58 protein-coding genes, 1 tRNA gene and 1 pseudogene (2 of these 60 running past the window's edge) are annotated in these 55,348 nt (G+C 75.0%); 31 read left to right on the top strand and 29 right to left on the bottom strand.

What is annotated here, in order from left to right:
* From BLS70_RS11490 to acs, 3 genes are all read right to left on the bottom strand, one after another.
* A protein-coding gene (locus BLS70_RS11490) for an alpha/beta fold hydrolase (RefSeq protein ID WP_091767634.1) crosses the window boundary here: on the bottom strand, positions 1-309 show its 5' end (the start). Its footprint begins 618 nt before the window's first position; the window shows 309 of its 927 coding nt (coding positions 1-309); it begins with the start codon at positions 307-309; the stop codon falls past the left edge of the window.
* A gap of 7 nt (positions 310-316) precedes the next feature.
* Positions 317-817 (bottom strand): phage holin family protein, encoded by a 501-nt coding sequence (locus BLS70_RS11485; protein ID WP_091767631.1) that lies wholly within the window; start codon positions 815-817, stop codon positions 317-319.
* Between the two features lie 154 nt (positions 818-971).
* Positions 972-2,924 carry an acetate--CoA ligase gene (gene acs / locus BLS70_RS11480; RefSeq protein ID WP_091767628.1) on the bottom strand — a complete coding sequence of 651 codons (1,953 nt, stop codon included), beginning with the start codon at positions 2,922-2,924 and terminating at the stop codon, positions 972-974.
* Between the two features lie 140 nt (positions 2,925-3,064).
* Between acs and BLS70_RS11475 the strand changes: the two genes are divergently transcribed.
* A complete protein-coding gene (locus BLS70_RS11475) occupies positions 3,065-3,766 on the top strand; it encodes a (2Fe-2S)-binding protein (protein ID WP_091768443.1) in 702 nt (233 codons plus the stop codon).
* Between the two features lie 23 nt (positions 3,767-3,789).
* Here the strand turns inward: BLS70_RS11475 and BLS70_RS11470 are convergent, their stop codons facing one another.
* Genes BLS70_RS11470 through BLS70_RS11455 form a run of 4 tightly spaced genes read right to left on the bottom strand, consistent with a single transcriptional unit; the run spans position 3,790 to position 6,980 of the window.
* Positions 3,790-4,950, bottom strand: coding sequence for an acyl-CoA dehydrogenase family protein (locus BLS70_RS11470; protein ID WP_091767624.1), 1,161 nt, complete (start codon positions 4,948-4,950; stop codon positions 3,790-3,792).
* Positions 4,951-4,981: 31 nt separating this feature from the next.
* The gene (locus BLS70_RS11465) at positions 4,982-5,323 is read right to left on the bottom strand and encodes a DUF202 domain-containing protein (protein ID WP_091767621.1); all 342 of its coding nucleotides are present in this window, start codon (positions 5,321-5,323) and stop codon (positions 4,982-4,984) included.
* The gene (locus BLS70_RS11460; RefSeq protein ID WP_091767618.1) at positions 5,320-5,679 is read right to left on the bottom strand and encodes a YidH family protein; all 360 of its coding nucleotides are present in this window, start codon (positions 5,677-5,679) and stop codon (positions 5,320-5,322) included. Before BLS70_RS11460 ends, BLS70_RS11465 begins: the two co-directional genes overlap by 4 nt.
* Positions 5,679-6,980, bottom strand: coding sequence for an alkyl sulfatase dimerization domain-containing protein (locus BLS70_RS11455; protein WP_091768440.1), 1,302 nt, complete (start codon positions 6,978-6,980; stop codon positions 5,679-5,681). Before BLS70_RS11455 ends, BLS70_RS11460 begins: the two co-directional genes overlap by 1 nt.
* A 75-nt stretch (positions 6,981-7,055) precedes the next feature.
* Between BLS70_RS11455 and BLS70_RS11450 the strand changes: the two genes are divergently transcribed.
* Together BLS70_RS11450 and ygiD are read left to right on the top strand one after the other, a co-directional pair.
* Complete coding sequence (locus tag BLS70_RS11450; RefSeq protein ID WP_091767614.1) at positions 7,056-8,201, top strand: PucR family transcriptional regulator; 1,146 nt, start codon at positions 7,056-7,058, stop codon at positions 8,199-8,201.
* A gap of 59 nt (positions 8,202-8,260) precedes the next feature.
* The gene (gene ygiD, locus BLS70_RS11445) at positions 8,261-9,112 is read left to right on the top strand and encodes a 4,5-DOPA-extradiol-dioxygenase (RefSeq protein WP_218122382.1); all 852 of its coding nucleotides are present in this window, start codon (positions 8,261-8,263) and stop codon (positions 9,110-9,112) included.
* Positions 9,113-9,115: 3 nt separating this feature from the next.
* Here ygiD and BLS70_RS11440 read toward each other — a convergent pair whose 3' ends face one another.
* Genes BLS70_RS11440 through BLS70_RS11430 form a run of 3 tightly spaced genes read right to left on the bottom strand, consistent with a single transcriptional unit; the run spans position 9,116 to position 11,185 of the window.
* The gene (locus tag BLS70_RS11440; protein WP_091767611.1) at positions 9,116-9,403 is read right to left on the bottom strand and encodes a helix-turn-helix transcriptional regulator; all 288 of its coding nucleotides are present in this window, start codon (positions 9,401-9,403) and stop codon (positions 9,116-9,118) included.
* 4 nt (positions 9,404-9,407) lie between these two features.
* Positions 9,408-10,262: an ABC transporter permease gene (locus tag BLS70_RS11435; RefSeq protein ID WP_091767608.1), complete on the bottom strand. Its 855-nt coding sequence runs from the start codon at positions 10,260-10,262 to the stop codon at positions 9,408-9,410.
* The gene (locus tag BLS70_RS11430) at positions 10,259-11,185 is read right to left on the bottom strand and encodes an ABC transporter ATP-binding protein (protein WP_091767606.1); all 927 of its coding nucleotides are present in this window, start codon (positions 11,183-11,185) and stop codon (positions 10,259-10,261) included. Before BLS70_RS11430 ends, BLS70_RS11435 begins: the two co-directional genes overlap by 4 nt.
* 316 nt (positions 11,186-11,501) lie before the next feature.
* Between BLS70_RS11430 and BLS70_RS11425 the strand changes: the two genes are divergently transcribed.
* Positions 11,502-12,290, top strand: a complete 789-nt coding sequence (locus tag BLS70_RS11425) for a hypothetical protein (RefSeq protein WP_143030396.1) — start codon at positions 11,502-11,504, stop codon at positions 12,288-12,290.
* The gene (locus BLS70_RS11420; protein ID WP_176946371.1) at positions 12,268-12,936 is read left to right on the top strand and encodes a class F sortase; all 669 of its coding nucleotides are present in this window, start codon (positions 12,268-12,270) and stop codon (positions 12,934-12,936) included. Before BLS70_RS11425 ends, BLS70_RS11420 begins: the two co-directional genes overlap by 23 nt.
* 18 nt (positions 12,937-12,954) lie before the next feature.
* On the opposite strand, the gene cobA is transcribed toward BLS70_RS11420, so the two are convergent.
* Together cobA and cobT are read right to left on the bottom strand one after the other, a co-directional pair.
* Positions 12,955-14,274 (bottom strand): uroporphyrinogen-III C-methyltransferase, encoded by a 1,320-nt coding sequence (gene cobA, locus BLS70_RS11415; RefSeq protein ID WP_091767597.1) that lies wholly within the window; start codon positions 14,272-14,274, stop codon positions 12,955-12,957.
* The gene (gene cobT / locus BLS70_RS11410; protein ID WP_255362448.1) at positions 14,274-15,317 is read right to left on the bottom strand and encodes a nicotinate-nucleotide--dimethylbenzimidazole phosphoribosyltransferase; all 1,044 of its coding nucleotides are present in this window, start codon (positions 15,315-15,317) and stop codon (positions 14,274-14,276) included. The genes cobA and cobT overlap by 1 nt, the downstream gene beginning before the upstream one ends.
* A 271-nt stretch (positions 15,318-15,588) precedes the next feature.
* On the opposite strand from cobT, the gene BLS70_RS11405 reads away from it, so the two are divergent.
* Positions 15,589-15,804, top strand: coding sequence for a DUF8847 domain-containing protein (locus BLS70_RS11405; RefSeq protein WP_255362410.1), 216 nt, complete (start codon positions 15,589-15,591; stop codon positions 15,802-15,804).
* 7 nt (positions 15,805-15,811) lie between these two features.
* Here BLS70_RS11405 and BLS70_RS11400 read toward each other — a convergent pair whose 3' ends face one another.
* A complete protein-coding gene (locus BLS70_RS11400) occupies positions 15,812-16,309 on the bottom strand; it encodes a type II toxin-antitoxin system PemK/MazF family toxin (RefSeq protein WP_091767592.1) in 498 nt (165 codons plus the stop codon).
* Positions 16,310-16,485: 176 nt separating this feature from the next.
* Between BLS70_RS11400 and BLS70_RS20465 the strand changes: the two genes are divergently transcribed.
* On the top strand, positions 16,486-16,683 hold the full coding sequence (locus BLS70_RS20465; protein ID WP_143030395.1) for a hypothetical protein: 198 nt from the start codon (positions 16,486-16,488) through the stop codon (positions 16,681-16,683).
* Position 16,684: 1 nt separating this feature from the next.
* Here BLS70_RS20465 and BLS70_RS11395 read toward each other — a convergent pair whose 3' ends face one another.
* Positions 16,685-17,110 carry a VOC family protein gene (locus BLS70_RS11395; protein ID WP_091767589.1) on the bottom strand — a complete coding sequence of 142 codons (426 nt, stop codon included), beginning with the start codon at positions 17,108-17,110 and terminating at the stop codon, positions 16,685-16,687.
* A 64-nt stretch (positions 17,111-17,174) separates the two neighbouring features.
* On the bottom strand, positions 17,175-17,810 hold the full coding sequence (locus BLS70_RS11390) for an MSMEG_1061 family FMN-dependent PPOX-type flavoprotein (protein ID WP_091767587.1): 636 nt from the start codon (positions 17,808-17,810) through the stop codon (positions 17,175-17,177).
* A 40-nt stretch (positions 17,811-17,850) separates the two neighbouring features.
* Between BLS70_RS11390 and BLS70_RS11385 the strand changes: the two genes are divergently transcribed.
* The gene (locus BLS70_RS11385) at positions 17,851-18,237 is read left to right on the top strand and encodes an acyl-CoA thioesterase (RefSeq protein ID WP_091767585.1); all 387 of its coding nucleotides are present in this window, start codon (positions 17,851-17,853) and stop codon (positions 18,235-18,237) included.
* Here the strand turns inward: BLS70_RS11385 and BLS70_RS11380 are convergent.
* The 4 genes from BLS70_RS11380 to BLS70_RS11365 all read right to left on the bottom strand — a co-directional run bounded on the left by BLS70_RS11380 (position 18,234) and on the right by BLS70_RS11365 (position 22,069).
* Positions 18,234-19,730 (bottom strand): cobyric acid synthase, encoded by a 1,497-nt coding sequence (locus BLS70_RS11380; RefSeq protein ID WP_091768430.1) that lies wholly within the window; start codon positions 19,728-19,730, stop codon positions 18,234-18,236. The genes BLS70_RS11385 and BLS70_RS11380 overlap by 4 nt on opposite strands.
* Complete coding sequence (locus tag BLS70_RS11375) at positions 19,727-20,395, bottom strand: lysophospholipid acyltransferase family protein (RefSeq protein WP_091767582.1); 669 nt, start codon at positions 20,393-20,395, stop codon at positions 19,727-19,729. Before BLS70_RS11375 ends, BLS70_RS11380 begins: the two co-directional genes overlap by 4 nt.
* Positions 20,396-20,516: 121 nt before the next feature.
* Complete coding sequence (locus BLS70_RS11370) at positions 20,517-20,903, bottom strand: ANTAR domain-containing protein (protein WP_091767579.1); 387 nt, start codon at positions 20,901-20,903, stop codon at positions 20,517-20,519.
* Between the two features lie 212 nt (positions 20,904-21,115).
* Positions 21,116-22,069 (bottom strand): cobalamin biosynthesis protein, encoded by a 954-nt coding sequence (locus BLS70_RS11365; RefSeq protein ID WP_091767576.1) that lies wholly within the window; start codon positions 22,067-22,069, stop codon positions 21,116-21,118.
* A gap of 43 nt (positions 22,070-22,112) precedes the next feature.
* On the opposite strand from BLS70_RS11365, the gene def reads away from it, so the two are divergent.
* The 4 genes from def to BLS70_RS11345 are packed head-to-tail and all read left to right on the top strand — an operon-like array spanning position 22,113 to position 24,543.
* Positions 22,113-22,670, top strand: coding sequence for a peptide deformylase (gene def / locus BLS70_RS11360; RefSeq protein ID WP_091767573.1), 558 nt, complete (start codon positions 22,113-22,115; stop codon positions 22,668-22,670).
* On the top strand, positions 22,667-23,329 hold the full coding sequence (locus BLS70_RS11355; RefSeq protein ID WP_218122381.1) for an HAD hydrolase-like protein: 663 nt from the start codon (positions 22,667-22,669) through the stop codon (positions 23,327-23,329). Before def ends, BLS70_RS11355 begins: the two co-directional genes overlap by 4 nt.
* 54 nt (positions 23,330-23,383) lie before the next feature.
* Positions 23,384-23,875, top strand: a complete 492-nt coding sequence (locus BLS70_RS11350; RefSeq protein WP_091767570.1) for an FBP domain-containing protein — start codon at positions 23,384-23,386, stop codon at positions 23,873-23,875.
* A 38-nt stretch (positions 23,876-23,913) separates the two neighbouring features.
* Entirely contained in the window at positions 23,914-24,543 is a 630-nt protein-coding gene (locus BLS70_RS11345) for a flavodoxin family protein (RefSeq protein WP_091767567.1), read from the top strand.
* On the opposite strand, the gene BLS70_RS11340 is transcribed toward BLS70_RS11345, so the two are convergent.
* The gene (locus BLS70_RS11340; protein ID WP_255362408.1) at positions 24,528-25,787 is read right to left on the bottom strand and encodes an MFS transporter; all 1,260 of its coding nucleotides are present in this window, start codon (positions 25,785-25,787) and stop codon (positions 24,528-24,530) included. The genes BLS70_RS11345 and BLS70_RS11340 overlap by 16 nt on opposite strands.
* Before the next feature lie 92 nt (positions 25,788-25,879).
* Here BLS70_RS11340 and BLS70_RS11335 point away from each other — a divergent pair, with 92 nt between their 5' ends.
* Complete coding sequence (locus BLS70_RS11335) at positions 25,880-27,061, top strand: glucose-1-phosphate adenylyltransferase family protein (RefSeq protein WP_091767564.1); 1,182 nt, start codon at positions 25,880-25,882, stop codon at positions 27,059-27,061.
* Positions 27,062-27,063: 2 nt separating this feature from the next.
* Here the strand turns inward: BLS70_RS11335 and BLS70_RS11330 are convergent, their stop codons facing one another.
* Positions 27,064-27,777, bottom strand: a complete 714-nt coding sequence (locus BLS70_RS11330; RefSeq protein ID WP_091767560.1) for a DUF4383 domain-containing protein — start codon at positions 27,775-27,777, stop codon at positions 27,064-27,066.
* A 122-nt stretch (positions 27,778-27,899) separates the two neighbouring features.
* Between BLS70_RS11330 and BLS70_RS11325 the strand changes: the two genes are divergently transcribed.
* Positions 27,900-28,229: a tetratricopeptide repeat protein gene (locus BLS70_RS11325; RefSeq protein WP_255362407.1), complete on the top strand. Its 330-nt coding sequence runs from the start codon at positions 27,900-27,902 to the stop codon at positions 28,227-28,229.
* Between the two features lie 361 nt (positions 28,230-28,590).
* Here the strand turns inward: BLS70_RS11325 and BLS70_RS11315 are convergent, their stop codons facing one another.
* Together BLS70_RS11315 and BLS70_RS11310 are read right to left on the bottom strand one after the other, a co-directional pair.
* Complete coding sequence (locus BLS70_RS11315; protein ID WP_091767557.1) at positions 28,591-29,352, bottom strand: adenosylcobinamide-GDP ribazoletransferase; 762 nt, start codon at positions 29,350-29,352, stop codon at positions 28,591-28,593.
* A 52-nt stretch (positions 29,353-29,404) separates the two neighbouring features.
* Complete coding sequence (locus tag BLS70_RS11310; RefSeq protein WP_091767554.1) at positions 29,405-29,956, bottom strand: histidine phosphatase family protein; 552 nt, start codon at positions 29,954-29,956, stop codon at positions 29,405-29,407.
* 141 nt (positions 29,957-30,097) lie between these two features.
* Here BLS70_RS11310 and BLS70_RS11305 point away from each other — a divergent pair, with 141 nt between their 5' ends.
* A complete protein-coding gene (locus BLS70_RS11305) occupies positions 30,098-30,886 on the top strand; it encodes a Fic family protein (protein WP_091767551.1) in 789 nt (262 codons plus the stop codon).
* Positions 30,887-30,915: 29 nt separating this feature from the next.
* Here the strand turns inward: BLS70_RS11305 and BLS70_RS11300 are convergent, their stop codons facing one another.
* Positions 30,916-31,188, bottom strand: coding sequence for a hypothetical protein (locus BLS70_RS11300; protein ID WP_091767548.1), 273 nt, complete (start codon positions 31,186-31,188; stop codon positions 30,916-30,918).
* Between the two features lie 87 nt (positions 31,189-31,275).
* On the bottom strand, positions 31,276-32,121 hold the full coding sequence (locus BLS70_RS11295; protein ID WP_091767545.1) for an HAD family hydrolase: 846 nt from the start codon (positions 32,119-32,121) through the stop codon (positions 31,276-31,278).
* A gap of 126 nt (positions 32,122-32,247) precedes the next feature.
* On the opposite strand from BLS70_RS11295, the gene ssd reads away from it, so the two are divergent.
* The 4 genes from ssd to BLS70_RS11275 are packed head-to-tail and all read left to right on the top strand — an operon-like array spanning position 32,248 to position 36,026.
* Positions 32,248-33,333 (top strand): septum site-determining protein Ssd, encoded by a 1,086-nt coding sequence (gene ssd, locus BLS70_RS11290; protein WP_091767542.1) that lies wholly within the window; start codon positions 32,248-32,250, stop codon positions 33,331-33,333.
* Positions 33,330-34,469, top strand: coding sequence for a TadA family conjugal transfer-associated ATPase (locus BLS70_RS11285; RefSeq protein ID WP_091767539.1), 1,140 nt, complete (start codon positions 33,330-33,332; stop codon positions 34,467-34,469). The genes ssd and BLS70_RS11285 overlap by 4 nt, the downstream gene beginning before the upstream one ends.
* 5 nt (positions 34,470-34,474) lie before the next feature.
* Positions 34,475-35,248: a type II secretion system F family protein gene (locus BLS70_RS11280; protein ID WP_255362447.1), complete on the top strand. Its 774-nt coding sequence runs from the start codon at positions 34,475-34,477 to the stop codon at positions 35,246-35,248.
* Positions 35,249-35,267: 19 nt separating this feature from the next.
* Positions 35,268-36,026 carry a type II secretion system F family protein gene (locus BLS70_RS11275; RefSeq protein ID WP_255362406.1) on the top strand — a complete coding sequence of 253 codons (759 nt, stop codon included), beginning with the start codon at positions 35,268-35,270 and terminating at the stop codon, positions 36,024-36,026.
* A 38-nt stretch (positions 36,027-36,064) separates the two neighbouring features.
* Here the strand turns inward: BLS70_RS11275 and BLS70_RS11270 are convergent, their stop codons facing one another.
* Entirely contained in the window at positions 36,065-36,496 is a 432-nt protein-coding gene (locus BLS70_RS11270; protein WP_091767533.1) for a cupin domain-containing protein, read from the bottom strand.
* 218 nt (positions 36,497-36,714) lie between these two features.
* Between BLS70_RS11270 and BLS70_RS11265 the strand changes: the two genes are divergently transcribed.
* The 3 genes and pseudogenes from BLS70_RS11265 to BLS70_RS21630 all read left to right on the top strand — a co-directional run.
* Positions 36,715-36,999, top strand: a complete 285-nt coding sequence (locus BLS70_RS11265; RefSeq protein WP_255362405.1) for a DUF4244 domain-containing protein — start codon at positions 36,715-36,717, stop codon at positions 36,997-36,999.
* A 61-nt stretch (positions 37,000-37,060) separates the two neighbouring features.
* Entirely contained in the window at positions 37,061-37,393 is a 333-nt protein-coding gene (locus BLS70_RS11260) for a TadE family type IV pilus minor pilin (protein ID WP_091767530.1), read from the top strand.
* Positions 37,387-37,722: pseudogene (locus BLS70_RS21630) on the top strand (Rv3654c family TadE-like protein); the annotation flags it as partial. The gene BLS70_RS11260 and the pseudogene BLS70_RS21630, both read left to right, overlap by 7 nt.
* A 36-nt stretch (positions 37,723-37,758) precedes the next feature.
* On the opposite strand, the gene BLS70_RS11250 reads toward BLS70_RS21630, so the two are convergent.
* Positions 37,759-40,251 (bottom strand): DEAD/DEAH box helicase, encoded by a 2,493-nt coding sequence (locus BLS70_RS11250; protein WP_255362404.1) that lies wholly within the window; start codon positions 40,249-40,251, stop codon positions 37,759-37,761.
* Between the two features lie 298 nt (positions 40,252-40,549).
* On the opposite strand from BLS70_RS11250, the gene BLS70_RS11245 reads away from it, so the two are divergent.
* The 5 genes from BLS70_RS11245 (at position 40,550) to BLS70_RS11225 (ending at position 48,707) form a co-directional block, all read left to right on the top strand.
* Positions 40,550-42,826: a sodium-translocating pyrophosphatase gene (locus BLS70_RS11245; RefSeq protein WP_091767526.1), complete on the top strand. Its 2,277-nt coding sequence runs from the start codon at positions 40,550-40,552 to the stop codon at positions 42,824-42,826.
* Positions 42,827-42,999: 173 nt separating this feature from the next.
* Positions 43,000-43,323, top strand: a complete 324-nt coding sequence (locus BLS70_RS11240) for a hypothetical protein (protein ID WP_091767523.1) — start codon at positions 43,000-43,002, stop codon at positions 43,321-43,323.
* Positions 43,324-43,345: 22 nt separating this feature from the next.
* A complete protein-coding gene (locus BLS70_RS11235) occupies positions 43,346-44,860 on the top strand; it encodes an alpha/beta hydrolase (protein ID WP_091767520.1) in 1,515 nt (504 codons plus the stop codon).
* A 238-nt stretch (positions 44,861-45,098) separates the two neighbouring features.
* Positions 45,099-47,939 carry a type I DNA topoisomerase gene (gene topA / locus BLS70_RS11230; RefSeq protein ID WP_091767517.1) on the top strand — a complete coding sequence of 947 codons (2,841 nt, stop codon included), beginning with the start codon at positions 45,099-45,101 and terminating at the stop codon, positions 47,937-47,939.
* Positions 47,940-47,942: 3 nt separating this feature from the next.
* Complete coding sequence (locus BLS70_RS11225; RefSeq protein WP_091767514.1) at positions 47,943-48,707, top strand: class I SAM-dependent methyltransferase; 765 nt, start codon at positions 47,943-47,945, stop codon at positions 48,705-48,707.
* Here BLS70_RS11225 and BLS70_RS11220 read toward each other — a convergent pair.
* A complete protein-coding gene (locus tag BLS70_RS11220; RefSeq protein WP_091767511.1) occupies positions 48,694-49,497 on the bottom strand; it encodes a trans-aconitate 2-methyltransferase in 804 nt (267 codons plus the stop codon). The genes BLS70_RS11225 and BLS70_RS11220 overlap by 14 nt on opposite strands.
* Before the next feature lie 105 nt (positions 49,498-49,602).
* On the opposite strand from BLS70_RS11220, the gene tmk reads away from it, so the two are divergent.
* From tmk to BLS70_RS11205, 3 genes are all read left to right on the top strand, one after another.
* On the top strand, positions 49,603-51,978 hold the full coding sequence (gene tmk, locus BLS70_RS11215) for a dTMP kinase (protein ID WP_255362403.1): 2,376 nt from the start codon (positions 49,603-49,605) through the stop codon (positions 51,976-51,978).
* Positions 51,975-53,150: a DNA polymerase III subunit delta' gene (locus BLS70_RS11210; protein WP_091767508.1), complete on the top strand. Its 1,176-nt coding sequence runs from the start codon at positions 51,975-51,977 to the stop codon at positions 53,148-53,150. Before tmk ends, BLS70_RS11210 begins: the two co-directional genes overlap by 4 nt.
* Positions 53,151-53,219: 69 nt before the next feature.
* Positions 53,220-53,292: transfer RNA gene (locus BLS70_RS11205), tRNA-Thr, on the top strand.
* A 176-nt stretch (positions 53,293-53,468) separates the two neighbouring features.
* Here BLS70_RS11205 and BLS70_RS11200 read toward each other — a convergent pair.
* Entirely contained in the window at positions 53,469-53,966 is a 498-nt protein-coding gene (locus tag BLS70_RS11200; protein WP_304457105.1) for an inorganic diphosphatase, read from the bottom strand.
* 147 nt (positions 53,967-54,113) lie between these two features.
* Here BLS70_RS11200 and dacB point away from each other — a divergent pair, with 147 nt between their 5' ends.
* On the top strand, positions 54,114-55,348 hold the 5' portion of the coding sequence (dacB, locus tag BLS70_RS11195) for a D-alanyl-D-alanine carboxypeptidase/D-alanyl-D-alanine endopeptidase (RefSeq protein ID WP_255362402.1). 91 nt of this gene lie beyond the right edge of the window; 1,235 of the gene's 1,326 nt are visible here — the first part of the coding sequence; the start codon lies at positions 54,114-54,116; its stop codon lies beyond the right edge, outside the window.

Here is a 55,348-nt window from a genome sequence, read left to right as displayed (position 1 = left end):
GGCCCGCACCAGCGCGGCGACGTCGGCTGCGGCGGTGGGCAGGTCGTAGCCGCGCGGGGGCTTGTCGCTGGCGCCGTACCCGCGCAGGTCCGGGGCGACCACCCGGAACCCGGCCCCGGACAGGGCGGTGAGCTGGCTCCGCCACGTCCACCAGAACTGCGGGAACCCGTGCAGCAGCAGCACCAGCGGGCCGTCGCCGGCCTCGGCCGCGTGCAGCCGGATGCCGTTGGCCGAGATGTCGCGGTGGGCCCACGGTCCGGGCAGCAGGACGCTCGTGGCGTCCGGCTGCCCGCCCGGAGGGACGGTCACCGGGGGCTCAGACCTTGTACGACTCGTTGCCGCGCAGGACGACCCGGCCGTTGCTGACCTCGGGCACCGCCCGGTGCCGCTGGCCCGGCGCCTCGCGGTGCAGCACCTCGGGGAGGTCGGAGAGGGTCTCCAGCGTGCGCTCGGGCTTCTCGATCTTCGAGATCATCCGCTTGCCGATGAGGGCGCAGATACCGGCCAGGACCAGCAAGAACAGCGTGACGATGCCGTAGGAGACCCAGCGCGGGAGACCCAGCGCGGTGAGCGCCTCGGCGATCGTGACGAAGAGGTAGATGCCGGCGAACGCCGCCAGGACGCCCGCGGCGCCGAAGAGGCCCACGCTGATGCCGGCCTTCTTCGCCGACCGGCCCACCTCGGCCTTGGCCAGCTCGATCTCGCTGCGGACGAGCGTGGAGATGTCGGCCATGGCGCTCTGCACGAGGGTCCCGACGGAGGGCTCGTCGGCTCCGGCCGTCGAGTCCCGGGGGGCCGGCGACACACTGTGGGCCACGGGGGCTCCTCCTTCGATCGGTACAGCTGGTCAGGGTCGTGCTGATCAAGGAAATGGTGCCGCACGACGGCCGGGCGCGCGCCCCCGCACCCCCGGCCCCCTCGCAGGGACCCGACCTGAGCCTGCGAAGGGTGGGGGGCGAGCGGGTCCTCCGTCAGTCCTCCGAAGGCGCGGCGGGGAGCTTCTCCTTGATCAGGTTCATCACCGACGAGTCGGTCAGCGTGGTGACGTCACCCAGCTCCCGGTTCTCGGCGATGTCCCGGAGCAGCCGCCGCATGATCTTGCCCGAGCGGGTCTTGGGCAGCTCCTGCACCACCATGATCTGGCGGGGCTTGGCGATCGGGCCGATGTCGCGGGCGACGTGGTTGCGCAGCGTCTGCACGAGCTCGTCGCCGGAGTCGACGCCGCTCTCGCGCAGGATGACGAACGCGACGATGCCCTGGCCGGTGGTGGGGTCGCTGGCGCCCACGACCGCGGCCTCGGCAACCGACGGGTGGCCGACCAGGGAGGACTCCACCTCGGTCGTGGAGATGCGGTGGCCGGAGACGTTCATGACGTCGTCCACCCGGCCGAGCAGCCAGATGTTGCCGTCGGCGTCCTTCTTGGCGCCGTCCCCGGCGAAGTAGACGTTCGTCCCGAAGCGCGACCAGTAGGTGTCGACGTACCGGGCGTCGTCGCCCCAGATCGTGCGCAGCATCGACGGCCACGGCTCGGTGAGCACGAGCAGCCCGGTCGAGTCGTCGGCCAGCTCGTTGCCCTCGTCGTCGACGACCTTGGCGGAGATGCCCGGGAAAGGCACCTGCGCGGAGCCGGGCACCAGGGTCGTCACGCCCGGGAGCGGGTTGATCATGTGGCCGCCGGTCTCGGTCTGCCACCAGGTGTCGACGATCGGGCAGCGACCCCCGCCGATGTTCTGGTGGTACCAGAGCCAGGCCTCGGGGTTGATCGGCTCTCCGACCGAGCCCAGCACGCGCAGCGTGGAGAGGTCGAAGCCGGCGGGGACGTCCTCGCCCCACTTCATGAACGTGCGGATCACCGTGGGCGCGGTGTACAGGATGGTCACCCCGTACTTCTGCACGATCTCCCACCAGCGACCGCGGTGCGGGGTCTCCGGCGTCCCCTCGTACATCACCGACGTCGCCCGGTTGGAGAGCGGCCCGTAGACGATGTAGCTGTGGCCGGTGACCCAGCCGACGTCGGCCGCGGTCCAGAAGACGTCCTCGTCGGGCTTGAGGTCGAAGCTCGCCCAGTGGGTGAAGCTGACCTGCGTGAGGTAGCCGCCCGAGGTGTGCAGGATGCCCTTCGGCTTCGCCGTCGTCCCGGACGTGTACATGATGTAGAGCGGGTGCTCGGCGTCGAAGAACTCGCAGGTGTGGTCGGGGGACTGGCGGCCCACGACGTCGTCCCACCACAGGTCGCGGCCCTCGGTCCACTCGACGTCCTCGCCGGTGCGCTTGACCACGAGCACGTTGCGGACGCCGGGGGAGCGGCCCACGGCGTCGTCGACCGCGGGCTTGAGGGCGCTGGGGGCGCCGCGCCGGTAGCCGCCGTCGGCCGTGATGACCAGGACCGCGCCGGCGTCGTCGAGCCGGCTGGCCAGGGCGTCGGCGGAGAAGCCGCCGAAGACGACCATGTGGACGGCGCCGATGCGGGCGCAGGCCAGCATCGAGATCACCGCCTCGGGGATCATCGGCAGGTAGATGGCGACCCGGTCGCCGGCCTGCACGCCGAGCTCGGTCAGCGCGTTCGCGGCCCGGGAGACCTCGTCCTTGAGCTGGGCGTAGGTGATCGTCCGGGTGTCGCCGGGCTCGCCCTCCCAGTGGTAGGCGACCTGCTCGCCGTGGCCGGCCTCGACGTGCCGGTCGACGCAGTTGTAGGCGACGTTGAGCTTCCCGCCGACGAACCACTTGGCGAAGGGCGGGTTGCTCCAGTCGAGCACCTCGTCCCACTGCCGGTCCCAGGACAGCCGCCCGGCCTGCTGCGCCCAGAAGGCCAGCCGGTCGGCCGCCGCCTCCTCGTACACCCCGGGGCCCACGTTGGCCCGGGCGGCGAGGGCCTCGGGCGGCGGGAAGGTCCGGCTCTCGGTGGGCTGGCTCGTCTCGCTCATGCGCTACCTCCGCGGTCCGGCGTCGTCGGAGCCCGGCGACGCGACGTGGCTCGGGTCACACGGTATGGGTTCCGGGCGCCCTGGTGATCCCCGGGACGGTGGGCGGCCGGTTCCGTGCGGCGGCCGGTCAGACTGGCCGCGTGCAGACCCCGGACCAGGACGCCGTGGTGCGTCGGCTCCCCGGGGCCGGGGCCCTCGGGCTGCTCGTCCCGCCAGGGGCGGCGCTGGTGCCGGCCGACCGGCTGGCGGATCCCGCGTGGACGGCGCGGGTGCTCGAGGCGCGTGCACCGCGGCGGCCGGTCGACCGCCGGGTGCTCGCGACGGTGTGGTGGTACTCGGCCTCCTCGGTCCTGGTGACGCCGCCGTTGGCCGGCCTGGTCGCCGGCATCCCGCTCTCGGCCCGGCTGGCCGACCTGACCGTGGCCCTGCTGCCGGGGGAGGTGCCGATCGCGGCGCTGGCGACCGCGGGCGCCCCGTACCCGGCGGACGACCTGCGCGCGTCCCTGGCCGCGGTCGTCGCGGCGGTCGCCGAGGCCGGCGGTGTCCGGGAGCGCCCGCTGTGGGCGATCGCCACCGACTCCCTGGCCAACCGGCTGCTCGACCTCGGCCGGGCGGCGGGTGATCCCGCCGCGTCGACGGATCGGGCGCGCGCCCTGGCCGAGGCGATCGGTGCCCCGCTGCCGGTGCCGCGGTACGAGGACGTCGGCGGCGCCCGGTTCACCCGCCGGGCCTCGTGCTGCCTGCTCTACGAGCTGCCGTCCGGGTCGATGTGCACGTCCTGCCCGCGCCGCCCGCCGGGGGAGCGGCGCGCGCTGCTGGAGCGAGCGGCGCGTCGCTGGTGAGGCGAACGGCGCCGTGAGCACCCTCAGGAGTGCCGTACGTCCTGGAAGGGGACGTCGCGGTCGATCTCCGGCTCCCGGGGCAGGCCGAGCAGCCGCTCGCCGATGATGTTCCGCTGGATCTGGTCGGTGCCCCCGCCGATCGAGGTGAAGTAGGCGTTCATCGACGCGAAGTTGGCGTCGTCGCCGTCGGGGTGGTCCGGCCCCTCCAGCAGCGCCTGGGGCCCGACGATCGCCGACTGCACGCGCCCGGTCTCGTGCACGATGCGCGACATCGCCAGCTTGCCCAGCGAGGCCAGCGGCGAGGAGCTGCCCTGCTCGGCCTGCGCCTGCGCGCGCTGGTTGTTCCAGCGGTTCACCGAGCGCAGGGCCACGACCCGGGCGATGTCGCGGCGGAGCAGCACGTCGCCGTCCCGGCCGTGCCGCCGCGCCAGTTCGACCAGGTCGGCCTCCGCGCGCCCGTTCGCGCGGGTCATGGCCCCCAGGTTGGCCTGGCCGAGCGCGACCCGCTCGTAGGCCAGCGCGGTCAGCAGCACCCGCCAGCCCTGCCCGGGCTCACCCAGCATGTTCGACGCCGGCACGCGGACGCCGGTCAGGAACACCTCGTTGAAGTGCGCCTCTCCGGTGATCTGCCGCAGCGGCCGGACCTGCACCCCGGGCTGATCCATCGGCAGGAAGAAGAAGCTGAGACCCCGGTGCTTGGGTGCGGTGGGGTCGGTGCGGGCGAGCAGCATGCCGTAGTCGGCGCCGGCCGCGTTCGACGTCCAGACCTTCTGGCCCTCCACCACGTACTCGGTCCCGTCGAGCACGGCGCTGGTGCGCACCCCGGCGAGGTCGGACCCGGCCCCCGGCTCGCTGTAGAGCAGGCACATCCGCACCCGGTTCTCCAGCAGCGGCCGCAGCAGCCGCTCGCGGAGCTCGGCCGTGCCGTGGGAGAGCAGGGTGTTGGCCCAGAGGTTGGTCCGGTCCTGGCCGCTGCCGGGGGCGCCCGCGCGGGCGAACTCGGCCTCGACGATGCGCGCCTGCGCGTCCGGCAGATCGCGGCCGTTGGCGGCGCGGGGCCAGCGCGGGACGGCGTACCCGGCGTCCACCACGGCGGCGAGCCACCCGGCGCGGTCCCGGGCCGGGTCCCAGTGCTCGGCCAGCCAGGCGCGGACCGCGCCGCGGACGTCGTCGTCGCTGCTCATCCCGTCGTCCTACCAGGTCGGGCAGGGCGGGTCAGGGGCGCAGCACGACCACGGCCAGCGCCATCACGCCGACCAGCAGGATCAGTGCGGCCACCGCCACGTACAGGCGGGCATCGGGCAGCGCCTCCTTCCGGCGCAGCCGGGCGTCCGCCGTGCGGGAGCGCAGCGCGGCGCGGGCACCGATCACCGCGACCAGGGCGGTGGTGCAGGCGGCGAGCGCCACGGCGACGACCGGCGAGCGGTCCAGCAGCAGGCGGCCGATGAGCAGGGACGCGCCGTAGCCCGAGAGCACGGTCCGGCGCCAGGCCAGGGTCGTCCGCTCCAGCTGCAGGCCGGGGTCCCACGGTGGGAGGCGCGCGGATCGTGCGCTCACAGCAGGATCAGGAGCACCAGGCCGAGGGCGATCGCCACGATGCCCCCGGCCAGGACCGTCCCCAGGCCGAGGCCGGGGAGCGGCTCGCGCCGCCGCATCGCCCGCTCGTTGGCCATCCACCGGGCGAAGGCGGCCGCGCTGGCAGCCATGCCGAGGACGATGAGCGCGGCCGCGAGCGGGCGGTACCCGTCGGCGTCGGCGTCCCCCGACTCGGCCAGGACGTCGACCGCCACGCCGGCGACGACCAGCGCCAGCGCGGTCCGCAGCCAGGCCAGGAAGGTCCGCTCGTTGGCGAAGGTGAACCGCGGATCCGGCTCGGTGCCCTCCCCGTAGACCCGCGCCGGCCAGCGCCCCACTAGTCCTGCTTCGGCGCCAGGAGCCGCGCCGAGGGTCCGGCCTGCGGTCCCGTGCCCTCGGTGACCTTGCGCGACTCGGCCGCCGCCCAGGTGAAGATCCCGCGCGCCATGAGCGATTCCTCGGCCTTCGCCCGGGCGTCGTAGACCTCGGCCCGCGCGGCGTGGGCGGCGGTGTCCGAGTCGTCGGCCTGCACGGCCAGCTCGGCGAAGTGCGCGGCCAGGCGCAGCTCGCCGGCGTCGGCGTAGCGGCGGGCGACGTCGGCCAGGGCGGTCGAGCCGCCGGCCAGCTCGGCCACCGCGGCGGCGAGCTGCCGGTCGGGGGCGGGCTTGAGGTTGGCCGGGTTGCCGTCGTACCAGCCCGCGTAGCGCCGCCAGAGGTTGCGGACGATGAACTCCGGCTCGTCGTACCGGGCCCGCAGGTAGGGCCGGTCGGCCAGGTGCTCCGGTGGCTTGACGGCGTGCACCAGCTCGTCCAGGCGGGCCCCGGCGTTCATGCCGTCGAGGGTCTGCTCGACCAGGCTCTCCAGCCACTCGGCGGTCTCGGTGAGCGCCTGGCGGATGCGGTCGGCACCGAAGATCGGCGCGCCGTGCGAGGGCAGCATGGTCTCCGCGCCCAGCGCCGCCATCCGCCGCATCGCGATGGCCCACTCGCGGGGGTAGCGCTGCACCTTCTGCGGGTTGCCGCAGTTCGGCGTCACCCAGATGAACATGTCGCCGGGGCACAGGATGCGCTGCTCGGGCAGCCAGCCGACCGTGGCGTCGTCGGTCTCGCCCTGGACGTGGAAGAGCTCCATGGTCAGCCCGCCGCGGGTGAGCGTCATGCCGTCCCGGTAGGTGACGTCGGGGCGGCGGTACTCGGTCGGCCAGGTGAGCTGCGGCGCCTGGAACTGCCGCTGGTTGATGACCGCGTTGTAGCCGTTGGTCAGCACGTACCGGTCGAACCGGTCACCGATGAGCTCCTGGGCGACGACGGTCGGCCGGGGCGTGTCCTCGGCGTCGAAGGGGCCCACGCCGAAGACGTGGTCGATGTGCCCGTGCGAGAAGACGACCGTGCTGACCGGATCCGGGCTCCACCGCCGGATCGCGGAGTGCAGCGCCGGGGCGCCCATCGGGTTGCCGCTGTCGAACAGCACCAGCTCACCGCCGGCCCGGAAGGTGATGACGTTGCCGAAGCCGGGGTGGAAGCCCACGCCGTCGGCGACGTCGAGGACGCCGCTCCCGCCCGAGCCGCTCTGCGCGATGTTGTCGTCGGCGGCGCCGTTCCAGACGTCGTCGGCGTAGTCGGTGAGGGAGCGTGTCATGCCGTCCACCGTGGCGCCCCGGAGCGGGACGGGCAACCGGCCGGAGGGCCAGCCGGGGACCGCTACCGTTGTGACATGTCACAAGCCGGGGCCGACGAGCAGGCCGCCGCTCTGGCGGCGCGGCTGGTCCCGCAGGTCCCGCGGCTGGCCCGCCGCGTCGTGGAGCGGATCCGCGCCGAGGTGCCCGGTTTCGACCGGCTGCCCAGCGAGGTGCAGGACGTCGAGGTCGCCGCGACGGCGCGGTCCGCCATCCGCGCCTTCCTCGAGCACGCGCAGGGCCTGCCCGGCCGGGACACGGGGCTGTCCCGGCGGCGCGCGGTGCAGCGCGCGGAGGAAGGCGTGCCGCTGGCGGCGCTCGTCCAGACCTACTCCGTCGGCGCCGAGGTCGTGGTCGACGCGCTCGCCGAGGCGGCTCTGCCGGGTGAGGAGGCCGCGCTGCTCCGGCTCACCCGCGAGCAGCTGCGCGCCGTGGGGGCGGCCGTCACCCAGGTGACCGAGGCGTACCTGACCGGCGCGGGTGACCAGCACGTCGCCGTCCGCGAGCTCACCTGGGCGCTGCTCCGCGGTGAGGGGCCGGCGGACGTCGCGGCCCGCTACGGCCTGCCGCTGGAGAGCGGCTACCTGGTGCTCCGGGTGCGGGGTGCGGGGAACGGCGACCCGGCCGCCGCCAGGGCCGCGCTGCGGTGGGTGCTGGGGCACGCCGCCCCCCGCGCCGACGGGAGGGCGCTGAGCCTGCGCGACGACCTCGGCGGGTTCGTGCTCCTGCCGGCGTCCTTCCCGGTCGAGGAGCTGGCGCGCCGGTTCCCCGCCGTGGACGCGGGCGCACCGGTCGTCGGGGCCGCGTCGGCGTCCTCGCCCGCGGGCGTGCCGGCGGCCGCGGCACGGGCCGACCGGATCGCCGTCGTGGCCGGCCGTCCGGGGGTGCACCGGCTGTCCGACGTGCTGCTCGAGTACCACCTCACCCACCCCGTCGACAGCGCCGCTGAGCTGGTGGCGGTGCTGGCCCCGCTGTCCGGGCACGGCGAGCTGCTGCCCACCCTCGTCGCGTTCCTCGACGCCGACCTGAACCGGCGGGACGCCGCCCGGGTGCTCGCGGTGCACGCCAACACCGTCGACAACCGCCTGGACCGGATCGCCGAGCTGACCGGCGTCGACCCGCGGTCCTCCCGCGGCATCCAGCTGTTCGGCGCGGCGCTCGTGGTGCACCGGGCCCTCGGCTGAGCTGCGCGATGACTTGCGGCCGGGGCATGATCGGGGACGCGTCGACCGGGGAGGGTCGCATGACGGTGATGCCGGCCGCGTTCATCGGTCACGGCAACCCGATGAACGCCCTGGAGAAGAACCGCTACACCGAGGCCTGGCGCGCCTTCGGCCGCTCGGTGCCCCGCCCGCGGGCCATCCTCGTGATTTCCGCGCACTGGTACATGCAGGCGACGGCCGTGACCGCCATGCCCCGGCCGCGGACGATCCACGACTTCTACGGGTTCCCGCGCGAGCTCTTCGACGTCCGCTACGAGCCGCCCGGCCTCCCCGAGCTGTACGACGAGATCGTCGAGGTCGTGCACCCGACGTGGGTCGGCGCCGACGTCGACAGCTGGGGGATCGACCACGGCACCTGGTCGGTGCTGCTGCACGCCTTCCCTGAGGCGGACATCCCGGTGGTCCAGCTGTCGCTCAACGCGCTGAAGTCCTTCGACTACCACCTCCAGCTCGGCGCGGCCCTCGCCCCGCTGCGGGAGCGCGGGGTGCTGGTGATCGGCAGCGGCAACGTCGTACACAACCTCGGCGGGGTGAGCCGGGCGATGCCCGACGCCGGCTTCGACTGGGCGCAGCGGTTCGACCAGCAGGCCAAGGAGCACATGCTCACGGATCCGGCCGGCGTCGCCCGGCTGGACGGGCACCGGGACTTCGGCCTCGCCGTCCCGACGCCGGACCACTTCCTGCCGCTGCTCTACCTGGCGGGGCTGGCGCGGGAGGCAGGGAGGCCCGCCGAGGTGCTGGTCGACGGTTACGCCTACGGCTCGCTGTCGATGACCGCCTACACACTGGGCATGGGCGCACCGGCGTCGTCCGGATCCGGCATGGCGGCGCCCCTGCCACCGGACCCGCCGCCCGACGGCGCCAACATCTGACCGCTAGGCGGTGCGCGGCGGCTCCGCGGCCGTCCGGTGCAGGTCGGTGATGCGGGGGAAGGGCCGCGTGGAGAAGACCGCCTCCACCGGGACGCCGAAGAACTCCGCGATGCGCAGCGCCAGGTGCAGGCTCGGGTTGTACTCGCCGCGCTCCAGGTAGCCCACCGTCTGGTAGTGGACGCCGAGGGCATCGGCGAGCTCCCGGCGGGTCACCTGCTGCTCGGCGCGCAGCAGGGCGATCCGGTTGTGCACGGCGTCGCCCGAGCGCTCACCCGTGGCATCAGGGGTCACCGGGTCAGCGCACCCACTGCAGCGAGGCCTCGCGCGCAGCCTCCACCGTCGAGCCGGACTGGCGCCGGGCCATCCGGCGCAGCACCCGCGGGGTGAGCAGGGCGCCGACCACGGCCCAGGCGAGCAGTACCGCGACCGTGGTGCCGGTGCGCCAGGAGTCGCCCAGCTCGAGGGTGACCGCGGAGTCGGGGAGGAAGGCCGAGCGCAGCCCGAGCCCGATCCAGTACGTCGGGAAGACCTGGGCCACGCCCTGCACCCATCCCCACAGCGACTGGATGGGGAAGAAGATCCCCGAGATCGCGGTGAGGACCATGATCGGCAGCATTCCCCAGGTGCCGACCTTCTGCGTGCTCGGCACGATCGAGCCCAGGATCATCCCCAGCGGCAGGGTGGCGAGCAGGCCGAGCGCCACGACCCACGCCACCGTGAGCCAGCCCGCGGCGCCGCCGTGCATGAGCCCGTCGAAGAGCAGGAAGCTCGGCACGAGGATGGTCAGCAGCGACGGGAACAGGCTCAGCGAGTGGTAGGTGAGCTGGCCGGTCACGTAGCCCTGCATGCCGTGGGGGAGTGCCTTGTGCCGGAGCAGCGTGCCGTCCTCGCGCTCCATCGCGAGGGCGAACGCGGGGCCGATGACGACCCCGAAGGCCAGCAGCGCCCCGAGGATGCTCGGCAGCGCGTAGGTGGGGTACAGCAGCGCGGTGCCCTCGAGCTCGTTGTCGCGGTTGAACCACAGGAACGCCAGCGTGCCGACGGCGGTGAACAGGTAGAAGCCCTGGTCCTGGGGGCTGCGCAGGCTGAGCAGGAACTCCGTCCAGCCGCGGCGCAGGCCGAGACCGATCGCATGGCGGGTGGCGTTCACCAGGTCACCTCCTGGAGGCGTGCGGTCGAGGGGGCGTCGGGCTGCGAGCGCTGCACCATCGCCAGGTAGGTGTCCTCCAGGCTGGCCTTGCGGACCTCGAGGTCGGTGAGCGCGTCGCCCTCCTGCTCGAACAGCCGCCGCACGAAGCCGACGACGTCGTCGGTGGGGTGCACGAACCGCTCCCGTCCCCGGGCCCAGCGCACCTCGGACGTCCCCGCGACCTGGCGGGTGAGCTCCTCGGCGCTGCCGTCGGCGACGATCCGGCCGTCGTCCAGGATCAGGATCCGGTCGGCCAGCTTCTCGGCCTCGGCGAGGTCGTGCGTGGTCAGCAGGATGGTGGTCCCCTCCAGGTCGGAGAGCCGGTGCACGAGGTCGTGGAAGTCGCGCCGGGCCTGGGGGTCGAAGCCGGCCGTCGGTTCGTCGAGGAAGAGCAGCTCGGGCCGGCCGATGATGCCGACGGCGACGTCCAGGCGGCGCCGCTGGCCGCCGGACAGCGTGCCGATCCGGCGATCGGCGTGCTCGCCCAGACCCACGGTGACCAGCAGCTCGTCGACGTCGTAGGGGCGCGCGCGCTCGGGTGTCGAGTAGGGGGCGAAGTAGCCGCCCAGGGACGTGAGCAGGGCGCGCGGCGTCCACCGGGCGTGGTCGCGCCACGACTGCAGGACCACGCCCACCCGCGCCCGCCACGCGTCGCCGGCGGTGGCCGGGTCCTCACCGAGCACCCGCACCTGACCGTCGGAGGGCAGCCGGAAGCCCTCCAGCACCTCGATGGTCGTGGTCTTGCCTGCGCCGTTCGGCCCGAGCAGGCAGACCACCTCGCCGGGGTGGACGTCCAGGTCCACGCCGGTGAGGACCTCGTGGGAGCCGTAGGACATCCGCAGCCCGCGGACGGAGATCACCGCATCGTCGGCTGTCGAGCTCATGCGCCGCCCCTCTCGTCGATGCGGCTGATAGTAGGAGTGCTACATCGACAGCACAACCACGTAATCGACGTGGAGATCGCGTGGTCCGGGGAGCGCCGTCGCGCGGCGGGAGTGGGAACGGTCCGTCCCACTTCGCGTGCGCTGGGTCACGACGCACCTTGCTCCGGGGCGAAAGCGCAGGTCCGGACTGGCGAGGGTCGGAGACCCTTCGGACAGTGAGGGCGCTCACTCACCTGTTCGTAACCGGGAGTCACACTTGTCTCTGCGCACCTCCACCCTTCCGCGTCATGGGCGTCGTGCCCTGGTGGCGTCCGGCATGGCCGCTGCACTCGTGCTCGTCCCGACAGGCCTCGCCCACGCGGAACCCGAGGTCCCGGCGAACCCGGTGACCGACGCCCTCGGTGACGTCGTCGAACAGGCGACCGGCGATCTGCCCGTGACGAACCCGCTGGAGCCGGGGACCGACGACCCTGAGGCCACGGACCCCGAGGTCACTGCGCCGGACGACGCCGAGGAGCCCCCGCCGTTCGAGGTTCCCGCGGAGCTGCAGGCACTGTTCGCGCAGGCGGGCTTCTCCGCGGAGTGCATCGAGGGCGTGTCTGCCGGACTCGAGCAGTTCGGAGCGGGCCTGGCGGCGCTGCTCGAGTTCGAGGAGTACGCAGCAGAGCTCGAGGCCTTCCTGGTCGAGCTGAGCGAGGCGGACCCGACCGCGCTGCCCACGCTCATCGAGGACCTCCTGACCGGATTCACCCCCGGCGAGGGGGAGGCCGGTCCGTCCGAGGACATCATCGGTGGCCTCGAGCTGGTGCTGGCATCGCTCGAGAAGTGTGTGCCCACCCCGCCGGCCGGCGAGGAGCCCGAGGAGCCCGCCCCCGTGACGCCGGTGGGCGGTGGTACGAACCAGCCTCCGGCGGCTTCCCCGCCCGCGGCGCAGCCGGTGGCCCAGCCGGTGTCCTACCCCGGCTACGCGCCGACCGGTGCGGACACGGCGCGAGCCGATGACGTCTCGGTGCCGCTGACCGCCCTGGGTGGCGGGCTGGTCCTCGTGGCGGCCGGCGCTGCTGGATACGGGATGCGGGGCCGTGCGGTTCGTACGCGGGATTGATCTCCGCGCCGTCGGCGCCTTCCTGGTCGTCCTGGCGGCCGGCCTCGCACTGCTGTTCGTCGTCGCCGGGCGGCCGGACGCGGAGACCACTCCGCGGCCGGCCCCCGGTGCGTCGGCACCGGTCGCGGGTGACGCCGCGGTGCCGGCCGGGGAGCTCGTCGCCGCGGGAGCGATCCAGCCCGCCCGGCTGACCATCCCGGCGATCGACGTCGACACCGTCGTGGAGTCCCGCGGCACGGTGCAGTACGAGAACCCCTTCACCGGGCAGCCGGTCGCCGGCTACGGCGTGCCGGAGTCGATGGAGACCACCTCGTGGTGGTCGGACGGGCCGCAGCCGGGCTCGGGTCAGATGGCGGTCATCCTCGGCCACCAGCAGAACAGCGGCGGCGCGGTCTTCGACCAGTTGCACACCCTGCGGCCCGGGGACGAGGTCAGCCTGCGCGACGGCAACGGCGCCGTGCTGCGCCTCCAGGTCCTCGGATCACCGGTCACCGGCCTGGACAAGGCCACGTCCGCGCTGGCCGACACCCTCAACGGCCACCCCGCGGGAGCCGACGTCGCGCTCGTGACCTGCGGCGGGGAGTTCGTGGAGGACGCCGGGACCAGCACGGAGAACACGGTGGTCTTCGCGACCGTCGTCCGCTGATCCCGGGGCGCCCCGGGATCAGCGGGGAGTGTCGGCCGTCCCTGCCGGGTCGGCTCCGAGCCCCGGTGCGAGCGAGACGACATCGCCCACCACCCAGACCGACGGCGGCCGGATGTCCTCGGCGGCGAGGGTCGCGGGCAACCCGGCCAGCGTGGTCCGCACCGTGCGCTGGGTGGGGGTGGAGCCGTCGCTCACCACCGCCACGGGCGTCGACGGGGCGCGGCCGTGCTCGACCAGCGCCGCGGCGATGGCCGGTGCGGTGTCCACCCCCATGAGCACCACGACGGTGCCGCGCAGCCGCGCGATCGCCGGCCAGTCCACCAGCGACTGCGGATGACCGGGCGGCAGGTGACCGGAGACGACGACGAACTCGTGGGTCATCCCGCGGTGGGTGACCGGGATGCCGGCCAGGGCGGGGACGGCGATCGCGCTGGTCACCCCGGGCACCACCTCGACGGGCACGCCGGCGGCCAGGCAGGCCTCGACCTCCTCCATGCCGCGGCCGAACACGAACGGGTCCCCGCCCTTGAGGCGCACCACCCGCTTGCCGGCCAGGGCGCGGGAGACCAGCAGCTCGTTGATCTGCTCCTGGGCCATCGACCGCCCGCGGGGCAGCTTGGAGGCGTCGATGACCTCGACGTCCTCCGGCAGCGAGGCGAGCAGGGCCAGCGGTGCCAGGTGGTCGGCCACGACGACGTCGGCCTGCGCCACCGCCTGGCGCCCGCGCACGGTGATCAGCGCGGGATCGCCCGGGCCGCCGCCCACCAGCACGACGGCGCCCGCGCGGCCGGCGGCCGCCTCGCGCGAGATGCGGTCGGGCACGGTGCCGTCGGTCAACCCGGTGACCACGGCGTCGCGGACGGCGATCGCCCGCTGCGGGTCGCCGCCGCCGTGGACGCCGACGACGAGGTCGCCGTGCCGGCCGGTGGCCGGGGTCCAGACGCTGGAGGAGGCGCGGTCGTCGGCCCGGGCGCAGAAGATGCGGGCGCTCTCGGCCTCCGCCGCGACGGCCGCGTTCACACCCGGGTCGTCGGTGGCGGCCACGGCGTACCAGGCGCCGTCGAGGTCACCGGGCTCGTAGCGCCGGCGCAGCCAGGTCAGCGACCCGGGGGCGACCAGCGCCTCCAGCGCGGGGGTCACCTCGGGACTGACCACCGTCACCCGAGCCCGCGCCTCGAGCAGCCCGGCCACCCGGCGGTGTGCCACCTGACCGCCGCCGACGACCACCACCCGCCGGTCCAGCAGGCGCAGCCCGACGGGGTAGACGGCCCCACCGGGGCCGGCCGGGCGAGCAGTCGCCGAGGGCTCGCCGCCGTCGCCCGCAGTCCCGGTGGCCATCAGCTCTTCTCGGTGACGCCGGCGGAGTCGAAGGTGGCCACGTCACGCAGCGCGCGGGCGGCGCTCGTCACGAGCGGCAGCGCCAGCAGCGCCCCCGTGCCCTCGCCGAGCCGCAGGTCGAGTCCGAGGAGCGGGCGCAGGCCGAGGCTCTCGAGCGCGACCGCGTGCCCCGGCTCGACCGACGTGTGCCCGGCCAGCGCGTAGTCGAGCACCGTCGGGCACAGCGCCGCGGCCACCAGCGCCGCTGAGCCGGCGATCGCACCGTCCAGCAGCACCGGCACCCGAGCGGCGGCCGCGCCCAGCACGAAGCCGGCCAGGCCCGCGTGCTCGAGCCCGCCGAGCTCGGCCAGCACCGCGAGCGCCGCCTCGGGCGTCGTCGGCCGCGCCGGCACCCGGGCCACCGCGCGGCTCACGACCTCGATCTTGCGGGCCAGCGTGGGGTCGTCGATGCCGGTGCCGCGCCCGGTCGCCGTCGCCGGGGTCGCGCCGGTGAAGGCGCAGACCAGGGCGGCCGAGGCGGTGGTGTTCGCGATGCCCATGTCGCCGGTGATCAGGCACCCGCTGTCGGCCGCGAGCGTCGTCGCCACATCGATGCCGACCTCGAGCGCCTGCCGGGCCTCGTCGACGGTCATGGCCGGGCCGACGGACAGGTCGGCGGTCCCGGGCCGCACCTTGCGGTCCAGCAGCGACGGCATGGCGTCCAGCGGGACGGCGACGCCGACGTCCACGACGACCACCCGCGCACCCAGCCCGGCGGCGAAGGCGTTCACCACGGCGCCGCCGGCCACGAAGTTGGCCACCATCTGGGCGGTGACCTCCTGCGGCCACGGCGTCACACCCTGGGCGTGCACCCCGTGGTCGCCGGCGAAGACGGCCACGGTGGCGGGCTCGGGCAGGGGGGCCGGGCATCGGCCGGCGATGCCGGCGAGCTGCGCGGCGACGTCCTCCAGAACGCCGAGCGACCCGACGGGCTTCGTCATCCGGTCCAGCCGCTCGCGGGCGGCGCGCTCGGCGGCGGCGTCCCGCGGGCGGATCGCGGCGATGGTGTCGCCGAGCAGGGTGCCGGCGAACAGGGCGGATTCGGTGCTCAGCGGAACTCCTCGGTCGCGGGGACGGCGTCCAAGGATCGCAGACGCGCCGGTGCCGTCTGCTCCCCGAGCACCAGCCCGGCGCTCACCGCGTCCCGCCGGGAGGCCGCCGAGCAGGCACCGGTCCCCGTTCCGCGCCTACTCTGGCTGGTCGCGGAACGAGCGAGGGAGCGCTGACCTGTCCGAGGATGCTGGAACCGGGGCCGAGCCGGCCGACGACGACGCCGTGCTGCTGTACGTCGGCGGTCCGCTGGACGGGCGGGTGGAGATCCGCCCGGCCCGCCACGGCGAACCGCTCCCGACGGTCACGCACGTGCACCTGCACGGCGGGCCCAAGGTCGTCCACCGGTACGACCTGCAGACGCTCGCGGACGGGGCGGGTGTCTACACCGTGCGCCCGCGCGCCGACCAGCACGCCCGGGATGAGTCCGTCGCCGACTGAGCGGCGCTCACCACCCCTGCACGCGGCGGGCCTCGGCCACGACGCGATCGAACCGCGCCCGGTCCAGGGCCGCGCCCTCGCGGCGCACGTCCCCGGGCGCGAGGTGCAGCAGCCGGTCCAGCCGGACCTCGCTGGGCCGCCCCCGCGCGTCCCAGGCGCCGGTGCCCAGGTCGGTCCACACCCGGCCGTGGCGGGCCTCGTCGGCGGCGTCGCGGTCGTGGTCCTGGCTGCTGAGCATCAGCCCGAGCAGGTCGGTCCCGCGCCGTCCGATGACCAGCACCGGGCGGTCCTTGCCGCGCCCGTCGCCCTCGTCGTAGGGCACCCACGCCCACACGATCTCGCCGGGGTCGGCCGCGTCGTCGTCCCGGGGCCGGTACTGCACGTCGGGCGCGGTGGACCTGGTGCCCGTCCTCGTGCCCGTCCTCGTGCCGGTCTCGGTGCCCGTCCTCCGTACGAGGTCCAGCACCGACCGCACCGCCGAACGGAGCCCTCGCCGCGCTGCCATGCGCCGCACGCTACGGGTTCCGCCGGCCGCCGGCGGTGTGTCCGCTGTGACCTGTGTGACGCATGGGCACCATCCCGTCACTGAGTGGTTGGCGCACCGTTTTCCGGGGAATCCGTTCCGGCACGGGTTCGGTCGGGACAGGCGGTCGTGGCGGTTCCCTGGGAAGAGGGGTCCCCATGACGTCGGCAGAGCCGGTGCGCCCCGCCGTCCCACGGGCTGGTGAGGTGCAGGCCAGCGTGCTGGCCGCCTTCCAGCTCGTCGAGGACGCGCGCTACCTCGGCAACGGCCGCAGACCCCGCACGCAGCGGGCCAGGCTCCTCGCCGAGCGGGCGGTGGCCGACCGCAAGCTGCAGCGGGACCTGCCCGACAGCTGAGTCAGGCGACGCAGAACTCGTTGCCCTGCGGATCGGCCAGCGTCACCCAGGACATCGGGCCCTGCGCGCCCCGCCAGAGCTCGGTGGCGCCGAGGGAGACCAGCCGGGCCACCTCCTCCTCGCGGCGCTCCGGCCCCACCCGGACGTCGAGGTGCAGCCGGTTCTTGACCGTCTTCTCCTCGGGCACCCTCTGGAAGAGCACCCGCGGCCGCCCCGGCTCGGGCGAGGTGACGGCCGCGCCGAGCGACCACACCAGCGCGCCGCGGTGCCGCATGGTGTCGGCCTCGCTCGCCGCACCCGCCTGCACCATGCGGGTGATGAACGCCTCGTCCTGCGGCTCCACCTGCCAGCCCAGCGCCTCGGCCCACCAGTCGGCGAGCTCGTGCGGGGCGGTGGAGTCCACGACCACCTGGAGATCGAACGCCATGCCCGGACGCTAAGGCAGGGCACCGACGTTCCAAGGGCCTCGACTCCTGGCGCAGGGCTCCCGGCTAGAGCTCCTGGGCCAGGTCCGCCCAGATGGTCGCGTCGTCGGGGAGGTCGGACTCCAGGGCACAGTGGTCCTTGATCACCCGGCCGAACGGGGTGAGCGTGCCGGGTGCCACCCGCTGCGCGGGGTCCCACAGGCCCGAGCGCATGACCGACTTCGGGCACTGGAAGAACGCCTTGCGGACGTGCAGCACCAGCACCGACAGCGGCGCCCGGCCGAACTCGGTGAGGTCGACGCCGAGGTCCTCGTGCCGCACGAGCGACGTCGTCCCGTAGACGCGCAGCGTCTGGTCCACGCCGGGGACGAAGAACATCAGCGCCGCCCGGGGGTTCGCCGCCAGGTTGCGCAGGCTGTCCACGCGGTTGTTGCCCGGGCGGTCGGGCAGCGCGAGCCGGTGCTCGTCGAGGACGTGCACGAAACCACGGTCCCCGCCGCGCGGCGAGATCTCGGGCCAGCCCTCGGGGTCGGCGGTGGCCAGGGTGGCGAAGGGGGAGTGGGCGATGAACTCGCGGCAGTGCGGGTCGAGGTGGTCGATCACCTTGTCCAGCACCAGCCCGCCCGGGGCCCGGTACCCGTCGACGACGGCGCGGCCATCGGGATCGGTGGGCTGGGCATCCGGAGCGGTGACGGCATCCACGCGACGACGGTAACCGGCGGCCCCGTTACCGTGGCGCCTCGTGCCTCAGGTGTGGAGTGCTCCGGTCCGGTTCGTCGAGTGCGACATGCAGGGCATCGTCTTCAATGCCCACTACCTGGTGTGGGCCGACGAGGCGCTCACGCCGTGGTGGACCGGGCGCGGCATCGACTGGGGCCGGTTCGGCGCCGAGGGCTACCAGTACGTCGTGGTCGCCAGCACGCTGGAGTGGACGTCGTCCGCTCGGCTCGGCGACGTCGTCGAGGTCGATGCGGACCTGGAGAAGCTGGGCCGCACCAGCCTGACCGTGCGCTTCACGATCCGGGTGGGCGAGCGGCTGTGCTGCACCGTGCGGACGACCTACGTGTGCCTCACGGGCGGGCAGTCCGCCCCCTGGCCGGACGACCTCCGCGCGCGCCTGGCCGGCTAGAAGCCCGAGCCGGGCGGCAGGAGAGGCAGACCGGCCGGCGGCCCCTGCTCGATCAACCGCCACAGCGCGTCGGTGTCGGCGTGCTCGGCGACCAGGTCGCCCAGCCGGTCCAGCCGCGCCTCCCGGATGCCGGCGAAGTCGGTGCGGGGTGCCGGGAGGAAGCGCCGGCCGGCGAGTCCGGCCACCTCGCGCAGGAACGCCCGGCGGAAGCCGTCGTTCTCCAGCGCACCGTGCCACGTCGTCCCGAAGACCGACCCCGCACGGGCGCCGTCGAGGAAGGGCTCCGCGCCGTCGTCCAGCGTGGCGACGCCGTGGTGGATCTCGTAGCCGGTCACCGGCTCGCCGAGCGCGGAGCCGACCGGGCGGCCGAGCGTCTTCGCCGGCGCGAACCGCACCTCGGTCGGCAGCAGCCCGAGGCCGGGGACGACGCCGGCCCGCGACTCGACGTCGTCGTGGATGGTGCGGGCCAGCATCTGGAACCCGCCGCAGATGCCCAGCACCGGGACGCCGTCCGCGGCCCGTCGGCACACCGCGTCGGCCAGCCCGGTGGCGCGCAGCCAGCCGAGGTCGGCGACGGTGGCGCGGGTCCCGGGCAGCACCACCAGGTCGGCGTCGGCCAGCTCCTCGGGACGGGTGGCGTAGCGGAGCAGCACGCCGGGCTCGGCGCCCAGCGCGTCCAGGTCGGTGAAGTTGGAGATGCGGGGCAGCCGCGCCACCGCCACCCGCAGCACGTCCTCACCGTGTGCCGGGCCGGCTGCCGAGCGCGGTGCGTCCAGGCCGAGGGAGTCCTCGACGTCGAGCTCGAGGTCGGCCAGCCAGGGCAGCACGCCGAGCGTCGGACGGCCGGTGAGCTCGGCGAGCCGCTCCAGCCCCGGGCGCAGCAGCCGGACGTCGCCGCGGAACTTGTTGACCAGGAATCCGGCGACCAACCGCTGGTCCCCGGGGGGCATGAGCGCCACGGTGCCGTGCAACGCGGCGAAGACGCCGCCGCGGTCGATGTCACCGACCACCACCACGGGGAGCCGGGCCGCCGTCGCCAGGCCCATGTTGGCGATGTCGTCGGCCCGCAGGTTGATCTCGGTGGGGGAGCCCGCGCCCTCGCAGACGACGACGTCGAAGCGCTCCCGCAGGTCGGCCAGGCTGGCCAGCACCTGCTCCATCAGCGCCGCCTTCCGCGGTCGGTAGGACAGCGCCGTCACCTCGCCCACCGCGCGGCCCAGGACGACGACCTGGCTGGAGTTCTCGCCGCCGGGCTTGAGCAGCACGGGGTTCATCGCGGCCTCGGGCTCGACCCGCGCCGCGGCGGCCTGCATGACCTGGGCGCGGCCGATCTCCGCGCCGTCGGCGGTGACCATCGAGTTGTTGCTCATGTTCTGCGCCTTGAACGGCGCCACGGAGACGCCCTGGCGGACCAGCCAGCGGCAGATCCCGGCGGTGACGAGGGACTTGCCGGCGTCCGAGGTCGTGCCCGCGACGAGCAGTGCTCCGCTCACGCGGCAGCTCCGGGAGGGGTGCCCCACCCGGCCTTCTCCTGACCGGAGAGGGCGGCGATCTCCTCCATGATCGCGTCGGTGACCTCGCGCCGGGCCCGGCCCTTGCCGGCCAGTCCGCGGTGCTCGGGGAAGGTCATCGGCTTCCCGAACGTCACGGCCACGCGACGGGGGCGGGGCCAGCGGGCGTCGATCGGCTGGACGCGGTCGGTCCCGTGCACCGCGACGGGGACGACCGGGCAGTCCGCGGTGAGAGCCAGCCAGGCGACGCCGGTCTTGCCGCGGGCCAGTCGCCCGTCCCGCGAGCGGGTGCCCTCGGGGTAGATCCCGAAGGCCAGGCCGCTGTCGAGCACGCCCAGTGCCGTGTCGAGCGCTGCCTGCGCGGCCCGGTGCGTCTCCCGCTCGACCGGGTGCGCGCCCAGGGCGGTGAACAGCGTGCGGGTGAACCAGCCGGAGATGCCACCGCCGGTGAAGTACTCCGCCTTGGCCAGCAGCGCGACCCGCCTCGGGGCCACGATCGGGATCACGATGCTGTCGATGAAGGACAGGTGGTTGCTGGCCAGGATCACCGGCCCGTCGAGGGGCACGTTCTCGCGGCCGGTGACCCGGGGCCGGAGCAGGATCCACAGCAGCGGGCGGATGACGAAGCGGGCGATGACGTAGAACACCGGGTGCTCCCCTCCTCGGCCCGCCGTCGACCGCCGGCAGGGGCGCACGGCACGTGCGCGTCCGCATTCTCGCGGACGGCCCGGGACGGCTGCGCGCAGGCCGCCCCGGCCGTGCCGGAGGTCAGGCCCGGGAGGTGCCGGGAGGGCAGGCGTCGCGCAGGATCGCCCGGATGTCGGCCGGGAGGCCGGCCCCGCCCGAGGCCGACGCCGTGATCGCCTGGGCCACGTCCCGCAGCTTGCGGTGGGTGTGCCCGGAGATGTGCGACAGCAGGTCGAAGGCCACCTGGTCGGTGCAGCCGGTGAGCAGCATGAGGATGCCCTTGGCCTGCTCGATCGCGGCACGGCTGGCCATGGCCGCGCGGAGCTGCGCGACCTCGAGCTCCAGCGCGGCCGCGCGGTCGGCGTCGGCCTGCGCAGGAGCCGGGCCGTCCGGTTCGGGCAGCGGGTCGGGGGTGGTGAGGGGACGTCGGGACCGCAGCCGGTGGCGCGGCAGCGTGGGAGAGGACATGACGCTCGCTCCAGCGAGAGGCGTACCGGATCCCCGGCAGGACCACGCAGCCGCTGGCTCGACCTCCGCGGATCCACCGCCCCGGGCGGGGGCGGCCGCTCCGATGCCGAGGACGGTACGTCCGTGCCGCGCGCTCCGCAGCCGGAGCCGGAGCCGGGCTGTCCGACTCCGCGTCGCGCCGTCACCCAGTGCGAGCGGGTGCACCCATCGGCTCAGCGGCGCTGGGCCGACCGGAGCAGCCGGGCGCCGGTGGCGAGGGCCGCCGCCGCCGTCCACACCGCGGTCGACAGCCGCGTCGCCCGGCGGACGTCGCCGGCCTCCGGGAGCCGTCCGGAGCCGAGCACCGGCCGGTCCTCCACCCGGGATCCGTAGACGTTGCGGCCGCCCAACCGCAGCCCGAGGGCGCCGGCCAGCGCCGCCTCGCACCTCCCCGCGTTGGGGCTGGGGTGCGCGGCGCCGTCCGCGCGCCACGTGCGCAGGGCGCCGGCGGCGGACCCGCCGGCCAGTGGGGCGCAGGCGACCGTGAGGGCGGCGGTCAGCCGCGCGGGGGCCCAGTTGGCGACGTCGTCGAGCCGCGCGGAGGCCCACCCGAAGCGCTCGTAGCGCGGCGAACGGTGGCCGACCATCGCGTCCAGCGTGTTGACCGCCCGGTACGCGAGCAGCCCCGGGACGCCCGCCACCGCACCCCAGAACAGCGGGGCGACGGCGGCGTCGGAGGTGTTCTCCGCGACCGACTCGACTGTCGCCCGCGCCAGCTCGCCGGTGTCCAGGCCGCTCGGGTCGCGGCCGGCCAGCGAGGGCAGCACCGCGCGTGCCCGGGGCAGGTCGCCGTCGTCGAGGGCGTCCGCCATCCGGCCGGCGGTGCGAGACAGCGAGGTGCCACCGAGCACCGTCCACGTCGCGGCCGCGGTGACCAGCGTGCGCGCCACCGGCCGCGACCCCGTCGCCTGCTGCAGCGCCGTCCCCAGCGCGGCCGCGGCCGTCGTGAGCACGAGGACGTGGCCGACGCCGGCGATCCGGTCGTCCCGCCAGGTCCGGCGCTCCAGCGCGGCGGCGGCCGACCCGAAGCCGGCCACCGGGTGCCCGCGCCGCGGATCTCCCAGCAGCAGATCGGCGGCGGAGCCGAGGGCCAGGCCGGCGGCGGTCGGGACGTCCACGGGCGTCATGGTGCCCGCCCGTCCCGGGGAGACCTCCCTAGGATCGGTCGTCATGCGTCTGCCCGGCCGTTACGACGGCGTCGCCCGGCCCATCGTCACCTACGGCAGCGACCCCGTGCTGCACCGTCCCTGCGCACCGGTGACCGCCTTCGACCGCGGCCTCCGCCACCTGCTGCTCGACATGTTCGCCTCCATGGAGGCCGCCGACGGGGTGGGCCTGGCGGCCAACCAGATCGGCGTGGACGCGCGGATCTTCGTCATCGACTGCCCCGACGCCGCCGGCGAGGACGTGGTCGGCTACGTCGTCAACCCCACGCTGACGCTCCTCGAGGCCGTGGACGGCGAACCCGCCGAGGAGGTCACCGAGGAGGGCTGCCTCTCCGTGCCGGGTCCTTACGCCGAGCTGGCCCGGGCGTTCCGCGCGCGGGTGGACGGGGTCGACGTCAACGGCGACCCGGTGCACATCGAGGCGACGGGGATGGCGGCGCGGTGCCTCCAGCACGAGGTCGACCACCTCGAGGGCATCGTCTACGTGGACCGGCTCCCCGAGGAGGAACGGGACCGCCTGCTCGCGGAGGCGGCCGGTCCGGCGGGCGACCTGCCCGCGTGAGCGTCGGCCTGGACGGCCGCCTCGTCCTGTTCGACCTCGACGGCACGCTGGTCGACTCCTCGCCGGGCATCTCGTCCTCCGTCCGGCACGCAGCCACCGTCCTCGGGCTGCCCGAGCCGACGCCGACGCAGCTCCGCGCGATGGTCGGACCACCGCTGCAGGACGGCTTCGCCCTGGTGCTGGGCGTCCCGGCCGCGGACGTGGCGCGTGCGGTGGCCGCCTACCGGGAGCACTACGCGGCCGGCGCCGTCCTGGACGTCACCGTCCACGACGGCGTGCCCGACCTGCTGGAGGCCCTCGCCGAGGCGGGCGTGATCCTGGCCGTGGCCACGAGCAAGCCGGAGCCTTTCGCCCTCCGTGTCCTCGGGCACACCGGCCTCCTGTCCTCCTTCGCGACCGTCCACGGTGCGACGTTGGACGGGGCCGTCCGGCACAAGGACCAGGTCGTCGCGGCGGCCCTCGCCGCCCATCCCGGAGGGCACGGCCCCGTCCTCGTGGGCGACCGCTCCCACGACGTCCTCGGTGCCGCCGCCCACGGTCTGCCCTGCATCGGGGCGGGGTGGGGCCCGGCCGAGGACGGCGAGCTCGAGGCGGCGGGTGCCGCGGCCGTCGCCGCCGGTCCGGCCGACGTGCTGTCGCTCCTGCGGAAAATGGGCTGAGCTCCGTGCCGTCGTGACGCACGATGGCCGTTCCCCCACGCAAGGAGATCGATCGTGCACGCCCTCACCGAGCAGCAGGTCCGCCGCTCGTTCGTGAACTGCTCCCAGGGCGAGGCCAAGGGGCTGGCGCTGCCCAAGGACTTCGCCGACCTCGACTGGGCCGCCCTCGAGCTGCTCGGCTGGCGGGACCCGAAGGCACCGCTGCGCGGCTACCTCGTCGTCGACACCGGTGAGCGACCCGTCGGCATCGCCGTCCGGGCCGCCGACACGAGGATGTCCAGCCGGACGGCGGCGATGTGCCTGCTCTGCCAGACGGCGCAGACCGGGGACGCCGTGTCGCTGTTCACGGCGAAGCGAACCGGTGCCGCGGGCCGCAACGGCAACACCGTGGGCACCTACATGTGCGCCGACCTGGGTTGTGCCGACCGGGTCCGGACGGAGATCCCGCCGTGGCTGCAGGACCGGAACCCGGACGAGGTCGTCGCCGAACGCGCCGCCGAGCTGCGGGAACGGGTGCTGAACTTCGTCGAGGCGGTCCGCCGCTGATGTGTGGGTGCGTCGGGTGACGGGGCATCTGATCGCGCATGACCGAAACCGCGTCCGTCCCCCAGCCGCTCTCCGCCCTCGCCCTCGTCTGCAGCCTCAAGGCATCCCCGGCGCCGTCCAGCAGTGACCTGATGGCCCGGCAGATCCTCGACGAGCTCGGGAAGCACGGGGTCACCGGTGACGTCCTCCGCGTCGTCGACCACGACGTGCTGCCCGGCGTCGAGATCGACCTGGGCGAGGGCGATGCCTGGCCTGCCATCCGCGAGCGGATGATGGCCGCCGACATCCTCGTCGTGTCCACGCCCACCTGGGTCGGTCACATGAGCAGCGTCGCCCAGCGGGTGCTGGAGCGCTTGGACGGCGAGCTGTCCGAGACCGACGACTCGGGGCGGCCGCTGGTCGCCGGGAAGGTGGCGGTGACCGCCGTCGTCGGCAACGAGGACGGCGCGCACAAGATCATCGCCGACCTGTTCCAGGGGCTGAACGACATCGGTTTCACGATCCCGTCGCAGGGCGGCACCTACTGGAACGACCAGGCCATGGGCGGCACCGACTACATGGACCTCGACGAGACGCCCGAGGCGGTCGCCTCGACGACGGCGACGCTGGCCGAGAACGCCGCGCACCTGGCCCGCGCGCTGAAGGCGAGTCCCTACCCGGGCAGCTGAGCGGGGGCGAGCCGGTCCTCCCGCTCGTCCGCCGCCCGCCCGGCGGCGGCGAGCGACCCGGCCCTCCGTCGGGCGCGCAGCAGGCCGGCCACGGCCACCAGCGCGAGGACGACGACGGCGGCCCCGTAGACCTCGGTCGTGCGGGTGAGACCCGCGTGCCCGGCGGCGATGCCCGCGGCGATCGCCGGGATGCTGAACGCGAGGTAGCCGACGACGAAGACACCGGCCAGCAGACCGGCCCGGTGCCCCGGGGCGACCCCCGCGGTGATGGTGGCGACGGCGCCGAGGAACGCGGCGCCGAAGCCGAAGCCGGTGACCACCGCCGCGCCGAAGAGCAGCGGGGCCGACGTGGCGAGCAGCGCGCCGAGGGTGCCCACGCCCCCGACGGTGAAGACCAGCGCACCGACGAGCATCGCCCGCTCGTGAGGGGCGGTGCGCAGGGCGAGCGACCCGAGGATGCCGGTGCCGTTGAGCGCCAGGATCAGCAGCCCGCCCACGAGGTGGTTGTCGATGGCGAAGACATCGGCGACCAGGGACGGGCCGAGCGAGGCGTAGAGCCCGCCGACCGCCCAGCAGGCGAGCAGCAGCGGCAGCGCGACGACGAAGGCCGGCCGGTGGGCGGCGGGCACGTGGACCTGCGGGCGCAGCGACGCCACGGCGCCGGGCAGGCGGGGCGAGCTCTCGGGCAGGAGCAGCGCGCCGACGGCTGCCAGCACGAAGACCACGGTGAGCACCGCGAACACCCACGTGTCCGGCGCCGCGACCGACTGCACCAGCAGGCCGGCGCCGACGGCCCCGATCGAGAGGCCGAGGCCCGGGGAGGCGCTGTTGATGAAGGCTCCCATCGGGCGGTCGCGGTGCTGCAGGTCCAGCAACGAGGCCCCGAGCGTGCTGGTCAGCGCGCCGGTCGCCAGCCCCTGCACGATGCGCGCGGCCAGCAGCCACCCCACGCCGTCGGCGACCAGGAACAGCACCATCGCCACGGCCTCGAGCAGGAACGCCGCGATCAGCACCGGCCGCCGCCCGACGTGGTCGGACAGGCCGCCGACCACGAGCAGCGAGGCGAGCAGCGCGAAGGCGTAGATGCCGAAGATCGTCGTCAGGACCCCGGGGCCGAAGCCGAACTCCTCCTGGTAGACCCGGTACAGCGGCGAGGGGACGCCGGACGCCGCCAGCATGAGGACCAGGAGGACGGCGACCGACCAGAAGGCGGGCGCCCGGGGCAGGCGGCGGGACTCGGGCACGACAGACAGGAAGTCCCGCGCTCCGGTGCTGATTCCCCGCGACGCGTGTCGGGACGGGGCGTGGCGGGCGCCCGTCCGGGTAGGGGGCGCCCATGGCTCTTCCCCGCATCCTCGTCGTCGTCCTGGCCGGTGGAGCGGGTGGTCGGCTCGAGCTGCTGACCGACCAGCGGGCCAAGCCGGCCGTCCCCTTCGCCGGGGTGTACCGGCTGGTCGACTTCCCGCTGAGCAACTGCCAGCACTCCGGCATCTCCGACGTCTGGGTGTCGGTGCAGTACCACCCGACCTCGCTGTCGGACCACCTCGCCAACGGCCGGCCGTGGGACCTCGACCGCACGGCCGGCGGGCTGATGATGCTGCCGCCGTTCCAGGGCACCGACCGCGGCGGCTGGGTCAGCGGCACCGCCAACCTGCTCTGGCGGCAGGCCGACCTGATCCGCGAGTACGCCGCCGACGCGCTCGTCGTCGTCAGCTCCGACGCGGTCTACAAGCTGGACTACCGCGAGGTGGTGGAGGCCCACCTCGGGTCGGGCGACGAGGTGACCATGGTGACCACCGAGGTCGCCGCGGACGATGCCGCGCGCTACGGGATCGTCCAGGTCGGGGACGACGATCGGATCACCGACTACGCCTACAAGCCCGAAGAACCCGCCACCACCACCGCCACCAACGAGGTCTTCGTCTTCACCCCTGGCGCCACCCTGGACCGGCTGGAGGGACTGCACGCCGACCTCGGCGACGACGGTCTCGAGGACCTCGGGAGCCACCTGCTCCCCGCGCAGACCCGTGACGGGCTGGCCCGGGCCCACCGGCTGGAGGGCTACTGGCGCGACGTCGGGACGGTGCCCGCCTACTGGCAGGCCCACCGGGACTTCCTCGCCGCGGAGCCGCCGATCGACCTCGACGACCCCGCCTGGCCGCTGCACACCCGGGGTGGCCGGCACAGCGCCGCCCGCCTCCTGCCCGGCGCCGTCGTCGACGAGAGCCTGGTGTCCGGCGGTACGCGCGTGGCCGGCGAGGTGCGGGGCTCGGTCCTGTCACCCGGTGTGGTGGTGGAGAAGGGGGCCACGGTCGTCGACTCCGTGCTGCTGCCCGGGGCGCGGGTGCGCGCCGGGGCCACGGTGACCCGCTCGGTGCTCGACGACCGCGTCGAGATCGGGGAGTCGGCCACCGTCGGCGGCGACGGCGACATCACGCTGGTCGGCCGCCGCGCGGTCGTTGACGCCGGCGCGCACCTGGCCGCCGGCGCCCGGTTCCCCGAGCCCGAGGACGACTGACCTCAGTCCAGGGACATCCACACCCGGCGCCGGTCGCCCCGGGTGTGCACCCGCGCCATGGCCTCGACCCGGCGGCGCTGGTCGGGCGTCGCCGTGTGGTTGACCACCGCGATCTCGGCCTCCCGCATGGCCCGCTCGGCGGCGAACTCCGCGGGCGTCGAGGGGACGCCGTCCGGGCCGTCGCCGTCGGCCACGCCGTCGTCACCGGGGCGCGGGCGGGCGTAGGGGCTGTCGGCCGGGAGGTTCCCGCTGACCCGCCCGTAGGCGCCCAGGAGCAGCAGGACCAGGCCGGTGACCACGGCGAACACGACGTTCTCGATCTGGAACGCCAGCAGGTTCGCCTCGGTGCGCAGCACCGCCAGGCTGAACAGCCCGGACAGCAGGAACAGGATCCCGACCGCCATCATCAGCGTCGACGCGGTCCGCGGGCTGCGCAGTGCGGCGAGGACGAGGACACCGGCGGTCAGCACCGAGACGGTCGAGAGCAGGCCGTTCGACGACAGGCCGAGGATCGGCTCGCCGTCGGTCGAGAAGAAGTCCAGGCCGCCGGCGAAGCCCAGCACGCCGAAGACCAGGATCACCGCCGCGACGGCCAGCGCGCCGATCCGCTGGACGGTGAACACCCGTGGGTCGTAGCTGCGGCCGTGCTCGTCGGTGGCGAGGGCGGGGTGGTCCTCGCCGTTCGACGTGCGCAGGGGGAGGGGGCGACGCTGCATGGGGACTCCTCGGTCGAGGTGGATGCCCGCTCTTCCGCTCCCCGTGCCGGTCCGGATGCGGCGGGCCGGCGTGTCCTGCCGACCGCGGGAAGCCGACGGGAACCCGACGTGTTGGTCCGGGCGTGAACCAGCCGAACGAGGTCGATCTGCACTCCGAGTTCCTGCGCGCGGACCTCTTCCTGGCCATGGGCCAGCCGACCGAGGCCGCTCGGATCCTGGAAGCCGTCGTCGAGGGCGAACCCACCAACGAGGCAGCTCTCGAGGCGCTGGCCCGCGCCTACTTCGGGTCGGCCCAGCTGACCCGCGCCGAGGACGCCCTGATCCGCCTGGTGCAGCTGGCCCCGGCCAACGGGTGGGCCCGGCGGGCGCTGGCGCGGACGCTGGAGCGGCAGAGCCGGCACGACGAGGCTGCGCCGCACCACCGGATGGCCGACGCCCTCGGCGCGCGTTGAGCCGCCTCTGGGCTGTTGGCCCCTGCTCCTCGACGCAGAGTCACGACACGCCGCCGTCGGCCCGGTCACCCGGGTCGACGGCGGTGACCGTGGGCACACAGTGCCCATGAGCATCCTCGGACGACTGATGGGTACGGCAGAGAGCACCGCACGGGGTGCGGCTCGTGGTGGACGCGCTACCGCACGGCCGGCGCGGGGCATGGGCAGGTCCGCAGGGCCGAGCGTCGGTGGTCGCGGCATGCGTCGTGGCCGGGCCGCCGCCCCCGCATCGGCAGGCGGACTGGGTTCCATCGTGGGTGGGTTGCTGCGGCGCCGCTGATCTGATCACCCGCTGACCCGCGCCCGTCGCGTGGTCGGGCGGTTACCAGAGGGCGGCGGCGACCAGCAGGGTCGCCGCCGTCGCCACCTCGCCCATGGCGCCCATGACGTCGCCGCTGGTGCCGCCCAGGCGACGCCGGGCTCGGCGGTGCAGGACCTCGGCCGCCAGCAGGCCGGTTGCGATCGCGCCGACGAGCACGGCCGCCTGCCCGGGGCCCCGCACCGCGGTAGCGGCCAGGCCGGAGACGACCAGGGTCAGCAACGCTGCCCCGGCCAGCCACGCGACGGACACGGTGCCGGCGACGGTGCGGCCCAGCGACGACCCCTCCGCGACCGCCACGCCCGCCAGCCCGGTACGGGTCATGGCCAGGCGGGCCGTCACGACCGCCACCCACAGCACCAGCCAGCCCCCGTCCTGCGGCAGCAACGCCGCCAGGCAGGCGACCTGCAGCAGCAGGGTGAGCACGAGAGTGGCCACACCGAACGGGCCGACGTCGCTCTGGCGCATGACCTCCAGCGCGCGCTCGCGGCCGCGCAGCGGGCCGAGGCCGTCGGCGGTGTCGGCGAGCCCGTCGAGGTGCAACCCACGGGTGAGCAGGGCGAGGGCCGAGACGGCGAGGACCGCACCGGTGAGCGGGGAGACCGCGTGGCTGCCGGCCTCGGCGACGCCCGCCGCGACCACACCCAGCACGACGCCGACCAGAGGCGCCCACGGCAGCACACCCCGGGTAGAGGCCCCCGCGCGTGCCGGCACCGGCAGGGCGGTGAGCAGCGCCGCGGACTCCAGGGGACCGGTGAGCCTCATCGAGGCCGGTGGGCACGCCCGACGACGTCGGACCGGAGCCGGCGCGCGGCCGTCACGGGCAGAACTCCAGGCGGGTGATGCTGCCGTTGTGCGGGGTGACCGCCGGCATGGCGTCGGGGCCCAGCCCGGCCACGACGGCCTGGATCGCGCGGATCGTGTCGCCGTGCGTGACCAGGGCGATCACATCGGCGGGCGGCTCGGCGCAGAGGTCCTTGAGGTACGCCTCCACGCGGCCGTGCAGCTCGGCGAGGCTCTCGCCGCCCTCCGCCGACCACTGCGCGTCGCTCCAGTCGACGACGTCCCACAGCTCGCGCGACGGCCGGCCTTCCAGCACGCCGTACCCCTGCTCGCGCAGGGCCGGTGTGGTCAGGATCGGCAGGCCGGTCGTGCGCGCGCACGGCTCGGCGGTCTGGACGGCACGCACGAGGTCGCTGCTGATGAGCACGCCGGGGGAGAGGCCGGCCAGCTCCTCGGCGGCGGCCTCGGCCTGGCTGCGCCCCAGATCGGTGAGCGGGACGTGGGGCGTCTGCCCCTGCATCAGGCCGGCGGCGTTCCACTCGCTCTGCCCGTGGCGCACGAGCAGGAGGGTCAGGGGGCGGGCCATGGTGGATGAAAGCGTAACCAGGTGGGCGGCGGCGCGGGGAGCGCGCCTCGTACCGTCGTCGTCGCGACCGTTCCGAGGCGGTCGCGCACCGAGCACAGCAGCGCCGGTCGGCCCGACCGACGGGCGCAGCGAGGAGAGCACGTGAGCATCCCCGTCCGTCCCGGCGCCGCGCGCGCCGCCGCCCGCCCGGGCGCCCCCGACCCGCTGCTGCCGCTGCTCGAGCTGCCCGGGGTCAGGGCCGCCGCCGACGCCGCGCGCGCGGGCGTGGACCGCTTGCTGAGCCACAAGGTGCTGCGGCGGGAGTCCGCCGGGGTGAGCACCGAGTCCGCGCTGCGGGGAGCACGCGCCTCCGCGGCCCTCGAGGGGGTCGACGTGCCCCTGGCGGAGCTGCGGGCCGGCGCCGTCGACGACCCGGTGGTGCAGGGTGCGCTGCGGCTGTCCGCAGGCCTCGGCGGCATGATCGACACCTGGCCCAAGGCGCCCGGTCAGGTGCTGGCGCGCATGCACGTGCTGGCTGCGAGCGACCGGGTTGCCACGGCTGATCTCGGCCGGCCGGCGGCGCACGCGGGCCCCCGGTTGTCCGGGCTGTTCTCGCTCGTCACCGGCCCGACGGCGGCTCCGGCGGTGATCATGGCCGCGCTGGTCCACGGGGAGATCGCCGCGCTCGCGCCCTTCGGGGTGGCCGACGGACTGGTCGCCCGCGCGGCCGGCCGGCTCACCGGCATCACTCGCGGCCTGGATCCCAAGGCGGTCTCGGCCCCGGAGGTCGGCTTCGCCCAGTTCGGCCCCGAGGCCTACGCCGAGGCGCTGGCCGGCTACTCCTCCGGAGACCCCGCGGGCGTCGCCCGCTGGCTGGTGCACTGCTGCCAGGCGACCGAGCACGGCGCCCTGGAGGGCCTGGCCATCTGCGAGAGCCTGCTGCGCGGCTGACCTCCCGCCGGGCACCGCGGACCCGTCGGTCAGCCGGGGGCGAGGAGCAGTCCGGTCAGCGCCACGACGGTCACCGCGATCGAGGCCGCCGCCGCGGCCGGCACCCAGGCGCCGGTCAACGCTCCGTAGCCGAGGGCGGCGAGCACCGACAGCCACGGCCCGGACAGCGAGAGGAACAGGCCGACGCGTGCCGCCGGCCGGCGACGGCGCCGGCGGGGGGCGGTGCGGACGGACTGGCCGACGAGCACCGCGGCCACGCACACGGCGAAGGCCACGAGCCAGGCGAGGACCGCGGTGAGCACGTTCGCAGGATGGACGACGGTCCGGCGGTGCGGCCGGTGCCTCGCCGCAACGTGGTGCCTGGGTGGGTGGTCCCAGGGGCCGGGGGCTCAGGCCCCCCGGCGGCGCCGGCGGCCGGTGAGGGGGCCGGGTGCGCTGGGGAGGACCGTCCGGCTGGTCCGGTGACGGGCGTACCAGGCCAGGCCCACGACGGCCGCGCCGACGCCCATCGCGGCCGCGCCGGTGACCATCGGGGCCGCCGTCGTGGAGAACCGTGCGCGCATGCTCACCGGCCGCTCGAAGCGCAGCACCGGCCAGCCGTTCTGCAGCGCGGCCTTCCGGAGCCCGCGGTCGGGGTTGACGGCCGTGGGGTGCCCGACCGCAGCCAGCATCGGCAGGTCGGTCACCGAGTCGCTGTAGGCGTAGCAGTCGGCCAGGTCGTAGCCGCCCTCGGAGGCCACCTCGCGCATCGCGGCTGCCTTGTTCTCCGCGTAGGCGTAGAAGTCGATCTCGCCGGTGTACCGGCCGTCCTCGACCACCATCCGCGTGGCGACCACCCGGTCGGCGCCCAGCATCTCGCCGATCGGCTCGACCATCTCCGCCCCGCTGCTGGAGACGATGACGATCTCCCGCCCGGCGGCCCGGTGCTCCTCGATGAGGTCGGCCGCCTCGGCGTAGATCAGCGGGTCGACGATCTCGTGCAGCGTCTCGCGGACGATCTCGTGCACGGTGGCGGCGTCCCAGCCGGTGACCATGGCGGTCATCTGCGCGCGCAGCCGCTCCATCTGCTGGGCGTCGGCGCCGGCGAAGGAGAACACGAACTGGGCGTAGGCGGTCTTGAGGACCGTGCGCCGGTTGATCAGCCCGCCCTGGAAGAACGGACGGCCGAAGGCCAGGGTGCTGGACTTGGCGATGATCGTCTTATCCAGGTCGAAGAACGCCGCTCCGCGGGTCACGAGACATGAGGCTAGTAGGGCCCGGCGGGTGAGACAGAGCCCGCGCGCCGTCCACACCCGAAGGAGTCATCCACACTTCGGGCCCTGGTCTGGCACTGTTCGCCCGAACTCGGGTGGGCTGGTGCCGTGCCTCCCGCTGCCTCGCCCCCCGATCCGTCCTCCCGGCCGCTGGTCGTCAGCCGCGACGAGCAGCTGCTGGACGAGCTGCTGCGCGTGCTGGCCGCCGCCGGGACCGAACCCGAGCTCGCCGTCGGCGGCGCCCCGCTGCGCCGCGCGCACCGGAGCGCGCCGCTGGTTCTGCTCGGGGCGGACGTGCTGGGTTCGGCGGCGGTCCGCGGGCTGGGACGGCGACCGGGCGTGGTGGTCGTCGCCCGCCAGGAGCTGCCGGCCCCGGAGTGGGCGGCGGCGGTGGAGGTGGGCGCCGAGCGGGTGGCCCTGTTGCCCGATGACGAGGCGTGGCTGCTCTCCCGGGCCGTCGCGGCGGTCACCACCCCTGTCGCGCGCGGGTGGCTGTTGGCCGTCGGAGGCGGGTGCGGCGGTGCCGGGGCCAGCACCGTGGCCGCCGCCCTCGCCGTCGCCGCGGCACCCGGTGCGGTCCTGGTCGACGTCGACGGCTGGGGCGCTGGTCTCGACCTGCTGCTCGGCGCCGAACGAGCCGAGGGTCTGCGCTGGCCCGACCTGACTGGGCTCCGGGGACGGGTGTCCGGCGACGCGCTGCGCGCCTGCCTCCCCGAGGTGGCCGGGGTGCACGTCCTCGCCGCGTCGCGTTCCACCCACGCCCCGCTCCCGGAGGAGGCCGTCCGGGCGGTGGTGGAGGCGGCTCGGTCCGACGGTGCGCCCGTCGTCGTCGACCTGCCGCGCCCGGGGCCGGACGGGTTCTGCGCCACGACGCACGCCGTGCTCGGCGAGGCCGAGCTCGCGCTGCTCGTCGTGCCGGCTCGGCTGCGAGCGGCCACCGCTGCCCGGGTGCTCGTGACCGGCCCCGGGTCGCCGTGGGCGGCGGCGCAGCTGGTCGTCCGGCCGGTGCCCGGTGGGCTGTCCACCGCCGAGGTCGCCGACGTGGTCGGCCGGCCGGTGCTCACCGAGCTCCCGCACGACCGCAGTGCCGTGCCCCGGAGCGAGCGCGGGGAGGTGCCGGCCGTCGCGCCGCGCACGCCGCTGGGCGGGGTCGCCCGCCGGGCACTGGCCCGGGTGCGGGCGGCGGCCCGGTGAGTGCGGGACTGCTCGACCGCGTGCGGGCCCGGCTGGCGCTCGAGCCCGGCATGCCGACGCAGGCGGACGTCGCGGCCGTGGTCCGCCAGGAGAGCGGTGGGCTCCTCGGGGACGACGACGTGCTGCGGGCCGTGCGCGACGCCGTCGACGAGCTGGCCGGGGCCGGCCCCCTCGAGGCGCTGCTCCGGCTGCCGGACGTCACCGACGTGCTGGTGGCCGCCCCGGACCGGGTGTGGGTCGACCGTGGAGCCGGGCTGGAGCTCACCGGCGTGCGCTTCGACGACGACGCCGCCGTGCGGCGGCTCGCCGTGCGGCTGGCCGCCGCGGCCGGCCGCCGGCTAGACGACGCCGCGCCCTGGGTGGACGTCGGCCTGCCCGACGGGACCCGGCTGCACGCCGTGCTCGCGCCGGTGGCGGGCAGCACCTGCCTGTCGCTGCGCGTGCTGCGGCGCTGCTCCCGGAGCCTGGCCGACCTGCAGGCCCTCGGCGCTCTCCCCGGCGAGAGCCCGCAGCTGCTGCGCGCACTGGTGGATTGCAGGCTGCCCTTCCTCGTCACCGGGGGCACCGGCTCGGGCAAGACGACGGTGCTCTCCGCGCTGCTCGGCGAGGTCGGCCCGGCCGAGCGGGTGCTGACCTGCGAGGACGCCGCCGAACTCGCCCCGGCGCATCCGCACGTCGTGGCACTGCTCACCCGCCCGCCCAACGTGGAGGGCGTCGGTGAGGTGACGCTGCGCGACCTCGTGCGGCAGGCGCTGCGGATGCGGCCCGACCGGCTGGTCGTGGGAGAGGTCCGCGGCGCCGAGGTGGGCGACCTGCTCGCCGCGCTGAACACCGGTCACGAGGGCGGCTGCGGAACCCTGCACGCCAACTCGCCGGCGGAGGTGCCGGCCCGGCTGGAGGCCCTGGGCGTCGCCGCGGGGCTCGACCGCGCCGCGGTGCACAGCCTGGCCGCCGCCGCCCTGCACGTCGTCGTGCACCTGCGCCGAACCGCCGCCGGTCGACGGGTCGACGAACTCGGGGTCCTGCGGCGTGCGGGCGACCTCGTGGTGGTCGAACCGGGCTGGCGGGCCGACGGCGCTCCGTGCCCGGCCGCCGACCGGCTGCACGCACTGCTGGACCGGACGGCACCCCGGTGACCGCCATGCTCCTGCTCGCCGGTGCGGCGCTGCTCCTCTGGCCGGGCCGGCGGGCGGTGGTCCGGCTCGCCGAACGGGCCGCGGGGCCGGAGGTCCCGGGGGGCGGCCCGGCCACCGGCGCACCGGTGGTCCTGGCAGCGGTGCTCGCCGCGGCCGTCGGCGCGATGCTGAGCACGCCGCTCGTCGCGGTCCTGGCTGCGGCGGTCGCGGCGGCCGGCGTGCGCGGGTGGACCGGGAGGCGGGCCGCCGCGCAGGTGGACGCACGGCTGCGCGGGCTGGCGGACGGTCTCGGCGCGCTGGCGGCCGACCTGCGCAGCGGCCGGTCCATGGCGGCAGCCGCAGCCGCCGCCGAGCAGGCCTGCGGGGACCCTCGCGCCGGTCTCTGGCTGGTCCGGGCGTTGCGGACGCCGGAGGCGCCTCCGGACGAGGCCCCGGGCGAGATCGTGGACACGCTCACCCGGATCGCGGCCGCCACCCGGCTCAGCACGCGCACCGGCTGCTCGCTGGCAGCGGTCGCCACCGCCGTGGAGGACGACCTGCGCGCCCGTGCCCGGCACCGGGCGGAGCTGCGGTCGGCCACCGCCGGCCCCCGGGCGAGCGCTGCCGTGCTCGCCGGTCTACCGCTGCTCGGACTGCTCATGGGCAGCGGGGTGGGTGCCGATCCCTGGCGGGTCCTCACCACGACCGGCGCCGGTCAGGCACTGCTCGTCGGCGGGGTGGCGCTCGAGGCGGCCGGCCTCGTCTGGTCGCACCGGCTGGTCGAGCGGGCGCTCCGGTGAGCGGACGGGGCTGCCGGCGGTGACGCCGGACCTGACCTGGGCGGCCCTGCTGGTGTTCGCTGTCGCGCTGGCCCTGTGGCCCGCCCCGGGCGGAGCAGGTCTGGCCCGCTGGACGGCGCTGCTGGAAGCGGCAGGACCGACCGCCCCTGAGCCCTCGGTGCCGGGACCACCGCAGGACCCGGGACGGGAACGGTTGCGTCGGTGGGTCCTCGCGGCGGCTCTCGGCGGGGCGGTCGCGCTGCTCCTGGGCGGGGCCGCCGGGGCGGTGGCCGGCGGCGTGGTCGCCGTCGGTGTCGAACGCGTGCTGCGCGCTCGGGGGTCGGACGGGGGAGCGGCCGATCGGGTGCTGATCGTGCGCGACCTGCCGGCGGCCTGCGACCTCCTGGGTGTCTGCCTGTCCGCAGGGCTGCCCGTCGAGGGAGCGCTCGAGGCGGTCGGCGGCGCCGTGGGCGGGCCGCTGGGCGAGCACCTGCGGTCGGTCGCGGCCCTGTCCCGGCTCGGGGCCGACGCGCGCCGGGCCTGGGCGGAGGTGCCGGCGGAGCTGGCCGGGCTGGGCCGGGTCCTCGTGCGGGCGGGGGAGTCCGGAGCGACGGTCGCCGGCTCGCTGCGGACGCTGGCCGCCGAGAGCCGGGCCACGGCCCGGGCCGCCACGCAGGCTGCGGTGCAGCGTGCAGGGGTCTGGGTGCTCGCGCCGCTGGGCGCCTGCTTCCTGCCGGCGTTCGTGTGCCTCGGGGTGGCTCCACTGGTCCTCGGCATCGCGGACGACGTCTTCCGATGACCGTGGAGCCGGGTGGCGGATCCGGCCCGCCGTAGCGGTCAGGGCTGCCGGGGCGCCACGACGAAGACGTCGGCGTACTCGGAGACGACCTCGAGGACCGCGGTGATGTCCCCGGTCCGGCGGGCTCCGGCGACTTGGAGGTGGAACTCGCCGGTACGCAGTGCCGGTCGGGTCTGCCAGGTGACGACGGCGTCCACCGCGCCAGGGTTGCGCATCTGGTGCACGCTGCCGGCCGGGACGTCGAGGGTGTCGCCGGTGCGCAGGGTCGTCTCCACGCCGTCCACCCGGCACCACATCTCGCCCTGCAGGACGGTGAAGTGCTCGCTCTGGTTCGGGTGGAGGTGCGCGATCGGCAGCGCCGAGTCGGGGCGGTAGGTGGCCCGCATCTCGTGCAGCCGGCCGTCGCTGTCCTCGCCGGTGGTGGTGAACTCGAGTCGGAGGTTGCCGTCGTCCAGCACGGTCGTGTCCATGGGTTCGTCCTGTCGTGGTGTTCGTGTGGTCGCCGCGAAGGCTGCCAGGCGGTACTTGCGCCGCACTGGTGGTGCGCTTGGGCCGCCGGATCACGCGACCGGGATCCACAGCCGCGTCCGCCGTCCACAGATGCCGCTGACCCGTAGGACGACCGGTCGCGCGGGCCGAGGGTCGGTGCACGGCCCGACCTGCGGGCCCTCGACGCCAGGAGGCCACCGTGTCCACCGCTGCCATGCCCGTGCCCGACCCCACCGGGGCGGAGGCGCCCGCCCCGGCGCCCGCCCCGGCGCCCGCCCGCGCGTCTCGCGTCCGCTCCGCGCTGGCCCGGCGGCTGGTAGCGCTGCATGAGGAGCCCGAGGCAGGCATGAGCACCGCGGAGTACGCCGTCGGCACGGTGGCGGCCTGCGCCTTCGCCGCTGTCCTCTACCGGGTCGTCACCGGGGACTCCGTCGTCGACGGGCTGACCGACCTCGTCGACCGCGCGCTGGCCACGCTCGCCTGACGTGCGGCGTCCAGGGAGCGCCCGGCGCGTACTCCGGCGGGACTCCGATGGCGAGGCCGGCATGGTGACCGCCGAGACCGCGGTCGTGCTGCCGGTGCTCCTCCTCGTGCTGGTCTGCGCGGTCGCGGCGGTGATCGTGGTCGGGGCCCAGCTGCGCTGCGTCGACGCCGCGCGGGAAGGTGCCCGCGCCGCCTCGCGGGGCGAGACGGACGCGGTCGTGGCCGAGCTGGCCGGGGGAGTAGCACCCGACGGCGCGGTCACCGCGGTGCAGCCGGAGGGGGAGCGGGTCCGGGTCACGGTGAGTGTCGAGGTGTCGCCGCTGGGCCCGGTCCCGCTGCGCACCCGGGTGTCGGCCGAAGCGGTCGCGCAGCGCGAACCGGGCGGGACGTGGTGAGGGACGAGGGCGAGCGCGGCTCGGCGACCGTGTGGGTCCTCGCGCTGGCCGGTGTCCTCGCGCTGGTGGGCCTGGCAGGTGTGCTGGTGGGTGCCGCCGCCGTGGCCCGGCACCGGGCCGGCAGCGCGGCCGATCTCACCGCGCTGGCAGCGGCCGGACGGGCGGTGCTGGCCGATCCGCGCGCCTGCGAGGCCGCCGCCGTGATCTCGGAGGAGAACGGGGCACGGCTGGAAGACTGCCTCCAGGAGCCCGGCGGCGTGGTCGAGGTGACCGTCAGCGTGCGGGTGCACCTCGGTCCGGCGGGTCAGCGGACGGCGACCGCGCGGGCGCGGGCCGGGCCGGTGGGCGCCGCCCCGCGAGCGGCGTCAGAAGACGAGGTCGGGCTCGGGTGGGTCGGTGGTCTCCTCGTCGGTCCTGTCGCCGTCGACCCGGTCGCCCCCGCCGTCCCGGTCGCCCTCGTCATCTCCGGCGAGCAGGTCGCCCGCGGCGGCGAGCTCGTCGAGCACGACGTCCAGCACGCGGACGGCGCCCGCCTTGTCCAGCGGGTCGTTGCCGTTCCCGCACTTGGGGGACTGGACGCACGAGGGGCAGCCGCTCTCGCACTCGCAGCTCGCGACGGTGGCGCGGGTGGCCTGCAGCCACTGGCGCAGCACGTCGAAGCCGCGATCGGAGAAGCCGGCACCGCCGGGGTGGCCGTCGTAGACGAAGATCGCCGCGGTGCCGGTGTCGGGGTGCAGGGCGGTCGACAGCCCGCCGAGGTCCCAGCGGTCGCAGGTGGCCAGCAGCGGGAGGATCCCGATCGCCGCGTGCTCCGCGGCGTGCAGCGAGCCGGGCAGTGCCACCTCGTCGAGCTCGGCACGCTCCACGGCCCGGTCGCTCAGGGTCAGCCAGACCGCGCGGGTGCGCAGCTGGCGGGCGGGCAGGTCGAGCGGGAACTCGGCGAGGACCTCACCGGTGCCCTGCCTGCGGCGCTGGTAGGCCACCACCTGGTTGGTCACGTCGACCACGCCGGTGTGCGCCGTGACCGTGCCCAGCCGGTGGCTCCGGTCGGGCGAGACGATCGAGAGGTCGGTGATGTCGCGGGCGACCGTGGTCCACTCCGGGCTCTCGGGGTGCACCGCGGCGCAGGCGTCCTCGACGTCGAACTCGTCCACGACGAAGGTCTCGCCCCTGTGCACGTAGAGGGCGCCCTCGTGGACGGTGGCGTGGGCGGCGCCGCCGTCGACGGTGCCCAGCAGCCGCCCGGTCGCACCTTCGATGATCGCCACCGGTTCCCCGCCACTGCCGCGGATGTCGACGTCGGGGCGTCCCCGTCCGGCCCAGTACCAGCCGGCCGGCCGCCGCCGGAGCTGGCCGTCGGCGACGAGCTGCTCGAGGGCCGCCTCCGCGGCGGGGCCGCCGAAGTCGGGCAGGTCCGCGGGCACCAGCGGCAGCTCCGCCGCGGCGCAGCACAGCTGGGGGCCCAGCACGTAGGGATTGGCGGGGTCGGTCACCGTCGCCTCGATCGCCCGGCCGAACACCGCGCGCGGGTGGTGGGCGAGGTAGTGGTCCAGCGGGTCGTCCCGGGCGACGAAGACCACGAGCGACTCCCGCTGCGCGCGGCCCGCGCGCCCGGCCTGCTGCCACAGCGAGGCCAGGGTGCCCGGGTAGCCGGCGAGCACCACCGCGTCCAGGCCGGCGATGTCGATGCCGAGCTCCAGGGCGTTCGTGGTCGCGACCCCCAGTAGGTCACCGCTCGACAGCGCCCGCTCGAGCTCGCGCCGCTCCTCGGGCAGGTAGCCGCCGCGGTAGGAGTCCACGCGGCGCACCAGGTCCTCCCGGCCGCGGTCGCGCAGCAGCCGGCGGGCCTGGTCGGCGACGGACTCCGCGCTCCGCCGGGAGCGCACGAACGCCAGCGTGCGGGCGCCCCGCTCGACCAGGTCGGCCAGGAGCCCGGCGGCGTCGGCGGCGGCGGACCGGCGCAGCGGAGCGCCGTGCTCGCCGGTGTGCTCGGTGAGCGGCGGCTCCCAGAGCGCGAAGGTCGCTCCGGGCCGCGGCGACCCGTCCTCGGTCACGGCCACCACCGGCTCGCCCACCAGCCGCGAGGCGGCCGCGGCGGGCTCGGCGACGGTCGCGGAGGCGAGCACGAACACCGGCTCCGCGCCGTAGCGGCGGCAGATCCGGCGGAGCCGGCGCAGCACGTGGCCCACATGGGAGCCGAAGACGCCGCGGTAGGCGTGGCACTCGTCGATCACGACGTAGGCCACGCGGCGCAGCGTGCTCGACCACTTCTGGTGGGCCGGCAGGATCCCGCGGTGCAGCATGTCGGGGTTGGTGACGATCCACCGCGAGTGGCGGCGCACCCAGTCGCGCTCCTCGCCGGGGGTGTCGCCGTCGTAGGCGGCCGGGCGCACCGAGGGATCGGCCAGCTCCGCCACCGCGGCCAGCTGGTCGCGGGCCAGCGCCTTGGTCGGGGCGAGGTAGAGGACGCAGGCACGCGGGTCCTCGGCCAGGCGGCTGAGTGCGGGCAGCTGGTAGGCCAGCGACTTGCCCGACGCGGTCCCCGTGGCGACGACGACGTGCCGGCCGTCGTGGGCGAGCTGGGCGGCCTCGACCTGGTGGGCGTAGGGGGACGCGACTCCGCGCTCCTGCAGGCGCTCGCGCAGGGGAGCACCGACCCACTCCGGCCAGGGCAGCGTGCGCCGCTCGCGCACCGGCACCGAGTGGACGTGCGTGACCGGGCGCTCCTCCTCGGCCGTGGCGGCGAGCAGCGACTCCAGCAGTTCGGCCCCCGGCGGCGGGCTCTCGGTGCCCCGGCCGCGCGGAGCCCCGTCGGTCGCGGCGGGTGCGCCGGGCAGGCCGGGGGAGAGCGTGGTCACCGGGCCTCCTCGCTGGTGTCCGCCGGGCCGTCACCCCGCTGCTGGCTGCGTCCTGCGCGGCGGAGCACCTCACTCCCCGCACCTCCACTGTCACACCTGGCGGCAACCCGGTGCGGGCGGTCATCAGGGCTGGTGGGGCCCGGAAAGAACGCAGTGTTCAGGGGGGATGCACATCGTGTGATCTCCCTTACACTTCCGGCCGTTACGGTGCGCCTCCGTCCGCACCGCATCGGCACCTCCGCCGCACCCGGGGAGCACCGGCGCCCCCCGGGCGGCAGTCGACGCTGGGAGGACCCACATGCCCGACGAATCGCTGTCCGGCGGGGATACGGCGATCGTCGCCGTCATCCTCGTCATCTCGCTGGCCGCCCTGGGCTTCGCCGCGTACCTGGTCAAGGCCGTCATGGCCGCCGACCAGGGCACGATGAAGATGCGCGAGATCGCGCAGGCGATCCAGGAGGGTGCGGCGGCCTTCCTGCGCAGGCAGTTCCGGACGCTCGGCATCTTCGCCGTCATCGTCTTCCTGCTCCTGCTGGTCCTGCCCGTGGCGGACGGCGGCTGGGGGACACGTGTCGGTCGCGCGGTCTTCTTCCTCGTGGGCGCGAGCTTCTCCGCCGCCGTCGGCTTCATCGGGATGACGCTGGCCACCCGGGCGAACCTCCGGGTCGCGGCGGCCGCCAACGCCGGCGGCTACCTGCCGTCCTTCCGCACCGCCTACCGCACCGGCGGCGTGGTCGGGATGATCACCATCGGTCTCGGCCTCTTCGGAGCCGCGCTCGTGCTGCTCCTCTTCGACGAGACCGCGCCCATCGTGCTGGAGGGCTTCGGGTTCGGCGGGGCGCTGCTGGCCATGTTCATGCGTGTCGGTGGCGGCATCTTCACCAAGGCGGCCGACGTCGGCGCCGACCTCGTCGGCAAGGTCGAGGCGGGTATCCCGGAGGACGATCCGCGCAACGCCGCGACCATCGCCGACAACGTGGGCGACAACGTCGGTGACTGCGCGGGCATGGCTGCGGACCTCTTCGAGTCCTACGCGGTCACCCTCGTCGCGGCCCTCATCCTCGGGCAGGTCTTCTTCGGCCCGGTCGGCATGGTGTTCCCCCTCATCGTCGCGGCCATCGGCGTCATCGCCTCGATGGTCGGGGTGCTCGCCACCCGGCCCGCGAAGACCGACGCCAGCGGCATGGCGCCGATCAACCGGGGCTTCTTCACCTCTGCCGCGGTCTCGCTCGTCCTCGTCGCGGCGGCGTCCTTCACCTACCTGCCGAGCATCTCCGACGGCGTCGACATGGAGGTCAGCCCCCAGGTCCTCGGCTTCGTGTCCGTCCTCGTCGGCGTCGTGCTCGCCGCAGCAATCCAGCAGTTGACCGGCTACTTCACCGAGACCAGCCGCAAGCCGGTCAAGGACATCGGCCGCAGCTCCCTGACCGGCCCGGCGACCGTCATCCTGTCCGGCATCTCGCTCGGCCTGGAGTCCGCGGTCTACGCCGCGATCCTCATCGGTGGTGCCGTCTACGGGGCCTTCCTCATCGGCGGCGGTGCGGCGCTCTACGCCGTCGCCCTCGCCGGCTGCGGCCTGCTCACCACCGCCGGTGTCATCGTCGCGATGGACACCTTCGGCCCGGTCAGCGACAACGCGCAGGGCATCGCCGAGATGTCCGGCGACATCGACGAAGAGGGCGCCCGTGTCCTCACCGACCTCGACGCGGTCGGCAACACGACCAAGGCCATCACCAAGGGCATCGCGATCGCGACCGCGGTGCTGGCGGCCACGGCGCTCTTCGGCTCCTACAACTCCCAGCTCGAGGTCGCCCTCGAGGACGCGGGGGACACCGCGGGCCAGACGCTGCAGGAGGCGTTCAGCCTGGTGAACCCCAACAACGTCGTGGGGGCGATCATCGGCGCCGCGGTGGTCTTCTTCTTCTCCGGCCTGGCCATCAGCGCCGTCTCGCGGGCCGCCGGGCGCGTGGTCTTCGAGGTCCGGGAGCAGTTCCGCACCCGGCCCGGGATCATGACCTACGAGGAGCGGCCGAACTACGCAGCCGTCGTCGACATCTGCACCAAGGACTCGCTGCGCGAGTTGGCCACCCCCGGCCTGCTCGCCGTCCTGGCGCCGGTCGCGGTGGGCTTCGGGCTCGGCTTCGGCCCGCTGGCCGCCTACCTCGTCGGTGCCATCGCCGCGGGCACGCTGATGGCGGTCTTCCTCTCGAACTCCGGCGGCGCCTGGGACAACGCGAAGAAGATGGTCGAGGACGGTGCCTACGGCGGCAAGGGCAGCGAGGCCCATGCCGCCACGGTCATCGGTGACACCGTCGGGGACCCGTTCAAGGACACCGCCGGCCCCGCCATCAACCCGCTGATCAAGGTGATGAACCTCGTCGCGCTGATCATCGCCCCGGCCGTCGTCAGCCTCTCGGTGGGCGAGGACGCCAACGACGCGGTCCGGATCGCCATCGCGCTGGCTGCGACGCTGATCATCGTGGGTGCCGTCGTGGTGTCCAAGAGGCGCTCCGTCGTGGTCGGCGAGGTAACCGCCGAGCCGGGCGCGGGGTCGCTCACCAGCACCGCTCCCTGATCCGCCCACACCGCGACCCTCCTGCCGGAAACGCTCCGGCGGGAGGGTCGCGGTGTGCGTTGTGGACGCCCGCCTGCGCTGTGGACGTCCGCGCGCCCGCCGTCGTCCGGCCTGCCTAGCGTCGCCGCCTCCCGTCCACCCCGGACGGGCGACGACCGACCAGGAGGCAGCCCGTGGCCCCGAGGATCACCGTCCAGCCCGACGCGCTGGCCGCGCTCGCCGACGAGCTGGCCCGGCTGGCGTCCGCGCTGGCGACCGACGGCGAGCGCTGCAGGTCCGCCGCCGGCGTCCTGGACGCCGCGCTGGCCGGCCGGGAGGGCACCGTCACGGGCGCCGTGGCCACCGCCTGGGCGGACCTGGCCGGCGCGCTCGCGGAGGGCACCGCAGCGGTGGCCGGCACGGTGCGCGCTGCCGCGGTCGCCTACCGGGACGCGGACGAGGAGCTGGCGGAGCGCTTCGGGGCGCCGGTCCTCCCGGGCGGGGACCCGTCGTGCTGAGCCGGTCGGCAGGGGGAACGCCGTGAGCGCCCCGGTCGCGTACCCGGACCCGGTGCTCCGGCTGCAGACCGTGGCCGGCTGGGACGTCGTCTCGCTGCGCGCCGGGCTGCACGCTCTGACGGCGCTGGACGAGGGCTTCCCGGCATGGCGGAGCCGGCTGGACGCCGTCGTCCGTGAACTGGAGCAGGACGGGTGCTGGTCGGGGCCGGCCGCGGCGCAGGCCGGCGAACTGCTCGTGCGGCTGTCGTCTGCGGCGGCCGCCCTGGACCTCGGGTTCGCGGCCTCGCGCGAGGAGTGCGCCCGGCTGGCGCGCGAGGCGGCCACCGCCGCCGAGCGGGCGGCCACTGCCCTGGCCCTGGCTCGGGAGCTGCCGATGCCCCTGGACGCCGCCCTCGCCGCGGAGGACACGCTCGCGGCCTCGGTCGACCGGCTGGTGCTCGGTCCGGGCTCGGTGCCCCCTGCGGTCGCCACGGCGCGGGAGGCGCTGTCCGCCGTGACCGCGGTCGAGGCGGCGGCCGGCCGGGCCGGGGAGGTGCTGGTGCCCGCGGCGGCGACCGGTCCGGCGGCGTGGCTGGACGCCCTCGCCGGTGTCGACCCCGTTCGCCGGCCGCCGGCCGGCGGGGACCCGGCGGCGACGGCCCACTGGTGGGCGGCACTGCCGATCGCCGCCCAGCTGACCCTCGTCGAGTCACAGCCGCGGATCGTCGGATCGTCGGACGGTGTGCCCGCGTGGGCGAGGGACCGCGCGAACCGGCACGCGCTCCGGCAGGTGCTCGCGGACCCGCGGGCCGACGAGGACCACCGCGCCACCGCGCGGGTCGTGGCCGAGGTGCTGGCCGCCGAGGAGGACGCCGGCCGCGTCGCGCAGCTGCACCTGCTGGACCTGGACGCGGATCGCGTGGCGGTGGCCTTCGGCGACCTCGACTCCGCGGAGGCGGTCGCGCTCGTCGTCCCCGGCATCTACACCTCCCCGGAGGACGACCTCGCGGGCGTGGCCGGTGATGCGCGGGACCTCGCCACCGCTGCGCGGCACGCGGACTCTGCGGCGGCGGTGGCCGCGATGGCCTGGCTGGGCTACCGGGCGCCGCACACCGTCCCCGCCGTCCTCACCCGCGGCGCGGCCGTCAGGGGCGGGGCCCTCCTGGACGCCGCCCTGGCCGGACTCGCGGGGGCGCGCAGCACGGCCGGAACAGCGCTGCCGCGGACGACCGTCGTCGGGCACAGCTACGGGACGGTGGTCCTGGACGAGGCGGCCGACCGGCCGGGCCGGCTGGCCGCCGACGCGGTCGTCCTGCTCGGCAGTCCCGGCATGGAGGACGACGCTGCGGCCTTGGAGGCGCCCGAGGTGTACGACGCGGCGTCGGCGGCCGACCCGATCTCGTGGAGCGGCTGGTTCGGCACGGAGACCTGGGCCGGCAGGTTCGGCTCCACCGGCCTGCCCACCGATCCCGGCACGGGGCACTCGGGCTACTTCGACCGGGACCGGCCGACGCTGGCCGCGATGGGGGAGGTGGTGGTGGGGCGCCGCGCCGGCTGACCCCATCGCGGGAGGCCTCTTCCCGGCCTGGGAACAGCAGCGCAGCATGCACGTTCGGTAAGGAGGACGGCACGCCACGGGAGGTCGTCCGGGGGCTCCGGTCGCCCGCGTGGCCTACCGTGGCCCGCCGAGGGGGCTCATCGCCACAGCGTCGCCCGGCGCCGGCCCCCGGGTGCGACGTCGAGAACCGTCCACGCACGCCGCGCCAGCACGACCACGCACCACCGACAGGAGCACCGTGCCCACGAAGACCACGCACACCGGGAGCGAGAGCACCGAGCCCGACGCCGGGAGCACCACGCCCCCTCGGCGCAGCTCGGCCGCAGCCGGCGGCAAGCCGCTGGTCATCGTGGAGTCGCCGACCAAGGCCACCAAGATCGCCGGGTACCTCGGCAGCGGCTACGTCGTCGAGGCCAGCGTCGGGCACATCCGCGACCTGCCGCGCAACGCCGCCGACGTCCCGGCCGAGCACAAGGGCTCCTCCTGGGCCCGGCTCGGTGTCGACGTCGACAACTCCTTCGAGCCGCTCTACGTGGTCAGCCCGGACCGCAAGCAGCAGGTCAGCCGGCTCAAGCAGCTCGTCAAGAACGCCAGCGAGATCTACCTGGCGACAGACGAGGACCGCGAGGGCGAGGCCATCGCCTGGCACCTGATCGACACCCTCAAGCCGCGGGTCCCGGTCCGCCGGATGGTCTTCCACGAGATCACCCCCGAGGCGATCGCCCGCGCCGTCGCCAACCCGCGCGAGCTGGACACCGACCTGGTCGACGCGCAGGAGACCCGCCGCATCCTCGACCGCCTGTACGGCTACGAGGTCAGCCCCGTGCTGTGGAAGAAGGTGCTGCCCAAGCTCTCCGCCGGCCGAGTGCAGTCGGTGGCCACCCGCATCGTGGTCGAGCGCGAGCGCGAGCGGATGGCGTTCCACGCCGCCGACTACTGGTCGCTGGAGGGCACCTTCGCCGTCCCGGGCAAGGCCGCCGGCGCCGACGAGGGCGAGCCCACCACCGTGCGGGCGAAGCTGGTCAGCGTCGACGACAGCCGGGTCGCCACCGGGCGGGACTTCGACGCCGCCACCGGCCGCACCACCGGCGAGGTCGTGCACCTCGACGAGGCCGGCGCCCGTGGCCTGGCCGCACGCCTCGAGGGCCGCCAGGTTGCGGTCACCCGGGTCGACGAGAAGCCCTACCGACGCCGCCCGTACGCCCCGTTCACCACCTCGACGCTGCAGATGGAGGCCGGCCGCAAGCTCGGCTGGTCGTCCGCGCAGACGATGCGGGTGGCCCAGCGGCTGTACGAGAACGGTCACATCACCTACATGCGTACCGACTCGACGAACCTGTCCGAGGAGGCCATCAACGCCGCCCGGCAGCAGGCCCGCGAGCTCTACGGCGACGCCTACGTCCCCGCCGAGGCCCGCCGCTACAGCAAGAAGTCCAAGGGCGCGCAGGAGGCGCACGAGGCGATCCGCCCCGCCGGCGACAGCTTCCGCACCCCGGGGCAGCTCGCCGCCGAACTGGGGCGCGACGAGTTCCGGCTCTACGAGCTGGTCTGGCAGCGCACGGTCGCCTCGCAGATGTCCGACGCCGTCGGGCAGACCGTGAGCATCCGGCTGGCCGGCCGCAGCGCCACCGACGAAGCGGTCGAGTTCACCGCCAGCGGCCGTACGATCACCTTCCCCGGCTTCCTCCGGGCCTACGTGGAGTCCCGCGACGAGGGCGCCCAGAACTCGGGCGAGGACGACCACGGCAGCGACGACGCCGAGCGCCGGCTGCCCCGCCTGGAGCGGGGGCAGCAGCTCGACACCCGCGAGCTCGAGCCCAAGGGCCACACGACGCAGCCGCCGTCCCGGTACACCGAGCCCAGCCTCGTGGCCCGGCTCGAGGAGCTGGGCATCGGCCGGCCCTCCACCTTCGCCTCGATCATGCAGACGATTCAGGACCGCGGGTACGTGTGGAAGAAGGGCAACGCGCTGGTGCCCTCGTTCATCGCGTTCGCCGTGACCAACCTGCTGGAGCAGCACTTCGCGCAGCTCGTCGACTACGACTTCACCGCGTCGCTGGAGAGCGAGCTCGACGAGATCGCCGGCGGCACCCTGGGCCGCGTCGACTGGCTGACCGAGTTCTACTTCGGCGGCGAGGGCCGGCACGCCGGCGCCATCGCCGAGTCCGGCGGCCTCAAGTCGGTCATCGGCCAGCGGCTCGAGGAGATCGACGCCCGCGGGGTGAACTCCATCCCGCTGCGCGCGACCAGCCCCGAGGGCAAGCCGGTCGTGGCCCGCGTGGGCCGTTACGGCCCCTACCTCCAGGCCGGCGAGGACGGCGCCCGGGTCAGCATCCCCGAGGACCTGGCGCCCGACGAGCTCACCGAGGAGAAGGTGCGCGAGCTGCTCGCGGCGCCGTCGGGCGACCGGGAGCTCGGCACCGACCCGGAGTCCGGGCTGCCCGTCGTCGTCAAGGCCGGCCGCTACGGCCCCTACGTCACCACCGTCGTCCCCGAGGGCAGCAAGGAGGCCCCGCGGACGGCGAGCCTGCTCTCGTCCATGTCGGTGGAGACGGTGACCATCGATGACGCGCTCAAGCTGCTGACCCTGCCCCGCACCGTGGGCACCGCGCCCGACGGCGAGGAGATCCAGGCGCTCAACGGCCGCTACGGGCCCTACATCAAGAAGGGCACCGACTCCCGCTCCGTGGAGGGCGAGGAGAAGCTGTTCACGATCACCCTCGACGAGGCACTGGCGATCTTCGCCCAGCCCAAGCAGCGGGGGCGCGCAGCGGCCAAGGCGCCGCTCAAGGAGCTCGGCCCGGACCCGGTCACCGAGGGCGTGATCACGGTCCGCGAGGGCCGGTTCGGGCCCTACGTGACCGACGGCGAGACCAACGCCAGCCTGCGCAAGGGCGACGACGTCGAGACGATCACCATCGAGCGTGCCGCCGAGCTGCTCGCCGACCGTCGCGCCGCCGGTCCGGCCAAGAAGAAGAAGGCCGCGAAGAAGACGACGGCCAAGAAGGCTCCGGCGAAGAAGGCCACCGCCAAGAAGACGGCTGCCAAGAAGGCCGCCGACCCGGTCGCCACGGTCTGACCCGTGGCCGGCCCGGACGACGGCGGCGCGCGGTCGCCGGGGCGTTCGTTCGGGTCGGTCGCGGCCGGCTACGCGGCCCAACGCCCGAGCTACCCGTCCGACGCCGTGGCCCACCTCCTCGGCCGGGGAGGAGGACCGCGGCAGGTGCTGGACGTCGGGGCGGGCACCGGACTCCTCACCGAGGTGGTGCTCGCTGCCGGCCACGAAGTCGTCGCGGTCGACCCCTCCCCGGAGATGCTCGCCCAGCTGACGGCCCGGCGGCCCGGGGTGCCTGCCCTGGCCGGCACCGCGGAGTCGGTGCCGCTCGCCGATGCCGCGGTCGACGCCGTCGTCGCCGGACAGGCCGCCCACTGGTTCGACGTCCTACCGGCCGCCCGCGAGTTCCGCCGCGTGCTGCGTCCCGGCGGGGTGCTGGGTCTGGTCTGGAACGGCCGCGACGAGAGCGTCCCGTGGGTGGCGGCACTCGGTGAGGTCCTGGCCGGTGAGGAGCGCGGCCATCCGGCGGACGCGGCGGTCGTCGACGCGTTCGCCGCGGCTCTGCGCGCCGACGTGGCGGTCGTGGAGTCGGGCATCGCCCAGCGGGTGTCCCCGGAGGACGTGGTGGGGGGTGTCGCCACGCGCAGCTACGTGGCGGTCATGGACGAGGTCACCCGCGGGGCCTTCCTCGACGGGGTCCGCGCCCTCCTCGCGGACCATCCGGACACCCGGGGCCGCGACGTCCTCGACCTGCCCTACCGGACGACGGCCTACCGCCTCACGCCCGGTTGAGGCCCGCGCGGGAGCCGACGGCGAACACCCGTCGGAAGGGGAGCACGGTGCTGCCGTCGGGGCGCCGCGGGTAGGCCGTGCGCAGCGCGGCGGCGTACTGCCCGGTGAACGCCGCCGCGGCCGCCTCGTCCAGTCGGGCGAGCACCGGCCGCAGCGCGGTGCTGCGCACCCACCCCAACACCGGGTCCTCCCCGGAGAGCACGTGCAGGTAGGTGGTCTCCCAGACGTCGGCGGACAGACCGGCGCCGGTGAGCACCTCGAGGTAGCCGGCCGGCTCGAGGACGGCCGACGGCGAGGGCGCCAGGTCGCCCAGCCGCTCCGCCCAGGCCGGGGACCGGCACAGCTCGGCCAGCAGGGCGTGGGTCGGCGCCCGGAAGTTGCCGGGGACCTGCACGGCCAGTACCCCGCCGGGTGCCAGCTGCTCCGCCCAGCGGCTCAGCAGCACGTCGTGGCCGGGCACCCAGTGCAGCACGGCATTGGAGACGAGCACGTCGACCGGCTCCCGCGGGAGCCAGTCCCGCACGTCGCCGAGCAGGAACTCCAGCCCCGGCCGGGACGGCGCCGCGGCGAGCATCTCGGGAGAGGAGTCGACGCCCGTGACGCGGGCCGCCGGCCAGCGGTCGGCCAGCAGCGTCGTGGTCGAGCCGTCCCCGCACCCGAGGTCGACCACCGTGCGGGGCGCGGTGACGTCGATCCGCTCCACCAGGTCGACGAAGGGGCGGGCGCGCTCGCCGGCGAACCGCAGGTAACGGGCGGGGTCCCAGGCGCCGGCCCGCCCGCTGCTCCCCACTCTGGGGAACCCTAGCCCTCCGGCGGGTGGACCCGATCCGACGCAGAGGCAACAGGGAGCTCTCCGGGTGGAAACCGGTCCGGATCGTCGGCGGTGGCCGGTACCGTGAGCCCGCTGGGGGGCCGGCCTCCGTCCCCCCTTCCCACGACCCCGGGAGCCGAGATCCAGTCCGACCCGACGCCTCCGGTGTCGCCGCGCGAGGAGCCGGCGACGCCGGACGAGCGGACCGCGCCGCCGCCCGACGGGCTGCCGTCGGCGAACACGCCGGTGCCCGCGGAGGCGGCGGTCCCGCTCGGTGAGGTCGACGCCGACCGGCCCGGTCCCTCGCCGAACGGCGCCGGCACCGAGCGCGACGGCGACGTCCCGCCGACGGACGGGATGGCGTCGGTGGGCCTGGTCGCCAAGCTGCGGGCCGTGCTGCGGGTGCGCGACTTCCGCAGGCTGTGGCTGTCGATGTCGCTGTCCAGCTTCGGCGACTGGCTGGGCCTGCTGGCGATCACCGCGACCGCGACGTCGCTGGTCGACGGGTTCGCGGCCTCGAACTTCGCCCTCGGAGCGGTCCTGCTGTTCCGCCTGCTGCCCACGATCGTGCTGGGCCCGCTCGCCGGCGCCTTCGCCGACCGGTTCGACCGGCGCAAGACGATGGTCGTCACCGACGTCCTGCGGTTCGGCTTCTTCGCCTCGATCCCCCTGGTCGACAACCTGGTCTGGCTGTTCGTCGCCCAGTTCCTCATCGAGGCGCTCAGCATGTTCTGGATCCCGGCCAAGGACGCCGCCGTCCCCAACATGCTGCGCAAGGACCAGTTGGAGCCGGCCAACCAGCTCTCCCTGGTCACCACCTACGGGCTGACGCCCGTGCTGGCCGCGATCGTGTTCGCCGCCCTGAACTCGACCGGCAGCAGCCTGCAGAAGGCGCTCCCGGCCGTCGACCAGGTCGACCTCGCGCTCTACGTGAACGCCCTGACCTTCCTCGTCGCCGCGATCGTGATCTGGCGGCTGCCCTCGATCAGCGGCCGGCGGGCGGCGGGGACCAGCGGCGAGCCGGAGAGCTTCCTCGGTTCGTTGCGGCACGGCTTCTCCTTCGCCGGCCACACCCCGCTCGTCCGCGGGCTGGTCGTGGGCATCACCGGGGCCTTCATGGCCGCCGGCGTGATCATCGCGACCGGCCAGGCCTACGCGAACGCGCTCGGGGGCGGCGAGGCCGCCTACGGGCTGCTGTTCGGCGCCGTGTTCATCGGGCTGGGCCTGGGGATCGCCCTGGGGCCCAGCGTGGCCCACGACCTCGCCCGCGAGCGCATCTTCGGCATCGCCATCGTCGGCGCCGGGATCATGGTCGTGCTGATGGCGTGGACGTTCACCCTCTGGGTCGCGTTGCTGCTGGTCGTCCTCATGGGGTTCTTCGCGGGCATCGCCTACCTGGCCGGCTTCACGCTGCTGGGCACCGAGGTGCAGGACGAGGTGCGCGGCCGCACCTTCGCGATCGTGCAGTCGCTGGTGCGGGCGGCGCTGATCCTGTCGCTGGCGGTCGTGCCGTTCGGGGTGGGCCTCATCGGGCGGCACTCGGTCGACCTCGGCGTTCTCACCGTCCCGGTCACCGGCGAGCGGATCATGCTGCTGGCAGCCGGGTTGCTGGCCGTGGGCGTCGGCGTGCTGGCCTACCGGCAGATGGACGACGGCCGGCCCGTCCCCCTGCTGGCCGACGTCGTCACCGCCCTGCGTCGCGACACCACGGCCCGCCGGCGGCTGGCCGGCGGTGGCGTCTTCATCGCCTTCGAGGGCGGCGAGGGCGCCGGCAAGTCCACCCAGGTGAAGCGGCTGCAGGAGTGGCTGACCAACGAGGGCCTGGTGGCCCGTACGACGTTCGAGCCGGGCGCGACTCCCTCGGGTGCGGGCATCCGGACGATCCTCCTGGACCGGGCGCACACGGCCATCTCGCCGCGTTCCGAGGCGCTGCTGTACGCCGCCGACCGCGCCCAGCACGTGCACGACGTCCTGCGGCCGGCGCTCGACTCCGGCGAGGTGGTGATCACCGACCGCTTCGTGGACAGCTCGCTGGCCTACCAGGGCGCGGGCCGGACGATCCCGCTCGACGACGTCCGGATGCTCTCCCGGTGGGCCACCGGCGGTCTGGAGCCCGACCTGACCATCCTGCTGGACCTGCCGCCGGAGACCGGGCTGGCCCGTGCCCGGGGGCGGTCGGTCGCCGACCGGATGGAGTCCGAGTCCCTGGAGTTCCACCAGCGGGTGCGGCAGACGTTCCGCGCGCTCGCCGAGAGCGATCCCGACCGCTACCTCGTGCTCGACGCCACGCGCGGGGCCGACGAGCTCGCCGCGGCCATCCGGGTGAGGGTCACCGACCTGCTCTCCGGTCTCCCGCTGCAGACGCTGCCGCAGCAGCCCGGCCGGCCCGCGGAGCCGTCGGCGCCGGTGCAGCGGCATCCGCACGCCCAGACCGGCGCGACCCCCCAGCTGCACCCATGAGCGTCGCGGCGGACGAGGGGGTGTGGGCGCGGGTCATCGGCCAGCCCGCGGTGGTGCAGGAGCTGCGCGCGGCGATCGACGACCCGGCCGCGATGACGCACGCCTGGCTGTTCACCGGACCACCCGGCTCGGGGCGCTCGGTCGCCGCCCGCGCGTTCGCGGCCGCGCTGCAGTGCCCCGAGGGCGGCGACGGCACCTGCCACGCCTGCCGGACGGTGCTCGCGGGGACGCACGCCGACGTCAAGGTCATCGTCCCGGACGGGCTCTCGATCGGCGTGAACGAGGCGCGCGAACTGGTCCGGGTGGCCGGCCGGTCGCCGTCCCAGGGCCGCTGGCAGATGATCATCGTCGAGGACGCCGACCGGATGAGCGAGTCCGCCTCCAACGCGGTGCTCAAGATGATCGAGGAGCCCCCGCCGCGCACCGTCGTGATGCTGTGCGCGCCGAGCCTGCACCCCGACGACGTCCCGGTCACCATCCGCTCGCGCTGCCGGGTCGTCGCGCTGCGGACGCCGACGGTCACCGCCATCGCCGACGTGCTGGCGCGCGACGGCGTCGACCCGGCACTGGCCGCCTGGTCGGCCGCCGCGTCGGGTGGTCACGTGGGCCGTGCCCGCCGGCTGGCGCGGGACGAGGAGGCGCGGCTGGCGCGCAAGGCGGTGCTCGACGTCCCGCTGCGGCTGGTGTCGCTGGCGGCCTGCATGGACGCCGCGGACGACCTGGTGGGCTCGGCGAAGGAGGAGACCGAGGCCGCCACCGAGGTCCTCGACGGCGCCGAGACGGACGCGCTGAAGAACAGCCTGGGCGTCGGCGCCCGAGGCCCTGGGGTCGTGGCGGCGAGCCGGGGGAGCGCCGGGCAGCTCAAGGAGCTGGAGCGCCGGCAGAAGTCGCGGGCCACCCGCATCGGCCGGGACTCCCTGGACCGCGCGCTGGTCGACCTCGCGGGGCTCTACCGCGACGCGATGGTGATCGCCTCGGCGCCCGAGGGGGAGCTGCCGCTCAACCACCCCGACCGCCGGGCCGACGCCGTCGAGCTGGCCCGCCGGCTGGGTGCCGAGGGGGCGCTGCGGCGGATCGACGCGATACTCGACTGCCGGACGGCGCTGGAGCAGAACGTGAAGCCGCAGATCGCGCTGGAGGCGCTGACCGTGGCGCTGCGACTGCCCGCCTGAGGACCTTTCCGCCCACCCGCCCCTGCGCCGGACGGCTACGGCGGTGCCGTACTCTGTGCGGGCACGTCCGCCGCCTTAGCTCAGTCGGTAGAGCATCTCACTCGTAATGAGAAGGTCGTCGGTTCGATTCCGACAGGCGGCTCTCCTCACCGCAGCGGGTCCGTCTTCCGGGACGGGCCCGCTGCGTCGTTCCGGGCCTCGTCCCGAGCCGTCGACCCGGGCGTCCCACGGCTCCGGGAACGCTGACGGCGGCCCACCTCGGAAGAGGTGAGCCGCCGTCGGTGCGCTCGGGGACCCGAAAGGGGCCGGGGACAGGGGTCAGTGGTAGTTCTGGTCCTTGGCGCGCTGCAGCGAGGCGACGATCTCCGCCTCGGCCTCTTCGCGGCCGACCCAGTTGGCGCCCTCGACCGACTTGCCCGGCTCGAGGTCCTTGTAGGTCTCGAAGAAGTGCTGGATCTCCAGGCGGTCGAACTCCGACACGTCGGTGAGGTCCCGGAGGTGCGACTGGCGCGGGTCCGTCGCCGGCACGGTGAGGACCTTGTCGTCCCCACCCGCCTCGTCGGTCATCCGGAACATGCCGATGGCCCGGACGGTGATCAGGCATCCGGGGAACGTCGGCTCCTCGAGCAGCACCAGGGCATCCAGCGGGTCGCCGTCCTGTCCCAAGGTGTTCTCGATGTAGCCGTAGTCCGCCGGGTAGCGGGTTGAGGTGAACAGCATCCGGTCCAGGCGGATGCGTCCAGTGGCATGGTCCAGCTCGTACTTGTTTCGCTGGCCCTTCGGGATTTCTACCGTCACGTCGAACTGCACGCGCATAGTCTGGCCCATGGTGGCCCCGCGTGTTCGGCGGAGGTCACCTTTTGGGGGGTGGGCACCATCGCGTCGAGCGGTTCGACGATCGTCACAGCCAAGACCGGACGTTTTCGTCGGCGCATCGCATTGGCAGCCATCGCCCTGGTTCTCGTGCTCGTCGGAGGCGGCGTCGCCCTCGCCGGAGGACTCGGCGACGGCGACGACGACACGGCGTCGGCGGAGACGGTCACCGTCCCTGACGCGGTCCTGCCCGACCTCGGCGACGCCACCCCCGTCCTCGCCTCGCTCGATTCTGCGGCCCCCGCACCCGACCCCGACGCGCTGGCCGCCGCCCTGGCCCCGCTGCTGCGGGCCCCTGGCCTCGGGTCCGGGGTGTCCGCGGAGGTCGTCGACGTCGAGACCGGCGAGGTGCTGCTCGACCAGGACGCCGACTCCCCGGCGGTCCCGGCGTCCACGGCCAAGCTCCTCACCGCGGCGGCCGCGCTCACCGCGCTGGACCCCGCGCAGACCCTGGCGACCACGGTCGTGGCCGGCAGCGCGCCCGGCGAGGTCGTCCTCGTCGGGGGCGGCGACCCCACGTTGTCGCGCACCTCGCCGTCGCAGACCTATCCCGGCGCCCCCACCGTGGCCGACCTCGCCGCGCAGGTCGTCGCCGCTCTCCCCGGAACCACGGTCACCCGCGTGGTCGTGGACAGCTCGCTGTTCACCGGCCCCCTGACCGCCCAGGGATGGGGACCGGCCGACGCGCCGTCGAGCTACGCCGCCCCGGTCACCGCCACGGCCGTGGACGGCGCCCGCGTGAGCTCCCGCTCGCAGGCCCGCAGCGGCCAGCCCGGCATCGACGCCGGCGTGGCCCTCGCCGACGCCCTCGGGGCGCCCGGCGCGACCGTGGTCCTCGGCGAGGCGCCCGAGGGGGCGGAGAAGCTGGCCGAGGTCCGGTCGGCGCCGATCGCCCGGCTGGTGGAGCAGGCGCTGTCGATGTCGGACAACGTCCTCGCCGAGGCGCTGGCCCGCCAGGTGGCGCTCAGCCGCGACCTGCCGGCCTCCTTCGAGGGCGCGGGGGAGGCGGTCGTCGGTGCGCTGGCCGACGCCGGCGTGGACACCAGCGGCGTCACGCTCGCCGACGGCAGCGGCCTGTCCCGGCTGGACCAGGTGCCCGCCGGCGTGCTCACCGAGATCGTGGCCGGGGCGGCGGACGGCTCCCTCCAGGGCGCCTCCGCGCTGCTCTCCGGCCTCCCGGTGGCCGGCTACGACGGCACCCTGTTCGACCGCGGGGACGCCGACACCGCCCCCGGTGTGGTCCGGGCCAAGACCGGGACGCTCCTGGGCGTGCACGCCCTCTCCGGCACCGCGGTGACCGCCGACGGCCGGCTGCTGGCCTTCGC

This window comes from Blastococcus aurantiacus (genome assembly GCF_900102425.1).
GTDB classification, from domain to species: Bacteria; Actinomycetota; Actinomycetes; order Mycobacteriales; family Geodermatophilaceae; genus Blastococcus; species Blastococcus aurantiacus.
This window is presented reverse-complemented; position numbering and strand designations above follow the sequence as displayed.

Bases quoted from the DNA above. Each gene is read 5' to 3' on its own strand.
- BLS70_RS11330 (WP_091767560.1), bottom strand. From the start codon at position 27,777: ATGCAGCGTCGCCCCCTCCCCCTGCGCACGTCGAACGGCGAGGACCAC.
- def (WP_091767573.1), top strand. From the start codon at position 22,113: ATGCGTCTGCCCGGCCGTTACGACGGCGTCGCCCGGCCCATCGTCACC.
- BLS70_RS11200 (WP_304457105.1), bottom strand. From the start codon at position 53,966: ATGCGCGTGCAGTTCGACGTGACGGTAGAAATCCCGAAGGGCCAGCGA.
- BLS70_RS11430 (WP_091767606.1), bottom strand. From the start codon at position 11,185: ATGAGCTCGACAGCCGACGATGCGGTGATCTCCGTCCGCGGGCTGCGG.
- BLS70_RS11450 (WP_091767614.1), top strand. From the start codon at position 7,056: ATGTCACAAGCCGGGGCCGACGAGCAGGCCGCCGCTCTGGCGGCGCGG.
- BLS70_RS11425 (WP_143030396.1), top strand. From the start codon at position 11,502: ATGGCCGCTGCACTCGTGCTCGTCCCGACAGGCCTCGCCCACGCGGAA.
- BLS70_RS11470 (WP_091767624.1), bottom strand. From the start codon at position 4,950: ATGAGCAGCGACGACGACGTCCGCGGCGCGGTCCGCGCCTGGCTGGCC.
- BLS70_RS11245 (WP_091767526.1), top strand. From the start codon at position 40,550: ATGCCCGACGAATCGCTGTCCGGCGGGGATACGGCGATCGTCGCCGTC.
- BLS70_RS20465 (WP_143030395.1), top strand. From the start codon at position 16,486: ATGACGTCGGCAGAGCCGGTGCGCCCCGCCGTCCCACGGGCTGGTGAG.
- BLS70_RS11370 (WP_091767579.1), bottom strand. From the start codon at position 20,903: ATGTCCTCTCCCACGCTGCCGCGCCACCGGCTGCGGTCCCGACGTCCC.
- BLS70_RS11400 (WP_091767592.1), bottom strand. From the start codon at position 16,309: ATGGCAGCGCGGCGAGGGCTCCGTTCGGCGGTGCGGTCGGTGCTGGAC.
- BLS70_RS11280 (WP_255362447.1), top strand. From the start codon at position 34,475: ATGCTCCTGCTCGCCGGTGCGGCGCTGCTCCTCTGGCCGGGCCGGCGG.
- BLS70_RS11365 (WP_091767576.1), bottom strand. From the start codon at position 22,069: ATGACGCCCGTGGACGTCCCGACCGCCGCCGGCCTGGCCCTCGGCTCC.
- BLS70_RS11260 (WP_091767530.1), top strand. From the start codon at position 37,061: ATGGTGACCGCCGAGACCGCGGTCGTGCTGCCGGTGCTCCTCCTCGTG.
- BLS70_RS11270 (WP_091767533.1), bottom strand. From the start codon at position 36,496: ATGGACACGACCGTGCTGGACGACGGCAACCTCCGACTCGAGTTCACC.
- cobA (WP_091767597.1), bottom strand. From the start codon at position 14,274: ATGGCCACCGGGACTGCGGGCGACGGCGGCGAGCCCTCGGCGACTGCT.
- BLS70_RS11210 (WP_091767508.1), top strand. From the start codon at position 51,975: ATGAGCGTCGCGGCGGACGAGGGGGTGTGGGCGCGGGTCATCGGCCAG.
- BLS70_RS11310 (WP_091767554.1), bottom strand. From the start codon at position 29,956: ATGGCCCGCCCCCTGACCCTCCTGCTCGTGCGCCACGGGCAGAGCGAG.
- BLS70_RS11395 (WP_091767589.1), bottom strand. From the start codon at position 17,110: ATGGCGTTCGATCTCCAGGTGGTCGTGGACTCCACCGCCCCGCACGAG.
- BLS70_RS11315 (WP_091767557.1), bottom strand. From the start codon at position 29,352: ATGAGGCTCACCGGTCCCCTGGAGTCCGCGGCGCTGCTCACCGCCCTG.
- acs (WP_091767628.1), bottom strand. From the start codon at position 2,924: ATGAGCGAGACGAGCCAGCCCACCGAGAGCCGGACCTTCCCGCCGCCC.
- ygiD (WP_218122382.1), top strand. From the start codon at position 8,261: ATGACGGTGATGCCGGCCGCGTTCATCGGTCACGGCAACCCGATGAAC.
- BLS70_RS11345 (WP_091767567.1), top strand. From the start codon at position 23,914: ATGACCGAAACCGCGTCCGTCCCCCAGCCGCTCTCCGCCCTCGCCCTC.
- BLS70_RS11455 (WP_091768440.1), bottom strand. From the start codon at position 6,980: ATGACACGCTCCCTCACCGACTACGCCGACGACGTCTGGAACGGCGCC.
- BLS70_RS11335 (WP_091767564.1), top strand. From the start codon at position 25,880: ATGGCTCTTCCCCGCATCCTCGTCGTCGTCCTGGCCGGTGGAGCGGGT.